Raw genomic sequence first — 56,585 nt, 5'->3', positions numbered from 1 at the left:
CATAGAGGCTGGCCCCGGGCCCTTCCAGCCACTGTTCAGTGTTCCCATGTGACCCGACCCTCTGACAGATCGTTTCTGCCCGCACCTGGACGGCTTCTTCGGGCCCCCGACCGATTGTGACGTTCCGTGAGCGATTCGGGGGTGTCGATTCTGACGATCCCTCGGCCCTCTCACCCATCCGGTGCAGGCAAACAGGGCGTAGTACGACAATCTGACTGAGGCTGGGTGCGGTGTCCCGCGAACCGCTCCCGGAGGTCCACGTGCCGCGTCAGTTCCCCCTGCTCCCAGGGATGGGTCGGTTGTGGGAGTGGCCCCGACTGCGCAGCACCGCCGCACTGTTCACCACGATGTCGGCACTCGCTGCGACCTCCCTGGTCGCCGGCCCCTCGGTCGCCGAACCGTTCGACACGGCACCCTGCGCCCTCCAGCGCACGCAGGCCCACCACTCCGAGGGCCTGGACACCTGGAACGCCGCCTATCCGCGCCCGACCCGCAAACTCGACGCGGTCATGGTGTTCCTCTCCTTCCCCGACTCGGCACCCCGGGCGACACCCGCCGAACTGACGGCCGACCACTTCCCGGCCACCACCCACTTCTTCGAACGTGCCTCCTACGGCAGATTCACCCTGCGCCCGCATCCGCTCCGGCACTGGATCCGGATGCCGAAACCGTCCACGGCGTACGCCATACAGCGCGACTGGCGCGTCACCGACCGGGCCGCCTATCTGCGCGACGCGCTCGCCGCGGCGGACCGGGAGGTGGACTTCTCCCGCTACGACGTCGTCTACTTCGTCGCCGACCCGGACGCCCCCGGCGTCGACTCCGACGCGACGAAGGTCGTCAACCTGGACACCCCGCTGCGGGCCGACGGCACGGACATCCGGCGCATCGTCACGGTGTTCGAGAACCATCCGCCGGACCGCCTGGTCCTCGCGCACGAGACCGGCCACGTCTTCGACCTGCCGGACCTGTACCACCGCCCGGCGGACGGCAAGGGCGACTGGGACACCTACGTCGGCGACTGGGACCTGATGGGCAGCCAGTTCGGGATGGCACCGGACCTGTTCGGCTGGCACAAGTGGAAGCTGGGGTGGCTGGAGCCGCGGCAGGTCGTGTGCGTGCGGGCCAGGGGGTCCGGGGCCACGCGGCTGACGCTGGAGCCGCTGTCGGTGGGGCCGGGTGCCGTCCCTGTGCAGACGGGTGCGGCCGGGGCGCTCTGGCCGCCCGGGGCGTTCGGCGCGGTCGGTGCGTACGGCGCCCTCGGCGCGATGCCGGGCTTCGGGCTGGGCAGCGGCGCCAAGCTCGCGGTCGTCCGCACCGGCCCCGAAAGCGCCCTCGCCTTCGAGGTTCGCGGGCCGGTCGGCAACGACGTCCAGACCTGCCGGCAGGGGGTGCTGGTGTACCGGGTGCGCAGCCAGGCCGACTCCGGGGGCGGACCGGTCGAGGTGATCGACGCCCACCCGCGCAGCGAGGCCTGCTGGGAGGAGTCCGTGTATCCGCCGCTCGCGGACGCGCCGGTCGGTCTCGGTGAGAGCTTCACGGTGCCGGGGGACGGAGTGCGGGTGGACGTGGAGGGGCGTACGGCTTCGGGGGCGTGGACGGTGAAGATCACGGCGGCCGGGTAGCGCCTGCGCCGGGTTCGGGTAACGCTCGCGCCGGGGGTAGGGGTGCGTGCCGGCCGGGCGGTGCGCCGGGGCGAAACGGTACGCCGGGGCGCATGCGAAAAGCCCCTCGCTTCCGCGAGGGGCTTTCACTGTCTGTGCGCGCCAGGGACCCGAACCCTGGACCCGCTGATGCTGCATTCCCCGGGGGTTGTGACATCAGCGGCTTCGCCGCAGGCCCCGGGCCCCCAGCCGCCCCTGCGGGACTGGGAGAGCCCATCTCAAAAGCGAAAGCCCCTCGCAGTTGCGAGGAGCCTTCACTGTGTCTGTGCGCCGCCAGGGACTCGAACCCCGGACCCGCTGATTAAGAGTCAGCTGCTCTAACCAACTGAGCTAGCGGCGCCTGCTGACGTCGTAGACCTTAGCATCCTGGTCGGCGTGGGGAAAAATCGATATCCGAACGGCCGCGCGAGCCGCCCGGACGGCCGCCCAGAGCAGCACCTCGGGGCCCGGCAGCCAGGGGCTACGGGTGTCGGGGGCGACCAGCCAGCGGGAGCCGGAGCGGGCGGCGGTGCCGGACCGGGCCGGGACGGTCACCGCGTCTCCCGTGCCGTGGCACAGGAGCGGTGGGACGTCGCCCGCGCGGCCGAACTCCTCCCACCGCAGCAGCGACGGCAGCCGCTGGGCCGTGCCGGGCGCGGCGAACAGCAGCATCCGGCCCCGGAACATCGCCACCGGTCCCGATCCGGGCCCTTCCTCCCACAGCTGGTCGACCATCCGGCGCCCGAAGATCGCGGGCGCGCTCACGATGTCGAAGACGGAGCCGCAGGCCAGGACCACGGGGGCCTCCGGCCGCTCGTCCCAGAGCGCCCGGGTGCTGCGCGGATACGGTTCTGCGGAGGCGAGCCAGGCGGCGCCGTCCGCGGTGAGGGAGGCGGGCGAGAACGGGGCGTTGCGACTGCTGCTCATGGCAGATACATCTACCGACGGTGAGCGCTCGGTTCCCGAGAGTTCCCGAAAGTCGGGACGCGGTGGGGCGGGAGGGCGTATCTTGCCCGCCTGGCATATGCCCATGGGGCACTCGTGTCGATCCGCGTCAGTCACACCGGGTCGACGTGGCCGGGCCCCTCGACCCCCCGCATGAGATCCCTGCCGAACTCCACCATCTTCTTGGCGTAGTCCTCGGTCCATTCGGCCTGCGCTGCGATGTCGGCGGGCGTCAGCCGGTCGAACCGCCGGGGGTCCGCAAGTTGGGCGGCCGCGAGGGCCTGGAACTCCACCGCACGGTCCGCCGCCGCCTGGAACGCCTGCGTCAACTCGGTCGCCCGCGCCAGCAGCGCCCGCGGGTCGTCGATCGACTCCAGGTCGAAGAAGTGCTCCGGGTCGGCGGCCACCTGCGCGGGCTCGAAGAGCAGGGGCGCGGGGCGTAGCCGCGGTTCGTTCCGACGCGGCGTGGGCTCCGCCATGTCTTCTCCTTCTCTTACGTCACCGATCTAGTACGTCACCGAGTAGTACGTCACCGATCTGATTGCTCCCCGGCGACCAACCCCCGCAACCGGCACCCCCCAGTGCACCGGTCCACCGTCCATTGTCCCGCGCCCACGCAAGTGGGCGTCGGAACAGGTCAAACGGGCTGCCGCGTGCGTGCTGCCTTCGTTCAGGGCCGCCACGCCACCCGATGTTCCGCCAGCCGTGCCAACACGGCGTGATTCGCCTCCCAACCATCCGGGCTGTGTTCGTTGGCCGCCTCCGGCGGCGTGCCGGACTCCGTCCGGCAGATGTGGGGCGTCGCGGTCCGCGCCGTTCGCGTGTGTGCTGTCTGCGTTCAGGGCCGCCACGTCACCCGGTGTTCCGCCAGCCGTGCCAACACGGCGTGATTCGCCTCCCAACCGTCAGGAAACTTCACCACCGTCCCCAGCTGCACCGGCTCCGTCGACGGATAGTCGTCCAGCAGCTCGCTCACCCCGGCCCGGCACACCACGATGCACGCGTGCCGGTGGCGGGAGGCGAGGACGCACAGGCGGCCCGTCTCCAGGTGGAAGGCGGTGGCGTCGGGGCGGCCGGAGAGGGGGTGGAGGACGACCGTGACGTCGTACTCGCGGCCCTGGAGGCGATTCGCTGTGTCGACGGTGACGTCCGTCACGCCCAGCTCGGCCAGTGCCGCCCGGACCGCCGCCGCCTGGTCCCGGTGTGCCGTGCCGACCGCGATCCGGTCGGCGGTCAGGGGCGCGGGATCGGGCGAGCGCTCGGAGGTTGCCGCGCCGCCCCGGTCCAGGAAGCGCCGTACGACCGTCGCCACCGCCCGTACCGCCTCGGGGTCCGTGCGCGGCGTGTGCCGGGCGGGCAGTTCCAGCAGGCCCCAGCCCGCCTCCGCCGCCTCGTCGATCACCCGGTCGGGGCCCGAGCCGTCCGACGGGACCGCGAAGGCGAGCCGCCGGTCGTCGTGGCCGGTGCCGCTGCGGAACGGCGTGTACGGGTAGAAGGCGTCGGAGACGAGGGGCGCGGCGGACGCCGGGAGCCGCCAGGACACCGGCAGGCGGTGTTGCGGCAGCTCGGGGTTGTGGGCCAGGAGGGTGGTGACGGCGGACGCCGACGGGTCGTACGACAGGCCCGCCCACTGCTCGCTGCCCACGATCGCGAACGGGTCCAGCTGACCCGGGTCGCCCACGAACAGCGCCCGCTCGAACAGCCCGGCCACGGCGAGCAGCGAGTCCGAGCGCATCTGGTACGCCTCGTCGACGATCGCATGCCGCCAGGGCTCGTCGACCTTGACGTGCCCCCACTTGGCCGCCGTGGAGATGACGACCGAGAGGCCGGTCAGGTCGCCCGCCTTTGCCGACTTGCGTACGTTCGGCAGGTCGTCCAGCGCCTTGTCGTACGGGTCGGCGTCGCTGCTGTGCAGCCGGCCCACCGGCAGCTCGGGGTTCTTCTCGGCGAGCCTCAGCACCAGGTCGTCGACCTGGGCGTTGGTCTGCGCGACGACCATCAGCGGGCGCCCCGCCTCGGCGAGTTCGAGGGCCGCGCGGACTACGAGCGTGGACTTGCCGGCGCCGGGCGGGGAGTCGACGACGACACCGCGCGCGGTGCCGTGCAGGGTGTCGTGGAGGATCGCGTCGGTGGCCCTTGTCGCCGCGGCACCGGGGTCGAACACGGCGGTCACAGCACGTCCTCCTGGGTCAGGGCATCGGCGGCCTCGGGCACCTGCTCGCCGGGCGGCCCGCCGTGCGTCCACGGCGTCTGCTCCGGGTCGGGCAGCTTTGCGCCGCCCCGCTGCTCGTGCTCGAACAGCGTGAAGCAGATCAGGTCGTCCTTCTCCGGCACGGAGCCCTCCTCCGGCTCCTTGCCGCGGCCCATCTTGTCGAGCACCCGCAGCACGACCAGGGCGCTCCCGTCGTCCGGGGCGTCCTCCGGGGCCTTCTCGTAGCCGACGAACTCAGCCGCCTGCGGCTTCCCGCCCAGCGACCGGAACACCTTGGCGCGCTCGCCCAGATGCGGCCGGTCGTCCGTGCGGACGGTGACCAGCGGGCGCGGGCTCGGCCGCTTGCCCTCGCTGTACGCCATCACTACCTCGGTGACCTCGCCCGCGAACGCCTCCCCGGCCAGCCGCCGCCCCGCCATCACCAGCGGGTCGTCGAGCGCCTCCTGCGCCTCCAGCCGGGCCTGTTCGCGCTCGCGTGCGGCAAGCTTGTTGGCGGCGGTGACCGCGTCGTCGCGGCGCGGCTGCGGGGGTTCGCCGGCCAGGACACGGTCACGGTGGCCCGTGAAGGACCAGCGGTCGCGGGTCCACCGCTCCTCGACGTGCTGACCGGCCTCGGGCAGGCGGGAACGCAGCAGGTCCAGGCCCCGCCACACCGCGTCCCAGGTGGGCCGGGTCCGGCTCTCGACCAGGGCGCGGATCTCACGCTCGGCCGCGGTGAGGTCACCGAGGCGGTCGTCGGCCTCCAGGCCGTCCTCGGCGGCGGCGAGAGCCGTACGGGCGCGGTCGTAGCGCTCGATGGCGGGGGCGAGGAGCTTGTTGTCGAACGCCGGGTCGGTGGCGGGGCCCGCGGGCGGGCACAGCAGCTGGCCGTCCCGGTCGCGCGCGAGTTCCGCCCGCAGTGCTGCTTCGGCGCCCGTCGAAGCGGACTGGGGGTCCCCCCGCTCGAGCGAAGTCGAGAGTGGGGGAGGGTCGATCCAGGCGAGCAGCGCGCCCAGGTGCTGGTCCTCCAGGGTGGACTGGCCGGTCGCCCAGTGCCGGGCCAGTACGTCGGTCATGGCCAGCAGCAGTGAGGAGCCCGGTACGCGGGCGCGCTCGCCGAAGTGAGTCAGCCAGCGGCCGAGCAGCGGCACACGCGGGGGCGCGGGGTAGGGGGTCTCCGGGTCCTGCTCCGCCGTACGCCGGAAACGCATGGAGCGGCCCAGGAGCCGTACGAAGTCGACGCCCGCGCGGCTCGGCACGATCAACTGCGGGGCGTCCGCGCACAGTTCGACCTCGACCTTGACCCGCTTGCCGGTCTCCGGGTCGGTCTCGCCCCGCTCGGCCGCCTCGACGTCGTCGGCGTAGGTGTCGATGTACGGCAGGACGACGTCCGCCAGCTCGGACAGGAACGCGAACCTGAGCTCCCGGTCGCGCGGCTGCGGCACGACCAGCAGGTGCGGGGCGTCCCGGTCGGTGCCGACCAGCGCGCCGAGCGGGGCGCCGGCCTCACCGGCGGTGGTGAGGGGCACGAAGACCAGGGGCCGGTCGGACAGGCGCCGGTGGCGGACGGTGGCGGCGGGCTGGGCGCGGCCGGTGCTGACGGCTTCCATGCGGGCGAGGGTGGCGATCAGTGACACGGGGCCACCGCCTCCGTGCCGAGGGCTTCCGCCTCATGGCCGAGGGCTTCCGCCTCATTGCCGAGGGTCTCGGCTTCCCGGCCGAGGGCCTCGGCACGCAGCCGCGCCGCCCTGCGCAGGGCCGCCACCGCCGGGTCGTCCGGGTCGCCGGACTCGCCGCGGGCCGCCGACAGGACCCCCTCGACCGTCGTCAGGCCGCCCAGCTCGGCCCGCACCGAACGGCCCAGCGACGTCACCGCGCCGGACGCACGGGCACGGGCGCGGCAGTGGAAGGCCAGCTCGCAGGCGGACAGACATTCGGGCGCATACGTCGCCGGGACCGCCTCGACGGCGGCCGTCAGGTCGGCGGCGGGCAGCTCGGGGGAGAAGCAGGTGCCGGCGGGGAGCGTGTCGGCGATGTCCTCGATGCGGGTGAGGCGGGCCAGCTGGCGGGCGGTCACCGCGCGCTGCTTGCGGACGTCGACGGCGGAGGCGGTGGGCAGGTTGGAGAAGTCCTTGGGGCAGACCAGGAGGACGCGATGGCGCACGCGCGGAGCGGGGTCGCTGTCGCCGAGGCGGGCGGCGATCTGCTCCAGCGCCAGCACGTACACCGCCGCCTGCCGTGCCGCCGCGCCCACCTTGGCGGGGTCCGCCGAGCCGTCCAGCATCGGGAACGACTTGATCTCCACGACCGTCCAGCTGCCGTCCGGGTGCACGACGACCGCGTCCGGCTCCAGGAAGGCGGGCGAGCCGGCGACGTCCAGCGCGAGCATCGGGTGGTCGAGCAGGGTCCACTCGCCGCGTGTCTCGGTGGCCTCCCGCAGCGCCAGTGCCGTACGGGCCGTGCGGCCCTCGGGGCCGGTCGCGGTGAGCTCGGGCACGCGCGCGTGGGCGGGCGGTTCGGCCGAGCGGTCCAGCTTCTCGTGCACCAGGCGCAGCAGCTCCGCGCCGCCGTCCGCCTTGACCTTGGCCTCGAAGGCGTTCCCGCGCGTGAAGGCGAACTGGGACTGCCCGAACACCGACGGCGAGCCCAGCGCGCTCGCCAGCGCCGCCTTGTTCACCCCGGCGCCGTCCAGGATCGCGCGCCGCTTGCAGCCGGGGTTGGCGGCGAGGGCGGCCAGGGCGCGTGCATCCAGCGCCTTGGCCGCTATGTCGGGACCGCGCAGCTCAGCGAGCCGGTGCCGGAGCGCCGTCCCCCGCGTCCTGGGGAGAGGCACTCGGCTCGGCTCCGGATCCGAGGCGGGACTCGCGCTGCCGTGGAATTCGCTCACCCGCGGAAGTCTGGCATCCGGCACTGACAATTGAGGAAGATGCGACGCCAGAGCCCACCGGGACGCCCTCGCCGGAGCCCGTCGCGACCGCGTCGCCGGACGCCGTCGCAACCGGCGCCACCTCCGCCCCGAACCGCGACCGGACCCGGTCCGCCGTCCGCAGGACGTACGGCGTCAGCAGCAGTCCGACGCCCATCACGGCGGCGCCCGCGGCCGCGTCGAGGAAGTAGTGGTTGGCGGTGCCCATCACGACGATCGTGGTGATCAGGGGGTAGGCGACGGCCGCCGCCTTCGTGAGACGCGTCCCGCCGTACCGCCACAGCATCACGCCGCACCACAGCGCCCAGCCGACGTGCAGGCTCGGCATGGCCGCGTACTGGTTCGTCATGCCGCCGAGACCCCTGGGCGCGCTCGCCTCACCGCCCCACCAGCCGTACGAGCTGTACTGGGCCATCGTGTCCACGAAGCCGTAGCTCTCGGCGAGCAGCCGGGGCGGGCAGGTGGGCAGCAGGGTGAAGCCGATCAGGCCGATGAAGGTCGACGTCATCAGCCAGGTGCGGGCCGCGCGGTAGTGCACGGTGCGGGACCTGAAGATCCAGACCAGGAGCACGGGCGTGACCAGGTAGTGCAGCGACGCGTACCAGAAGTCGGCCGGGACGCCGATCCAGGGCTCGCGGGTGAAGAGGCGGTTGAGGGGGTGCTCCGCGTTGAGGTGCAGGGCCTTCTCGATGTCCAGGATCGCGAGGCCGTGGTCGACGGCGCTGCTGACATCGCCCCGGGCGAGGAGCCGGCCGGCCGAATAGCAGGCGTAGACCAGCAGGATCAGCGGCAGCTCGGTCCACCAGCGCAGGCGGGTCCGCGGCGTCGCCTCCACGCCAGCTGTCTCGGCGTGTGGCATCCGATCGCCTCCCCCTTCTTGTCGCGGCGCCCGGTGGACGGGTCGAACCACTTTACGGTGTACGCGTGCGCCCCCTTCGGGCGCCCCGGCCCTCAAGACGCAGAGATCGCCCCCCGGGTTGCCCGCGCACAGCGTGCGCGATGATGGACGGGTTCCGCCTCTCATTTCTCCCGGAAGGTCGCTCCATGGCACCGCGCATCCTGCTGGCCCGGCACGGACAGACGGCATGGTCGCTGGCCGGCAAGCACACGGGCCGGACCGACGTGCCGCTGCTGGAGGAGGGCCGCAGGGGCGCGAAGCTGCTGGGTGAGCGCCTGCACCGGCCGCCGTTCGACGGGCCGGCGGGGGCAGGGGTCGAGGTCCGCACCAGCCCCCTGTCACGCGCGCGTGAGACATGCGAACTCGCCGGCTTCGGCGAACGCGCGCATACCTGGGACACGCTCATGGAGTGGGACTACGGCGCCTACGAGGGCATGACACCGGCGGACATCCAGGCCGTACGGCCCGGCTGGCTCATCTGGCGTGACGGCGTGCCCGAGGGCGAGAGCCTCGCCGAGGTGACCGCCCGGGCCGACGAGGTGGTGGCGTGGGCGCGCGAGGCGGACCGGGACGTGCTGGTGTTCGCGCACGGCCACATACTCCGCTCCATAGGCGCGCGCTGGCTGGGGCTGCCGCTCGACTTCGCCGCACGGATCCGGCTCAATCCCACGTCGCTGTCGGTGCTGGGATGGGCGTACGGGGAGCCCGCGATCGAGAGCTGGAACGACCTGGGGCACTTGGTGGCGTAAGGGCGGCCCGGCGCCGGCAGGGTGCCGTCGGCTACGCCATGCGGGGCACGCTCGCGTGCCTCTCCAGGAACGCCGACACCCCGCTCGCCCGCCGGTGCGGCAGCAGGACCCGTGCCGTCCCCGCCAGCATCGTCTTCACCCGCGACGACTGCACCAGGTCCAGCAGGTCCAGCACCCGCATCCCGGCCGCTGCGGCCTCGTCGGGAAGTCCCCCGCGGGCCAGGTCGTCCGCCAGTTCCGCCGTGTACAGCGCGATGTTGCGCGTGAAGTGCGGGTCCTGGAGTTGCGCCGCCCGCCCGGCGTGCCGCGCCGCCCGCCGCCAGTTGCCCAGCGTCGACCAGCACTGCGCCTCCAGGGCCTCCAGCTCGGCCTCTCCGTAGAAGCTCATCCACTCGGGGTCGGCGTCGGAGTGGCCCCGCCCGAAGAAGGCCACCGCGCGCGCGAGGGCCTGTTCGCAGCCGGTGCGGTCGGCGAGTCCCGCCCAGCCGCCCGCCTCGCGCAGCGCGAGCAGGGACATCAGCCGGGGGGAGCCCAGGGGCCGCGCGACGCGTTGCGCGGCCTGCGCCGCCCGGACCGCCTCGCGCGGCCGGCCCGCGTCGCGCGCGAGGAACGACGTGTTGCAGAAGGCGTGCGCCTCCAGCGCCGGGTCGCCCGCCATACGGGCCGTCGCCAACGCCTCCGCGTAGTGCGAGCGTGCGTCGTCGAACCGCCCCGAGTCGTGCGCCAGCCACCCCACCGAGATGGCCAGTTCACCCGCGCCCGAGTGGAGCCGGTCGCCGGTTGCCTGCCGGGTCGTACCGGCGTCGAGCAGCGCGTAGGCGGCGCGCAGCGGGGCGGCGGCCCTCCGGTAGAGGCCGTCGGCGCCGTGCCGGTCGTCGAGCAGCCGGATGCGGCGTACGGCTTCCTCGAGCGCGTCCGCCTCGCGCCCCCCGACACGTCTGACGGGACGCTCCGCGGCCGCGGCGTCGAAGGTGAGCCCCAGGGGGCCCAGCGAGGCGGCGGCCACCGTGGCGCCCCCGCCGGTCATGAATGCGCGACGCAGCACGTCGCTCTCCTCGTGGATCTCGTCGTTCTCGTGGTTCTGCTGTGCGCCGTACAGTTCGTACAGTTCGTACAGCTCGTGCGGGTCCTGCGGGTCCTGCGGTTCTTGTGGGACATACGGCTCGTCGGCCCCACACGTCTCACTTGTGGCGTGCGCCGAGCTCGTGGTGTGCACGAGGGGCGCGTCCTCGTCGGTGCGCGCCCGGCGTCCGCGTACGGACGAGCGGGGCGCGAAGCCGAGGTCGGTGAGCGTGCGACCGGGGAACATGTGCAGGAACACCCGTTCGTACGCATAGTTGGGGCAGCGAATCTCGCCGGCCTCGACTCGTCCGACGTAACGCGCGTCACAGCTGACCCGCTCGCCGATCTCGCGGGCGGCCCGTCGTACCGCCGCGGCGAACTCGGCCGGCGAGCGCTGTCCGCGCAGCTGCCGGAACGCGAGATTCGGCCGCGGTGGCCTGGGGTGCTGGGACGAGGTCAGCTCTGACGACGCCATGGCCGGGTCCTCTCGTGCGAACCGTCGAACCATGCCGGAGCGAGGACGAGTTGAACCGAATATCCGTGTGGTGCCCTTGTCTCCGGCGGGCAAGAACGTACCTGCTGTAGCGGAGCCGCCACGCTGTGTTTGGCTACAAAACCGGATATCTCATACGTGATCTGCCATGAACTGCCATCCTTTGCGGCTGACTTCCGCCGTAGCCGTTGACGTCGCGAGGCGTTGAACTCTTCGGACTGCAAAAGGGGTTCCGTGGTGGAGGTCGTGATGAAGGCCAGCCAGAGCGTCGTTCCTCGTACGCCATCGACGACGGCGGGGCATGCGCCGACAGCAGAGTTCAGCGAGCCGCCGGAGGTGGGCTGCGACGTGGTCACAGTCCCGGCGCGGCAGGGCCTGGAGGCGGTCGACATCCTGCGGCGGGGCGCCGGGGACGGGGTGGGACCCGTGCTGCACGACGACGGTGGCGACACCCTGGGTTTCGTGGTCCCGCCGGGCACGGCGGCTGCCTGGGACGTCCCGGGCAGCACCTGTACGGAGACCGACGGTCGGGGGCTCAGTCTGGACCCGCACCCCGAGCCGCCGGTCGAGGGCTCGGACTGGCTTCTGCCGCCCGGGGAGGCGGACCTGGCGACCGATCCCGCGGTCCTGCGGGCGGCGCTGGGGGAGGCGGCGCGGTTGATCGAGGCGGCCGACAACTGTCGGTGACGCGTGGTCGCCGGTGAGGTACGGACCGACGGCGGGTGGGAGTGCCCGTACCCCCTGATAATGGCTGCGTGGGAAAGTCCAGGAACCCCCGGCGCTCCGGCGCAGCCGTCCCCTCCGTCGTCGAGGCCGTCGACGGCGGCCTCGCCGAGCTCATACCCGACCGGGACCGGGCGCGGGCCTGGACGCTGCTGATCGACGGGGCCCCGCAGTCGCACGTGGATCTCGACGACCCCGCCTACCTCTCCTTCGAGTACCAGCGCCGCCTCGGGCACGTCATCGACCTCGCCGCCCCGCCCGGCAAACCCGTCCAGGCCGTGCACCTCGGCGGTGGCGCCCTCACCCTCGCCCGTTACGTCGCCGCCACCCGCCCCCGCTCCACCCAGCAGGTCGTCGAGCGCGACGCGACCCTCGTCCAACTGATCCGCCGTCAGCTGCCGTTGGACCGAGGCGCCCGCATCCGGGTGCGGTCCGTCGACGCGCGCGAAGGGCTCGCCAAGGTGCCCGACGGATGGGCCGACCTCGTCATCGCCGACGTCTTCAGCGGGGCCCGCACCCCGGCCCACCTCACTTCGACCGAGTTCCTCGACGAGGTCCGCCGGGCGCTGAAACCCGGTGGCTGGTACGCCGCCAACCTCGCCGACGGGCCGCCGCTCACGCATCTGCGCGGCCAGATCGCCACCGCCGCCGCCCGGTTCGCCGAGCTGGCGCTGGTCGCCGACCCGACCGTGCTGCGCGGCAAACGCTTCGGCAACGCCGTCCTTCTCGCCGCCGACCTGCCGCTCCCGGTCGCCGAACTGACCCGCCGCGCCGCGTCCGACCCGCACCCGGGCCGGGTCGAACACGGCAGGTCCCTCACCGACTTCACGGGTGGTGCCGTACCGGTCACGGACGCGGCGGCGGTCGCGTCACCGGCGCCACCGGCATCTGTGTTCCGCTGAGCCCGGCCGCCCGCGGCCTAGTAGTTCCCGATCTCCACCCGTGGCGGCCCGTCGTGCCACGTGCAGAACACCGACACCCGGTCCGCGCCCGAGCCGAACTCCACCCGGATCCACGTCTCCGTCTTCCACACCTGCATCGACCAGCCCGCGCCCGGGGTGGCGGAGACGAGGGTCGCGGAGGTCTCGCCGATGTCGAAGACCACGCGGCCGCCGTCGGTGTCGTAGCTCTTGACCTGGCCGGACGTGGTGGGCGACGGACTGGTGCTCTTCGGTGGTGTCTTCGAGGGGGTGGGCGTGCGGGGCGTCCCGGTCGGCTTCGGCGAGGGGTTCGAGGGATTCGAGGGGTTCTTCGAGGGGGTCGGCCGATTCGTCGACGACGCCAGCGGCTTCGACTCCTGGGTCGTAGCGTCGGCCGCCGTGATGGGCAGGGCGCGCGGCCGGTCGTACACCGTGCCCGCCATCACCGTGTGGACACCCCACCACGACAGCGTGACCGCCGCGCCCGTGGCGAGCGACCAAGCGAGTACGTGTACGAGTCCTCTGCGCATCGCGGGCCATACTGCCTCACGCGTCCCGGACGTGTCGCGCGGTTGTGCGCCGGGGTGGAGTTGCCCACAGGGGTGCCCACAGGAGTGCGGTTGTCCACAGGCGGCAAGTTGTCCACAGGCCCGGACCGGGCTCGCTCGCATGGCGTACGGTGCGGCGCATGGCAAGTGTGCTCGTGGTCGAGGACGACCAGTTCGTACGCTCGGCGCTCATCCGGCACCTGACCGACGCCGCCCACACGGTGCGCAGCGTCGGTACGGCACTGGAGGCGCTGCGCGAGGTCGCCCATTTCCGTTTCGACCTGGTGATCCTGGACCTCGGACTGCCCGATCTGGACGGCTCCGAGGCCCTGAAGATGCTGCGCGGCATCACGGACGTACCGGTGATCATCGCCACGGCACGGGACGACGAGGCGGAGATCGTCCGGCTGCTGAACGCCGGGGCGGACGACTATCTGACCAAGCCGTTCTCGGTCGAGCACCTGTCGGCCCGGATGGCCGCCGTCCTGCGCCGGGCCCGGTCGGGCAGCGGGGAGGCCACCCCGTCGAGCGTGCTCCGCGTCGGCGGCCTGACCGTCGATCCGCTGCGCCGCCAGGCCGAGTTGGACGGCGTGAGCCTGGACCTGACCCGCCGCGAGTTCGACCTGCTGGCCTTCCTGGCCGGACGGCCGGGGGTCGTCGTACCGCGCAAGGAACTGCTCGCCGAGGTGTGGCAGCAGTCGTACGGCGACGATCAGACCATCGACGTCCATCTGTCCTGGCTGCGCCGCAAACTGGGCGAGACGGCCGCGAGCCCGCGCTATCTGCACACCCTGCGGGGAGTCGGCGTGAAGCTGGAGCCACCGCTGTGAGGTGGGCACTGGTCAAGGTCTGTCTGGCGGTCACCACCATGGTCGTGGTCGCCTTCGCCGTGCCGCTCGGACTCGTCATCCGGGAGATGGCCCGCGACCGCGCCTTCTCCAACGCCGAGCGGGAGGCCGCGGCCGTCGCCCCGGCGCTGTCCATCACCACCGACCGGGACCAGCTGGAGCGGGTTGTCGCCTCGGCCGGGTCGGACGCGGGCATGGCCGTGCACATACCGGCCGCCGGTGACACGGCCGCCGTCGACCTCGGCCGGCAGCGCGCCGCCGCCGATGACATCGCGACCGTACGGCGGCTGGGGCGCGCCTCCACCAGCGAGGTGCCCGGCGGGTCCACGCTGCTCCAGCCGGTCGCGCTGAGCTCCGGCGAGATCGCCGTCGTCGAGGTGTACGTCCCCGACTCCGAGGTCACCAACGGCCTCACCACGGCCTGGGCGGTGCTGGCCGGGGTCGGCGTCGCGCTGATCGTCGGGTCGGTCGCGGTCGCCGACCGGCTGGGGGTACGGATGGTGCGGCCCGCGCAGCGCCTGGTCGAGGGTGCGCACGAGCTGGGGGAGGGCAAGCTGGGCGCCCGGGTGCCCGAGGAGGGGCCGACCGAACTGCGGCTGGCGGCGGTCGCGTTCAACTCGATGGCCGACCAGGTCGTACAACTCCTCGCGAACGAGCGCGAGCTGGCGGCCGACCTGTCCCATCGCCTGCGCACCCCGCTGACCGTGCTGCGCCTGAACGCGGCCTCGCTCGGGGACGGCCCGGCCGCCGAGCAGACCCGGGCTGCCGTCGCCCAGCTGGAGCGCGAGGTCGACACCATCATCCGTACGGCCCGGGATGCCAAGCCGCAGACGGTGGCGGCCGGTCCGGGCGCCGGGTGCGACGCGGCCGAGGTGGTGCGCGAGCGCATGGAGTTCTGGTCGGCGCTGGCGGAGGACGAGGACCGCAAGGTGCGGCTGGCCGGCGTGGACCGGCCGGTGCGGATACCCGTGGCCCGGGCGGATCTGGCCGCCGCGCTGGACGCCCTGCTCGGCAACGTCTTCCGGCACACGCCCGAGGGCACGGCCTTCGCGGTCGACGTGCACAACGGCGAGGACGCGGTGATCGTGCTCGTCTCGGACGCCGGGCCCGGCATATCCGACCCCGAGGCGGCGATGGCGCGCGGGCGGGGTTCGGGCAGCGCCGGGTCGACCGGGCTCGGGCTCGACATCGTGCGGCAGCTCGCGGAGTCGACGGGCGGGGACGTGCGGATCGGGTCGTCGGTGCTGGGCGGGACCGAGGTGCGGATCTGGATCCAGCTGGCCGGGAGGGCACCCGTGCGCAGGGGACATCGGGGGACGGTGCGACGGCGCCGGTCGGGCAGATTGGTCTCTACCTTTAACCGTTCCCGATCCCTTCCTTAAGCGCGCCCTAAGATCCTCAACCCACGCCCCGATCAGGCCTTTTGCCCGAATCGGGATCGCTAGCGTGCTGCCGCACCCCACCCCCCGAACAGTGAAGGCAGGCACGCGCATGAGCACCCACCGGCGCAAGGTCAGTGGCAGGAACAAGGCGATCGGCGGCCTGGTGGCGGCGGCCGTGGTCGGCGGTGGCGCCATTCTGTTCACGGGTACCGCCCAGGCGGCCGGAATCGGGGCGGCGTACACGAAGACCAGTGACTGGTCGACGGGTTACACCGCGCAGTACGTCGTCACGAACAACAGTGGCCAGGCGGAGAAGGCCTGGAAGCTGGAGTTCGACCTGCCCTCGGGCTCGAGGCTGAGCTCCCTGTGGAACGCCGAGTCGAGCGTGAGCGGGCAGCACGTCACCGTCACGCCGCCGAAGTGGGACACGGACGGGCTGGCGGCCGGTGAGTCGGTGACGGTCGGCTTCGTGGTCAACGGCACGGGCGCGCCGACGGGTTGTCTGATCGACGACGCGAAGTGCTCCACGGACGACAGTGCGACACCCGAGCCGAGCGGCCGCCCGACGCAGTCCCCGACACCCACGGCGACCCCCGAGCCGACTGCGACCCCCAGCCAGAGCACGCCCCCGACCTCGACCCCCACCACCAAGCCCTCGGAGACCCCCGGCACCGGCACGGGCACCACCGCCGGCTTCGCCCCCTACATCGACACCTCCCTCTACCCGGCCTTCGACCTCCTGGCGAGTGCGGAGGCGACCGGCGTCAAGGACTACAACCTCGCCTTCATCACCGACGGCGGCGGCTGCACCCCGAAGTGGGGCGGCGTCACGGACCTCGGCGGCGACGCGGTGGCCGCGCAGATCGGCGACCTGCGTGCCAAGGGCGGCGACGTCCGCGTCTCCTTCGGCGGCGCGGCCGGCAGCGAGCTGGCGACGACCTGCTCCTCTGCGGACGCGCTGGCGGCGGCGTACGGCAAGGTCGTGGACGCGTACAAGCTGACCAAGGTCGACTTCGACGTCGAGGGCGGCGCACTGCCGGACACCACGGCCAACACACGCCGCGCCCAGGCGATAGCCAAGCTGCAAGCGGCCCACCCCGACCTGGACGTCTCCTTCACCCTCCCCGTCATGCCGGAGGGCCTGACCCAGCCGGGCGTCGACCTCCTCGCCAACGCCGAGCAGAACGGCGTGCAGATCAACACCGTCAACATCATGGCGATGGACTACGGCCCCGCGTACAGCGGCGACATGGGCACCTACGCCGAACAGGCGGCCACCGCCACCCAGGCCCAGATCAAGAGCGTGCTCGGCCTCTCCGAGAGCGCGGCCTGGAAGACGGTCGCCGTCACCCCGATGATCGGCGTCAACGACGTCACGACCGAGATCTTCAAGGTAGACGACGCCACGCAACTGGTGAACTTCGCCAAGTCCAAGGGCCTCGGGTGGCTGTCGATGTGGTCGGCGACCCGCGACAAGCAGTGCGCGGGCGGCGAGAAGCCGGCGGCCGACGCGACGTGCAGCTCGATCCTCCAGGACAAGTTCGCGTTCTCGAAGGCGTTCGCGACGTACGGCAAGTAGCCGAGCATCAGTCCGGCTGCGTACCCACAGCCAGTGCCGGGCGTCGTCGCGCAGGATGAGCTCGGAGTCGGCGAACCAGCGCACGGGCGCGCCATCGGGGTCCGCCCACGAGGGGTAGTCGGGGAGGGGCAGGCGCTCGAAGTGTTCCTCGATTCCCTGGAGGGTCTCGTCGTCCAGTTCGCGGTTGTCTGAGATGTCGTCGTCGGGATCTGCGGACAGCAGGGCCTCGGACAGGACCATTTCCACCGTTGCCCACGACAGACGCACCAGGAACGGCCTCCACGGCGTTCGGCCGCCGCGGGTGCGCTCGCGGAAGACCACCGGAGGATCCGGCTGCGTGAGCTGGGAGACGCGAATGCCCCAGAACGCGCAGTGCTGATTCTCGACGCGGAAGACCAGCATGTCCTCATCGAGCCGCAACTGATCGGGACTCAGCAGCCGGCCCTGGCGGCTGGTGAGATCGTCGCGCTGTCCCAGGAGGCGGTAGCAGGACGTCAGTGCGGCCGGAAGGCGAAGACCGAGCCGGTCCTCGGCCGCGGTGATCTGGGGAGGCCGACTCCGGATCGCGATCGCTACATCGCGGTCAGGTACGGCCCCTCGGTGGTCTTCTGCCACTGCATGGCTGTCAGACGGACGACGAAGTACACCGCGGCGCCCGCCGCGGCGATCTCCAGGGCGTCGGACACCATGTACTGCGTGACCGCGTCGCGCACTTCCACGAGGGTGTCGGCTCGGCCGAACTTCCTGTCGGCGTACCGGCCGAGCAGGGTGCTGGAAGCGAACAGCCCCCACCACAGATTCACCGGCCAGACCGGTGAACGGTAAGGCTCGCCGTCGGCCGGCAGCGGGGACGCGGCTCCCCACATGTCGAGGGCGATGCGATACGGCATCCACAGGTTCGCGATCGGGATGAACCAGGCCCCGATGGCCCATCCCGGGCCGTTGCGGAACCGGTCCGGTGCCAGCAGCCCGGTGCTGCGCCGCATCCGGAAGAACCAGACGACGAACATGACGGCACAGGGAACGTACGCGGAGATCTGGATTCTTCCGGCCGTCTCGTACTGCGCATACGCGGCGTCCAGTTGCCCTTGCGGGGCGGCGACGAAGCCGAAGTCCCCTTCGACCAGGGTGTACAGCCGGACACCCGCATACACGGCGAACACATCACTGAGGGCCGTCGCCGCGAGCAACGCCGACACCGTGATGAGCATCCAGCGCGACTGGCGCGGGATCGGGCGGGGCAGCAGGGCATGCGGTGGTGGATTCTCGAACTCGGACATGACGGAGGCCCCCCACGGGCAAGGAAAAGGAACTGCGACGGCCCGCGGAAGATCGCGTGCGATGGCACCGTACGCCTGACCTGCCATTTCGTCCATGCCGATTCCGGCAGCCAGGCACGGATGTCGACTGGGCCAACACCCTCGGGTCCCGCCCGCGCCGGGGCGCGGCACGTCCCCTCCACGTGCCGCGCCCCGTCCCCTCCACGTGCCGCGCCCCGTCCCCTCCACGTGCCGCGCCCCGTCCCCTGGTCGGCCCCCTCCGCTAGATTTCCGACTCCACCGCCGGCAACACCCCCGTCCGCGCCGCCTCCCCATACCAGTACGCGCTCGACTTCGGCGTCCGAGTCAGCGTCGAGTAGTCGACGTACACCGCCCCGAACCGCTTCTCGTAGCCGTACGCCCACTCGAAGTTGTCCATCAGGGACCACAGGTAGTAACCCCGGACATCGGCGCCGTCGGCGATCGCGCGGCGGACCTCGGAGAGATGGCCGTGCAGGTAGGCGATGCGCTCCGGGTCGTGGACGCGGCCGTCGGGGTCCGGCTTGTCGTCGTACGCCGCGCCGTTCTCGGTGATGTACAGGGGCAGGCCCGGAGCCTCGCGCGTGTACCGCATGATCAGCTCGTGCAGGCCGGTCGGGTCGATCGTCCAGCCCATTTCGGTGCGGTCACCCGGGGTCTGGTGGAACATCACGTCGTCCGCGCTGGGCCACGGCGAGTGCTCGCTCGCCCCGTGGCCGTCCGCCCGCGGGCCGTTGGCCTCGGGCTCGGCCGCCGACACCAGTGTCGGGGTGTAGTAGTTCAGCCCCAGCGCGTCCAACGGCTGGTTGATCGCCGCCAGGTCGCCCTCCAGGACGTACGACCAGTCGGTGACCAGCTCCGTCGCCGCGTACAGGCTCTCCGGGTACGCCCCGTGCAGGATCGGGCCGTGGAAGACCCCGTTGGCCAGGTCGTCGATCTTCCGGGCCGCCGCCAGGTCCGCCGGGTCCTGCGAAACCGGCCGCACCACCGAGGAGTTGAGGCTGAGGGCCACCGAGTTGCGGGTCGGCATCACCGAACGCAGCGCCGACGTACCCAGCCCGTGCGCCAGGTTGAGGTGGTGAGATGCCCGCAGCGTCGCCGCCGGCTCGGTGCGGCCCGGCGCGTGCACACCCGACCCGTAGCCCAGGAACGCGCTGCACCACGGCTCGTTGAGCGTGATCCACTGCTCCACTCGGTCGCCGAGCGCCTCGCCGACGATCTGCGCGTACTCGGCGAACCGGTACGCCGTGTCGCGCTCCGGCCAGCCGCCCGCGTCCTCCAGCTCCTGGGGGAGGTCCCAGTGGTAGAGGGTGACGGCGGGCTTGATGCCGTGCGCCAGCAGCTCGTCCACCAGGCGGCGGTAGAAGTCCAGGCCCCGCTGCACCGCCGGGCCCCGGCCGGTCGGCTGCACCCGCGACCAGGAGATCGAGAAGCGGTACGCCGACAGCCCCAGCTCGGCCATCATCGCCACGTCATCGCGGTAGCGGTGGTAGTGGTCGACAGCGATGTCACCGTGGTCGCCGCCGGCCGTCCGGCCCGGCGTATGGCTGAAGGTGTCCCAGATGGACGGGGTACGGCCGTCCTCCCGCACCGCTCCCTCGATCTGGTACGCGGACGTCGCCGCGCCCCAGAGGAAGGCGGGGGGAAAGGACACGGAGGACATGGGCTCAGGCATGGAAGCGCTCCCATAGGGGGTCGTGGAGACCGACGGGTAGGAGGGGAGGGGGGAAGGAGCCGGGGGCCGGGGCGACGGTGGCGCGGCCCCCGGAAGCCGTACGAGAGAAGTGGCCGGTCCGGGCGTCAGCCCTTGATCGCGCCCTGCATGATGCCGCCCACGATCTGCTTGCCGAAGAGAAGGAAGGCGATCAGCAGCGGCAGTGTGCCGAGCAGGGCGCCCGCCATGATCACCGACTGGTCGGGGACATAGCCGGTGCCGAGCGAGTTGAGCGCGACCTGCACGGTCGGGTTCTCCTGGTTCAGGGCGATGATCGGCCACAGGAAGTCGTTCCAGGCGAACACGAAGGTCAGCAGGCCGAGGACGGCCATCGCGGGCCGGGCGGCGGGGAACACCACGTGCCAGACGACCCGCAGACTGCTCGCGCCGTCCACCCGCGCCGCCTCGATCAGCTCGGTCGGCAGCGCCTGCACCAGGTACTGCCGCATGAAGAACACACCGAAGGCGGTCACCAGCGTCGGCAGGACGACCGTCTGCAACTGGTTGGACCAGCCGAGGTCCGCCATCCACAGATACAGCGGTACGACGGCCAGCTGCGGCGGCACCATCATCGTGCCGATCGTCAGCAGGAGCAGAAGGTTCGAGAACTTGAACCGCAGCTTGGCGAAGGCGAACCCGGCGAGCGTGGAGAACAGCACCGTGGCGACCGTGATCGTGCCCGCGACGATCACCGAGTTGACCATCGCGGTGCCGAGCCCGGCCTCCTCCCACGCGGTCTGAAGGTTCTTGAACAGGTTCCCGCCGAACCACAGCGGCGGCGGGGTCTGCGCCAGCCGGGTGTTGGTGCGCGAGGCCGCGATCGCCGTCCACACCAGCGGGGCCAGCGAGACCAGCGCGAACAGGGTCAGCACGATGTAGGTGACCGGGCCGGCGTGCAGCTGCTTGCCCGCGCCCATCACGCGCGTCCGTGCCCGCCGGGGCGGTTTCTTCTCGGCCTGAGGGGGAGTCAGTTGGGTCGCTGTCATTGGGACTTCCTCAGCCGTCGGGAGATCAGCAGATTGACCGCGGCGACGATCAGCAGGATCAGGAACATCGACCAGGCGATCGCGGACGCCTTGCCGAGGTTGCCGATGATCCAGCCCTGGTCGTACATGTACAGGCCGAGCGTCTGGAACTGGTGACCCGAGCCGCCCTTCGAGCCGCTGACCCCACCGAACAGCAGGGGCTCGCCGAAGAGCTGGGTCGCGCCGATGGTCGAGACGACCACCGTGAACAGGATCGTCGGCCGGAGCTGCGGGATCGTCACATGGATGAACTGCTGCCAGCGGTTGGCGCCGTCCATCGCCGCCGACTCGTACAGATCGGCCGGGATGGCCTGCATGGCGGCGAGGTAGATCAGCGCGTTGTAGCCCGTCCACCGCCAGATGACGATCGTCGACACGGCGAACTTTGAACCCCAGTCGGACTCGGTCCAGTTGACCGGATCGATCCCGACGAAGCCGAGCATCCAGTTGATCATGCCGCCGTCCCAGGAGTACAGCAGCACGAACACCAGCGTCGCCGCCGCCACCGAGGTGGCGTACGGGGTGAGCATCACGACCCGCCACACGGTCGAGCCGCGCAGCTTGTAGTTGAGCAGGTGCGCCAGGCCGATCGCCATCAGCAGCTGCGGCACCGTGGAGATCACGCCGATGGCGAAGGTGACCCACAGCGAGTTCCAGAAGAAGTCCGAGGACAGCAGGTTCTCGTAGTTCTTCAGCCCGGCCCAGGACTGGCCATCCAGGTCGGCCAACTGCACGTTGTGCAGCGAGTACCAGGCCGTGTACAGCAGCGGGACCAGCGAGAACGCGCCGAACACGATGAAGAAGGGGGAGATGAACGCGTACGGCGACGCCTTCATGTCCCAGCGGTACAGCTTGCTGCGCCAGGAACCCGGGCCCGGCGGAGGCGGCGTACCGCGACCGTGCGCGCGGCCGGCCGCGCCCGGCTGCTCACCGGGCGCGGCGTCGGCGCTCGACGCGGAGTGCGCGAGGGCCTGCTTGGAGCTGGTCACTGGCCGAGCACGTCCTTGATCTCCTCGGTGGCCGCGTCCCAGCCCTCCTCAGGGCTCTTGCCCTGCTGCTCGACCTGGAGGATGCCGATGTCGGTCAGCGCGGTGCCGATCGGCTGGTCCTTGACGCCGAAGTACTGGGTCGGGATGGTCTCGGCCGAGGCGGAGAAGATCTCCGTGATCGGCGCGTTCGAGAAGTACTCGGTGGTGGCGGCCGCCGGCTTCAGGGTCGGGTACGCCGACGGGGCCGACGGGAAGCTGGCCTGCTTGGCGAAGACCTTCGCCTGCTGCTCGGGCGCGGTCAGCCACTTCGCCAGCGCGATGGCCTCCTTCTGGTGCTTGCTCGCCGTCGGCACGCCGATGAACGAACCGCCCCAGTTGCCCGCGGTCGGCGCCGCCGCCACGTCCCACTTGCCCTTGCCCGCGTCACCGGACTGCTCCAGGATGTAGCCGATCATCCACGCCGGGCAGGCCACCGTGGCGAAGGTCGCGTTGGCGTAGCCCTGGTCCCACGGCTTCTCGAACTGCTTCAGCTTCGCCGACATGTCGCTCGTCGCCACCTCCATGGCGGTGTCCCACGCCTTCTTCACGCCCGCGGACTTCTCCCAGACGACGGTGCCGTCCTTGTCGTAGTACCGCTCGCTCTCACCGTTGAGGACCGCGTTGTAGACGGAGGAGGCGGAGTCCACGAACTTGGTGCCGCTCGGCGCCTTCTTCATGTACTCCTTGCCGAGGTCGACGTACTTGCCCCAGTCGCCCTTCCACTGCTCGGCGAGCTTGGTGCGGTCGGTCTCCAGGCCGGCCTTCTGGAACAGGTCCTTGCGGTAGCAGACGGCCATCGGGCCGATGTCGGTGCCGAGCCCGATCAGCTTGCCGTCCTTCGTGGTGGCCTGGGCGTTCTTCCAGTCCAGCCACTGGGACTTGTCGACCTCCTTGCCGAGGTCGACGAACTTGTCGGCCTGCGTCTGCACGGCCTCGGTGACGTTGCCGACCTCGATCGCCTGGATGTCGTCGGTGCCGGCGCCGGCCTGCAGTCGGGTGAGGACCTTGGGCCAGTAGACGTCGGTCTTGGTGGTGACATTCTCCTTGATGGTGATGTCGGGGTTGAGCTTCATGTACTCGTCGTAGAGGCCGGCCTGCTTGTAGCCGAAGGTGCCGAAGGTGCCGATGGTGAGGGTGGTCTTGCCACCGCCGCCGTTGCCACCGCCCTCGTTCGAAGAGCCGTCGTCCGAGTCCTCGGCGCAGCCGGCGAGCAGCCCTGTCGTCAGCGCGGCGACGGCCGCGAGGGCCATCAGCCTGCGGGACCCGCGGGTACTCGTGCGCATTGCGTCCTCCTGTTGCCTGACGTGCCGACCCCCCGGCCAACTGCACTGTTGGGCCCGTTCGTGGTACTCGCTGCGGCTCGGGCGGGGAACGTGCGGGATGTGTATGTGTCAGGTACTGTGGGAGCGCTCCCACAGGTGATGAGTTGAAGGTTCGTCGGTCCGGGCGGGGGTGTCAAGGGACTCGGAGCGGAGAGATGCGTTCAGTTATCGGGCTGTTAACTGGACCCGCCGGGTCCGGTCCGGCGGCTGAGAACGAGGCGGTTCAGGCCGGAGCGGGGGCCCGGGGCCGCAGTCCCGGGGACGGCCACTCTCCCCGACGGGACTGTTAAATTCCAGGCCAGCGTGAAGACAACGGCGGAAGGCGGAGCCCCATGGCAACCCACGGAGCGCGGGGCCGAAGCGGCGGTCGGCCCACCCTCGAAGAGGTGGCGGCCCGCGCCGGCGTGGGCCGGGGCACCGTCTCCCGGGTGATCAACGGCTCGCCCCGGGTCAGCGACGCGACCCGCGCGGCGGTGGAAGCGGCGGTGGCGGAGCTCGGCTACGTCCCCAACACGGCGGCCCGAGCCCTGGCGGCGAACCGCACGGACGCGATCGCACTCGTCGTGCCCGAACCGGAGACGCGATTCTTCGCGGAACCGTACTTCTCGGACATGCTGAAGGGTGTCGGCGCCGAGCTCTCCGAGACGGAGATGCAGCTGCTGCTGATCTTCGCGGGCAGCGACCGGGAACGGCGTCGCCTGGCCCAGTACCTGGCGGCCCACCGCGTCGACGGCGTCCTGCTGGTCTCGGTCCACGCCGACGACCCCCTGCCGGACCTGCTGGCCCAGCTGGAGATCCCGGCGGTGATCAGCGGCCCGAGGTCGGCGGCGGAGACCCTGACCTCGGTGGACTCGGACAACTACGGCGGCGCCCGCTCCGCCGTCGAGCACCTGCTGTCCCGCGGCCGCACGCGGATCGCCCACATCACCGGCCGCCTCGACGTCTACGGCGCCCAGCGCCGCGTCGACGGCTACCGCGACGCCCTGCGCGACGCGGGGCACGAGGTGGACGAGCAGCTGATCGAGGCGGGCGACTTCACGGAGGAGGGCGGCGCCCGGGCGATGAAGCTGCTCCTGGAGCGCTGCCCCGACCTGGACGCGGTCTTCGCGGGGTCGGACGTGATGGCGGCGGGCGCCCGCCAGGCCCTGCGCGAGACCGGCCTGCGCATCCCCGAGGACGTGGCCCTCGTCGGCTACGACGACTCGGCCATCGCCCGCCACATGGACCCGCCCCTCACCAGCGTCCGCCAGCCGATCGAGGACATGGGCCGCCGGATGCTGGACCTCCTCCTCGCCGAGATAGCGGATCGCCGGCCGGCGGCGTCGCGGGGACTGGAACGCCCGCAGGAGGTGCTGGCCACGGAACTGGTGGTGCGGGCGTCGTCGTGAGCGGCCACGCCCTGCTGGACCTCGCCGAGGTCGGCGAGGTCGAGCCGTATCTGCGTTCCGTGGGCGAGGTGCTGCGCGCCTTCCGCGACCAGGACTCGGGCTGTGAGTCGTACGGCGTCCGACTCCCGGACGGCGACCGCTGGTTCGTTAAGGAGGCGGCAACCGACCAGGCCCGGCGCTCCCTGGACCGCGCCTGGGCGTTCCACCGGGCGGTACGCCACCCGGTGATCGTCCCGCAGCTGCACCGCTTCGAGGTGCGGGGCAGTGGCGGTACGGCGGTGGTGATGCCGTGGCACGCCGGCGAGGTCCTGTACCACCCCACCCTCCGCAGCCACGGCGGCCGCGCCCACCCGGACAGCCCCATGGCCCGCTTCCGCGCCCTGCCGCTCGACCGGGTCCACCGTGCCGTGGACCGCGTGCTGGACGCGCACCTGGCGGTGGAGGCCGCGGGGCACGTCGCCGTCGACCTCTACGACGGCACGTTCCTGTACGACTTCGAGGGCGACGCACTCCACCTGATCGACCTGGACGAATACCGCCCCGGCCCGTTCACGCTGGACGAGGACCGGCTCCCCGGCTCACGCCGCTACATGGCCCCCGAGGAGTTCCGCCGCGGCGCGCTGATCGACATCCGCACCACGGTCCACGCCCTCGGCCGCGCCACCCGCCTCCTCCTGGACGCCGGCGACGAGGAGCGGGCCTGGCGGGGGACGGCGGCCCAGCTGGCGGTGCTCGACCGGGCCACCCGCACCGACCCCGGCGAACGCTTCGGGAGTGTACGGGAGTTGGTGAGGGCCTGGCGGGCGGCGACGTCGGAGGAGTAGCACCGGCGCTCAGGGATGCAGCACCAGCCCTCAGGGGTGCAGCACCAGCCGCCACCGCCTCTCCCCGTCCTGCTCCTCCTTGGTCGGGGCGAGTCCGGCCGCCGCGGCGACTGCCGCCGAGGCCGGGTGGTCGGGATGGATGTGGGCGACGACCGTACGGACCGACCGTCGCCGGAGCCAGGCCACCAGCCCCCGCGCCGCCTCGGACGCGAACCCGCGCCCCTGCCACGGGGTGCCGACCACCCAGGCGATCTCGGCGCTCCGGTCCTCGGTGACCGTGGCCTGGACCGTGCCCACGAGACAGGACTCCGCGCGCAGCCGCAGTACCCAGTTGCACCAGGCGACACCCGGGTCGGGAGACCCGGCGACGAGCCGCTCGTAGCGGGCGCGCAGTTCGCCCAGGGAGTGGGGCATGCCGCCGATGAAGGTGTGCAGCGCCGGGTCCGCCAGGACGACGGCCATCTCCTCGGCGTGCTCGACGCGCAGTGGGAGGAGATCGAGGCGGGCGGTGGGGATGGACTCGGCGGGTACGCGGGGCTCGGACATCGTGCGCAGCCTATGGCCCAGAGGGGAGAGCGCGACGACCTCGTGAAAAAGCTTCAGCCGGTGACTTCGTCATGAAGTCACCGGCTGAAGGCCTGGGGTGAGTGACGGGACTCGAACCCGCGGCATCCTGGACCACAACCAGGTGCTCTACCAGCTGAGCTACACCCACCATGACCGGCGATCGACTTTGTGGAGTCCCCGACCGGCCGAGAAAAAGTGTACAGGGTCCGAAGGGGTGCTCGCGCACAGCTTTTGCGGCGCCCCCGGGCGACCCCTCGCATACGCCTACTGAGCAGGCAGAACGTGCTTCGCCGCGATCGACTTCGCGGTGTCCGAGTCCGGGCCGGGCTGGGGGACGAAGATGGCCTCGCGGTAGTAGCGGAGTTCGGCGATGGACTCGCGGATGTCGGCGAGGGCGCGGTGGTTGCCGTTCTTCTCGGGGCTGTTGAAGTAGGCACGCGGGTACCAGCGGCGGGCCAGCTCCTTGACCGACGAGACGTCGACGATCCGGTAGTGGAGGTAGTCCTCCAGCGTCGGCATGTCGCGCAGCAGGAAGCCGCGGTCCGTGCCGACGGAGTTGCCGCACAGCGGGGCCTTGCCGGGTTCCTTCACGTGCTCGCGTACGTACGCCAGCACCTGCTCCTCGGCGTCGGTCAGCGTCGTGCCGCCGGCCAGTTCGTCGAGGAGCCCGGACGCGGTGTGCATCTGACGCACCACCTCCGGCATCGTCTCCAGCGCCGCCTCCGGCGGACGGATGACGATGTCCACGCCCTCGCCGAGGACGTTCAGCTCGGAGTCGGTGACGAGGGCGGCTACCTCGATGAGCGCGTCGTCGGACAGCGAGAGGCCGGTCATCTCGCAGTCGATCCACACCATGCGATCGTTCATGCGACCACCCTAAAGCTGACGTCCGCTTTTGGGGGCCCCGCGTTCCTCGTCCTTGAACGCCGGACGGGCTGAGATGCCCGCCCGGCGTCACGAGGTCACGCTCCGCTGCGCTGCCCCGGCAGGCTCGCCCGACCTCCGACGTACAGCTCGCGCCCGTTCTCCGAGGGCACGGACGTGCCCACGGGGGCCGGGGTGCGGCGGGTCTGGAGGGGGACCGGGCCGCCCTCCGGGTACGGGGTGGGCGGTGGACCCTGCTGGACGGCGGGGCCCGTCGTGGGCTCCGCGTCCGTCGGCCTCTCGCCCTGGGGGCGCCGCGCACGGTACGCCGCCCGGTACGCGGCCGGCGACGAGCCGAGCTGGCGGCGGAAATGCCCGCGCAGCGCCACCGGCGAGCGGAAGCCGCAGCGGCCCGCCACCTCGTCCACCGAGTAGTCCGACGTCTCCAGCAGGCGCTGTGCCTGCAGGACCCGCTGGGTGATCAGCCACTGCAACGGGGCGCTGCCCGTCAGCGAGCGGAAGCGGCGGTCGAAGGTGCGGCGGCTCATGTACGCGCGGGCCGCCAGCGTCTCCACGTCGAACTGCTCGTGGAGGTGCTCCAGCGCCCAGGCGACGACCTCGGCCAGCGGGTCGGCGCCGATCTCCTCCGGTAAAGATCGATCGAGGTAGCGCTCCTGACCGCCGGATCGGCGCGGCGGGACCACCAGACGGCGGGCCAGAGCCCCGGCCGCCTCGTTGCCGTGGTCCGTCCGCACGATGTGGAGACAGAGATCGATTCCGGCCGCTGTGCCCGCCGATGTCAGGACGTCGCCGTCGTCGACGAACAGCTCTCGCGGATCGACGTGCACCGACGGGTAGCGCTTGGCCAGCGTCGGTGCGTACATCCAGTGTGTCGTCGCGGGGCGGCCGTCCAGCAGGCCCGCCGCGGCGAGGACGAAGGCGCCGGTGCACAACCCGACGATGCGGGCGCCTTCCTCGTGCGCTCGGCGCAGTGCGTCGAGCGCGTCCTCGGGCGGTGGAGACGTGATCGAACGCCAGGCCGGCACGACGACCGTGCCCGCCCGTGAGATCGCCTCCAGGCCATGTGGCGCGGTGAGTTCCAGGCCCCCTGTGGTCCGCAGCGGGCCTTCCTCGCCGCCGCACACCAGCAAGCGGTAGCGCGGCACGCCGGCGTCCTGGCGGTCGATCCCGAACACCGACAGCGGTATGGAACTCTCGAAGATGGGGCCGCCGCTGAACAGCAGCACCGCGACGATCTCCTTGCGGCGTCGCCCGGAAAGTTTCCGGGCCGCGGCATCCGGCGCGGCAGTGGAGTCGTGGCTCATACTGCTAAGCCCCCCTCGGTGGTCGCGGCTCCTCGGTTGTGTCGCTCCTGCACGTTTCCCCTCGGTCCTGCACGAGTCCCCCGCCGTAGACAGTCAAGATCGAATCTACTGTGTCGCGTCGCGCCGCAGTGGCCGGTTCGGCACTCGGCACATTGTCGACTTGGCAACTTGGCGTGAAGCATTCGATCACGAAGCGTTGCACTCGTGGGCCGTGCAGGGAAGTGCGCCTTGTCGCAGTGGCCAATCCACGTAGGGTGCGCAGGGCCCCTGAGGCCCTTTCCGTGCAGGTGGAACGGGGGTTGGGGGGTGTCCTGAGTGGGGGATGCATGCGCGCCAGAAGTTGGCTGAAAAGCAGCGTTCCCGTGCGCGGAAACCGGTCAGCCGACCGGTGTATTTCAACCAGTGTGACGTCCGCCTCTGTGGGCCCCGGTTCCGGTCCTGTGGTGGCGTCCGCGACGCGAGGGTGCCGGAGGGGTGCGCTCCTCGTCCTTCAGGCGCGCCGCGCCGCGTTCCGACTGGCGCAACAGCAGACGGCAGACGGCCGTCACGGCGGCGAGGCCGAGGGCCGTGCCGGCGGCACCGGCGAGGGAAGTGCCGTACCAGAGGAGGACCACGGGGACCAGGACACAGCTGAAGGCCGCCCAGCGAACCACATCGGTGGCGCTGTCGTCGGAGGGCGTGCGGGGTCCGGGCATGGGTGCGTACTCCTGGGTTGCCTGGGGCAGTGATTCATGGATTCATGGGGGTTCAACGCGTGTTCGAGCGGTCGGTCACTGGTGCGGGGGCCGTTCCCGGCCGCGGACGCAAGTGAATCCTGTGCAAACCGCCTGTACACCGCAGCAACCATTGCGTTACGGGCGTCCCCTCGTGCATGCTCCCTGGAACCCGCACCGACCACGAGTGGGGATCTGGGTTAAGGAGGCGTGCAGCCGTACCCTTGGGGGTATGGGGTTGGGAAGACCATTCCCGGACACAGCTCCGCCGCACACCGCTGCATCCGTCAACGAGCTCCGCTCGCGGGCCCACCCATAAAGGATCAATACGCCGAGACAGCCATGGCCGGTCACGAATTCTTCGAACCCGCGGACCGCAAGCGCCAGGTCGCCGACCCGACGGCGTCCGATCCCCTGGCGGCGGACGAGTCACGCCAGTCCTGCGATCCCGCCTTCAAGCACGGCGTCGTCGTCGGCTTCGACGGCTCCACCTCCAGTGAGCGCGCCCTTGCGTACGCCGTCGGCATGGCCCATCGCTCCGGGTCGGGCCTGATCATCGTCCACGTCGCCAACCGGCTGCCCACCACGGTGTGGGCCGGCTGCGAGCCGCCGGTCTTCGTCGACGTACCGGACCACCGCACCGAGGTGCTCGGCCTCGAACTCGCCTGCGCCGACTATCTCGCCGAGGTGCCCTGGATCCTCGTCGAGCGCGGCGGTGACATCTGCCACGAGCTCGAAGAGGTCGGGCGGGAGTACGAAGCGGACGCGATCGTGGTGGGCTCCACGCACGGCATCGTCGGGCGGATCTTCGGGTCCGTCGCGGGGCGGCTCGCCAAGCGGGCCAAGCGTCCCGTCGTTGTCATTCCGTAACTCGCCGTTGTCCCAGGTGAGATGAGCCGTTCGGGACGCCGCTCTCCCTCTCGTCTCCTTTTTGCGGTGTGTGAATTTACTCGCGCGTAGAGGTGTTTGTGCCCTTGTGAAGGGCATATAACGCTCACCGCACAACTGCACATGCATGAAGGGAGCCCGCCGTGGACAATGACGTCTCTGCGGGAAGCGGAATCACCACCGTGGTCGGTCGACTCGCCCTGGGGATCACCCTGTTGGCCTTCGGGCTGGGGTACACCGACGTGATCGACGGCGTGTCGGCTGCTGACGCCGTATCAATCGCCCAGTACGTGGGCGGCATTGCCCTCTTCGTCGCCGGGCTGATGGCCCTGCGCGACCGCGACTCCGCGAACGGGACCGCGTTCGTGACGCTCGGCGCCCTGTGGTTCACCTGGGCCGTTTCCGCGGAGGGCTCCGCCAATGCAGCCGGGTTGTTCCTGTTGCTGTTCGCCCTCGTGGTGCTGTCCCTCGCGCTCGCCGGTGGGGACCAACTCGGGCAGGGTGCGTACGGGCTGTTCTTTGTCGCCCTGTTGCTCATGGCGATCGCCCACTTCGCCGACAACGACGGGCTCACCAAGGTCGGGGGCTGGTTCGCCGTCGCCGCGGGTGCGGTGGCTTGGTACGCGGCGACTGCGGCTCTGGCCCACTGGCCGACCGCGCTTCCGCGACGCGCTGCGGGCCGGGGCGTGACGGCCACCGGTTAGCTGCGCCGGCTGGGGGGTTGGGCGGCTCCCCGGCGATGAGAACGGGCCCCCCGTGATTGGTGGCATCACGTGGGGGCCCGTCCATGTTGTTTGGCCTCTGCGGGTGCGTGGGGGCTTGTCGCGCAGTTCCCCGCGCCCCTAAAACAGGCCTACTACTCGACCGTTACCGACTTGGCGAGGTTCCTCGGCTTGTCGATGTCCCTGCCCAGGGCCAAGGCCGTGTGGCAGGCGAGGAGTTGGAGGGGGATGCCCATGAGGATGGGGTCCAACTCGTCCTCGTTCTTCGGGACCAGGATCGTCTGGTCGGCCTTTTCCTGGGGTTGGTGGGCTACCGCGAGGATCTTGCCGCTGCGGGCCTTGATCTCCTCCATGGCGGCGCGGTTCTTCTCCAGGAGGTCGTCGTCGGGGACGATCGCGACCGTCGGGAGGGCGGGCTCGATCAGGGCCAGGGGGCCGTGCTTGAGCTCGGAGGCGGGGTAGGCCTCGGCGTGGATGTAGGAGACCTCCTTGAGCTTCAGGGAGGCCTCACGGGCCACGGGGTAGCCGCGGACGCGGCCGATGAAGAGCATCGAGCGGGCGTCGGCGTAACTCTGGGCCAGCTTCTCGATCTCCGCCTCCTGCTCCATGATCTCGGCGATCTGGGCGGGCAGCTTGCGCAGGCCCTCGATGATCCGCTTGCCGTCGCGGACCGAGAGGTCGCGGGTGCGGCCGAGGTGCAGGGCGAGGAGGGCGAAGGCGACCGTGGTGTTGGTGAAGCACTTCGTGGAGACCACGCAGACCTCGGGGCCCGCGTGGACGTAGATGCCGCCGTCGGCCTCTCGGGCGATCGCCGAGCCGACGACGTTGACGATGCCCAGGACCCTTGCGCCCTTGCGCTTCAGCTCCTGGACGGCCGCGAGGACGTCGTACGTCTCACCGGACTGGGAGACGGCGATGTAGAGGGTGTCGGGGTCCACGACCGCGTTGCGGTAGCGGAACTCGGAGGCCGGCTCGGCGTCCGCGGGGATGCGGGCCAGCTCCTCGATCATCTGGGCGCCGATCATGCCCGCGTGGTACGAGGTGCCGCAGCCGAGGATCTTCACGCGGCGGATCTGGCGGGCCTCGCGGGCGTCCAGGTTGAGGCCGCCGAGGTGCACGGTGGAGAAGCGGTCGTCGATGCGGCCGCGCAGGACGCGGTCCACGGCGTCGGCCTGCTCGTGGATCTCCTTGTGCATGTAGGTGTCGTGGCCGCCCTTGTCGTAGGAGGCGGCCTCCCACTCGACGGTGGTGGGCTCCGCCGTGGTGCGGGTGCCCTCCGTCGTGTAGGTGCGGAAGTCGTCGGCCTTGAGGGTGGCCATCTCGCCGTCGTCCAGCGTCACTATCTGGCGCGTGTGGGCGACCAGGGCCGCGATGTCCGAGGCTACGAACATCTCCTTCTCGCCGATGCCGAGGACGACCGGGGAGCCGTTGCGGGCGACGACGATGCGGTCGTTGAAGTCGGCGTGCATCACCGCGATGCCGTACGTGCCCTCGATGAGGCGCAGCGTCTCGCGGACCTTGTCCTCCAGCTTCTCCGCCTGCGAACGGGCGATGAGGTGGACGAGGACCTCGGTGTCGGTCTCGGAGAGGAACTCGACGCCGTCCGCCTCCAGCTTGCGGCGCAGGTCGGAGGCGTTGTCGATGATGCCGTTGTGGACGACGGCGACCTTGCCCTCGGCGTCCAGGTGCGGGTGGGCGTTCACGTCGGACGGGGCGCCGTGGGTGGCCCAGCGGGTGTGGGCGATGCCGGTCGTGCCCTTGAAGCGCGCCGGGACCTTGGCCTCCAGGTCACGGACCCGGCCCTTGGCCTTGACCGTCTTCAGGCCCGCCGCCTTCGGGGACGTGACGACGATGCCCGCCGAGTCGTAGCCGCGGTACTCCAGGCGCTGCAGGCCCTCCAGGAGCAGGGGAGCCACGTCACGCTTCCCGATGTATCCGACGATTCCGCACATATATATATCCCTAGCCGTAGACGATCCGGCGCAGCTGGCGGAGCGTGAGCTCCGCCGGGGCCACTGCCCGGTATTTCAGGTCCGCCTCGATCTGTTCGAAGATCGTCGCGTTCACCAGGCCCTGGGCCTGCAGCTCGCGGTGGCGGCGACGGACGTACTCCTCGGTCGTCTCGTCGAAGTAGGCGAGCACATCCTGGATCACCCGCAGCGCCTCGCCCCGGTTGAGGGGTGTGGTGCGGGTCAGGTGATCAACAAGGTCGTCGTGCACTCGGTAGATCCTGGGTTATCGGAGACTGGTTCGCAAGAATCCTGCCCGATTTCGGGCATGAGTGCGTCAGGGGACTTTGGAAGAGCTCCTCGCATGGGGGTACCGGCACCGTCGCGGGTGGCGCGTTCGTGCCGGGCGCCACCGCCCAGGCCGCCGCCGTGCCGACGCAGCGGACCGCCCCGGCCGCCGAAGAAGCCGTTCATCCGCATCGGCGCGCACCCGTGGGACCTCTCCCGCAAGATCGAGGCCGAGGTGCGCACCCTGTACACCCCGGCCGGACCTGGGCACCTTCACCACCGCCCCCGCCCTCCCCCACTCTCGGCTTCGCTCGAGCGGGGGGACCCCCATGGCGCCCTTCACTCTCACGGCCTTCGGCGACCAGGGCGTCAGTCGTACGGAAACCACGACATGGAGGCCTGGTACTCGCCCTACGGCTACGGCGGCGAGGAGGCCCGTTTCGCTCTCCCCGGCAACGGGCCGGACAAGAGGGGAACGAGACCGTCGCCTGGTCCCGGGTGCGCTGCCTCAACTACTCGTTCCTGTGCGTGGACGTCCAGCTACGCCACGCTGAAGGTCCAGGGCATCGCCGCCGGGCCAAGTAGGTCCGAGGGGCGAGGGGGACCGTACGCGCGTTACATTCGCTTGAGGACGGCCTGCTTGGCCATCGTGAACTCCTCGTCCGTCAGCACGCCCGTGCGGTGCAGCTCGCCGAGTTCGCGCAGGCGGCGCAGGAGGGCGTCGTGGTCGTCCTCGGCGGATGCGGCCGCGGGAGAAGGCAGTTCCGGCCGTGCGTCCGGTACGTCCGTGGCGCCGGCCCCGGCCGGGTGCGGGAGGCGGGCCTGGACCGCCGCCGCGACCAGGGCCATCAGCGGGTCCTTCTTGAAGCCCCACAGTTCCACCGAGTTGGCGTCGTACTTGGGCGGGGCCTTGGTGGGTGCGTTCCGGACGGTGAAGCGGAGGTAGCCGTTCTCCAGGCCCGCCGCCGGATGCCACTCCACGGCCGTGATGTCGGTGACCGGGAGGGAGCGGCTGCCGGCGGCGGCCTTGGCGTCCTCCGTCTTCCAGTTCCACTCCAGGCGGATGTGCTCGCCGTCGAAGGTCGCCGTGCCGTCCCCGGCGGAGACCGACAGGGGGACGGAGGGGCCCGGCAGCAGGTACTCGTCGACCGGGTCGGCCGGGACCTGGTCGAGGAGCAGGGCGTTGCGTACCTCCTCCACGAAGTACTCGGCGACGCCGTAGCGGTCGGACTCCACGATCAGCTGGTACGGGTCGTTCGGCTCGGTGAGGCGGCCCCCGGTGGCGTGCAGCAGCGGGTCGGCGCCGTCGCGCAGACGCAGGCGCAGCCGTCCGGCCTTCTTGCCCTGCTCGAAGGAGGCACCTGCCAACGCCCCCAGCGGGAGGACGAGTTCACCGAGTGTCTTGCGGAACAGGCTGACGTTCTTGTCCCTTCCGGGGGTCAGCCGCAGGGCGTCGCCGTCGAAGACCCACGTGCCGTCCTTCTGGATGATTTCCGCCATGGGGTGGATTGTTCCACCAGTCTCACGAGAGAGTGGTCCAGACCTCTTGGAGCGCATTGGCTCATGAAGGGACACGCTTGTGAGAGTCGGCTGTGTGAGACAGCACCACAGAACGTTTCGCCTTCTCGGTTCCCTGCTGCTGCTCGCGATGGGCGCCTCGGTGGCAGGGGCGGCTCCCGCACAGGGGGCATCGCCCACCCCGCTCGACCGGGTGGTCCCCGCGCCCGCCTCGGTCGCCCCGGGCGGATCCCCCTACCGGATCACCCGCGGCACGCACATCCGCGTCGACGACTCCCGCGAGACACGCCGCGTGGGGGAGTACCTCGCGCACATCCTCCGCCCCTCCACCGGCTACCGCCTGCCCGTCACCGCCCACGGCGGTGGCGGCATCCACCTGCGCCTGGCCAAGGGCCCGTTCGGCGCCGAGGGTTACCGCCTCGACAGCGGCCGCAAGGGCGTCACCATCACCGCCGCGGGGGCCGCCGGCCTGTTCCACGGCGTCCAGACCCTGCGCCAACTGCTCCCGGCGGCCGTCGAGAAAGACTCCGTCCAGCCCGGGCCCTGGCTGATCGCGGGCGGCACGATCACGGACACCCCGCGCTACGGCTGGCGCGGCGCGATGCTCGACGTGTCCCGGCACTTCTTCACCGTCGACCAGGTCAAGCGCTACGTCGACCAACTCGCCCTGTACAAGATCAACAAGCTGCATCTGCACCTCAGTGACGACCAGGGCTGGCGCATCGCCATCGACTCCTGGCCGCGCCTGGCGACCCACGGCGGCTCGACCCAGGTCGGCGGCGGCCCCGGCGGCTACTACACCAAGGCCGACTACAAGGAGATCGTCCGGTACGCCGCCTCCCGCTACCTGGAGGTCGTCCCCGAGATCGACATGCCGGGCCACACGAACGCGGCGCTGGCCTCGTACGCCGAACTGAACTGCGACGGCGTGGCACCCCCGCTCTACACCGGCACCGACGTCGGCTTCAGCTCGCTGTGTGTCGGCAAGGACATCACGTACGACTTCGTGGACGACGTCATCCGGGAGCTCGCCGCCCTCACGCCGGGCAAGTACCTCCACATCGGCGGCGACGAGGCGCACTCCACCAGCCACGAGGACTACGTCACGTTCATGGAGCGGGTGCAGCCCCTTGTCGCCAAGTACGGCAAGACGGTGGTCGGCTGGCATCAGCTGACCGGAGCGACGCCGGCGGCGGGGGCGCTCGCGCAGTACTGGGGACTGGACGGTACGAGTGCGGAGGAGAAGGCGCAGGTCGCGAAGGCCGCGCAGAATGGGACGGGGGTCATTCTGTCCCCGGCCGACCGGATCTACCTCGACATGAAGTACACGGCCGATACTCCGCTGGGGCTGGACTGGGCCGGTCTGGTGGAGGTGAAGCGGTCCTACGACTGGGATCCGGGCACCTATCTGCCCGGGGCGCCTGCTTCGGCGATTCGGGGGGTGGAGGCGCCGCTGTGGACGGAGACGATCAGCAAGTCGGCCGACATCGAGTACATGGCGTTCCCGAGGCTGGCCGGTGTCGCTGAGCTGGGGTGGTCGGCGGCTTCCACGCATGACTGGGAGAGCTACAAGGTGCGGCTTGCTGCGCAGGGCGCGCGGTGGGAGGCGTTGGGGATCAACTACTACCGATCGCCGCAAGTTCCATGGTGATTCGGCTGCGGGCCGGTAGGGATTGATCGCGCCCCGCGGCGGAGCCGCACATTGACACAGCCCCGCGCCCCTGACGGCGCTGCACGCCCCTGCGTAGAGACGTGCACCCCCGGAGGACCGTACTCCGGGGGTGCACGCCTGTCCGTGGAGGGCCGTGGACTACAGCCCTGCGATGGGGTTCTTCAGGTTGCCGACCAGTTGCAGCGCGCCCGCCGGGTCCGCGAGGTCGACCATCTGCTTGTTGTTGCGCAGCTGGAGGCGGTTGAGGCAGGACAGGGCGAACTCGGGGGCGAACATGTCGTACTGCTTGAACTTGTCGGCGAGTTCGGGCACCGAGTGCTGGTAGTCCCGGGTGACCTCGGCGACCGTGCGCCAGAAGTCGTCCTCCTCCAGGATCCCCTCGGCGGCGAGGTTCGCGGCGAGGAAGCGGAAGAAGCAGTCGAAGACGTCCGTGAAGATGGACAGGAGCTTCTTGTCCTCCGGGACCTCCACGCGCAGCCGCTCGACCGTCGGCGGCAGCACCGCGTCCGGGTCCATGACGGCGATCTCCTCGGCGATGTCCTTGTAGATCGCGCGCTCGACGACACCGTCCTTCAGGACGAGGATGACGTTCTCGCCGTGCGGCATGAACACCAGGTCGTAGGCGTAGAAGCTGTGGAGGAGGGGGGTGAAGTACGCGCGCAGGTAGCGGCGCAGCCACTCCGTCGGCGTCAGGCCCGACTGCTCGATCAGCGCGCCCGCGAAGGACGCGCCCTCGTGGTCGACGTGGACGAGGGAGGCCATGGTGGCCAGTGACTCGCCGTCCTTCAGGGACGACACCGGGCTCTCGCGCCACAGGGCGGCCAGCATCTTGCGGTACGGCGAGTAGCGGTCCGTGGCCGCCTCGTACTCCAGGTGCCGGTAGCCGACGGCGGCGCGCTCGCGGATGATCGACAGGCCGGTGGAATTCAGGACCGGGTCGCCGGCGATGAGCTGGGCCAGCCAGTCGTTGATGGCCGGGGTCGCCTCCATGTACGCCGCCGAAAGGCCGCGCATGAAGCCCATGTTGAGGACGGACAGGGCCGTCTTCACGTAGTGCTTCTCGGGGCTGGACCGGTTGAAGAAGGTCCGGATGGACTGCTGGGCCAGGTACTCGTCGTCGCCCTCGCCCAGGCAGACCAGGTGCTTCCTCGCAACCTCGGCGGCGAAGGTGACGGTGAGCTTGTTCCACCACTGCCAGGGGTGGACGGGGATGAAGAGGTAGTCGGCGGGGGCGAGGTCCTGCTCGCGCAGGACGCCGTGGAAGCGCTCGACGGTCTCCTCGCCCAGCTCCTGCCGTACGAAGGTCTCGTACTCGATGCCGACCCCGGCCGTGAACGCGGCCCGCGAGCGGTGGGCCGCCAGCCAGACCAGCCGGACGGGGTTCGCGGTCTCGGGGGCGTACGACAGGTACTCGTGGATGCCGAAGCCGAGCCGCCCGTTGTTGGCGACGAAGCAGGGGTGGCCCTCGGTCATGCCGGTCTCGATGGCCTGGAAGTCGCTTTTCGCCAGCTCGGCGACCGGGACCTGCGGCTTGGTGAGCTTGTAGCAGGTGCCCGAGAGGGTGGAGGAGATCTCCTCCAGGTAGACGGGCAGGACCTCGTCGCTCAGGCCCAGGGACTTCTGCAGCTCGATGAAGAAGTCCAGGGCGGCGAGCGGGCGTTCGGCGCCGTCGCGGTGGCGGGTGATCGAGTCGGCGTCGACCTGCCAGTGGTCGAGGGCGTGGAGCGTGGCCGCGAAGGTGTACCGGGTCAGGCCGTCGTCGCTGCGGACGACGTACGTGCCGTCGCCGGTGGCCTCCGGCGTGATGAGGCGCTCGTGCGCGAACTCGGCGAGTGCCTTGCGGATCAGGAGGCGGTTGGCCCGCGCCCAGCGGTGGGGGGACAGATGCGCTACGGCGTCGGACAGGGTCATACGGCTACTCCTCGGGCGGCCAAGCTGTGCCTATTAAAGAAGCGCTCGCGCGTGCAGAAGCTCAGCAACGCGCGCTTCTCCGGCTTGTCGATCTCACGTTCGGGCACGAAGCCGACGGCCTCGTTCAGCGCGTGTACGGCCTTGTTGCTCACGTCGGGTTCGACGACGACCCGGCGGGTATGCGGGTCGGCGAACAGCTCGTCCATCACGGCGGTGATGACGGCCCTGGTGAAGCCGCTGATCGGCCGGTCGGTGGGGGCGACCAGGAAGTGCATGCCGACGTCGCCGGGCTCGGGGTCGTACAGGCCGACCAGCTCGACGTACCGGGGGTCGTAGCTCTCCATCAGGAAGGCCGGTTCGCCGTCGTGCAGGCCCAGGTAGGCGTGGTGGTGCTCGTGGGCCGCGATGCGCATGTACTCGCGCTCGACGTCCTGCAGTTTGGCGTCCTGCATCATCCAGAAGGCGGCCTTGGGGTCGGTGACCCAGCCGTGCAGCAGCTCCGCGTCCTTCAGGGGGTCGAGAGGGTGGAAGGTGAAGGTGCCGATGCCTGTGGTGCTCATACGGCGAACTCCTGGAACGCGATCGTCTTCTCGACCGGGTAGTACTCGGTGCCGAGCAGCTCGCGGATGATGTACGCGTTCCGGTACGGGCCCATCCCCAGGTCGGGGCTGGTGATGCTGTGCGTGTGGACGCCGGCGTTCTGGAGGAAGACCCCGCGGCCGGTGACGTCGACGGCGTAGTTGCGGGCGACGTCGAAGTTGCCCTGGGAGTCGTAGACCAGGCGGTCCTTGACGGGCGCCAGGAACTCCGGCTCGGCGTACTTGTAGCCGGTCGCCAGGACCAGGCCCTGCGAGTCGATCTCGTAGTCCTTCTGCTGCTCCTCCTGGCGGAAGGAGAGGGTGTACGTGCCGTTCTCGTAACGCGCGCCGTTCAGCGCGGAGTTGGTGAGCAGACGGGTGGGGACCGGGCCGCCGAGGTTCTTCTGGTAGAGCAGGTCGAAGATCTCGTTGATCAGGTCGCCGTCGATGCCCTTGAACAGGCCCTTCTGCTCGGCGGTGAGGCGGTAGCGGGTCGCCTCCGGCAGCTCGCGGAAGTAGTCGATGTACTCCGGCGACGTCATCTCCAGCGTGAGCTTGGTGTACTCCAGCGGGAAGAAGCGCGGGGAGCGGGTGACCCAGTTCAGCCGGTAGCCGTGGACGTCGATCTCGCTGAGCAGGTCGTAGTAGATCTCGGCGGCCGACTGGCCCGAGCCGACGAGCGTGATCGAGTCCTTCTTCTGCAGCTCCTGCTTGTGCTGCAGATAGCGGGAGTTGTGGAGGAAGTCGCCGCCGAGGCCCTGGCAGGCCTCGGGTATGTAGGGCGGGGTGCCGGTACCGAGGACGAGGTGGCGGGCGCGGTAGGTGTCACCGGCGGCGGTCTTCACGACGTAGACCTCGTCCTCGTACGTCACCTCCGTCACCGTCGTGTTGAAGCGGATGCTGCTCAGCTTGTTCGCGGCCCAGCGGCAGTAGTCGTCGTACTCGACCCGCAGCGGGTAGAAGTTCTCGCGGATGTAGAACGAGTACAGCCGGCCCTTCTCCTTCAGGTAGTTGAGGAAGGAGTACGGCGAGGTCGGGTCGGCGAGGGTGACCAGGTCCGACATGAACGGGGTCTGGAGGTGGGCGCCGTCCAGGAACATTCCCGCGTGCCACTCGAAGTCGGGCTTCGACTCCAGGAACACACCGTCGAGCTCGTCGATGGGCTCGGTGAGGCAGGCCAGGCCGAGGTTGAAGGGGCCGAGCCCGATGCCCACGAAGTCATGGGTCCGGGTCGGGTTTTCAGGACGCGCGGTCAAGGGACTCTCCCAGGTACTGCTCGGCGTGGCCGGCGATCAGGTCGAGGACGGCGGCGATGTCTTCGGTCGTCGTCTCGGGGTTGAGCAGGGTGAACTTCAGGTAGTGACGGCCGCCCACCTTGGTGCCCGCGACCACCGCGTCGCCGGAGGCGAACAGGGCCTTGCGGGCGTACAGGTTGGCGCGGTCGATCTCGGCGGGGTCGGTGACGGCCGCGGGGATGTAGCGGAAGACCAGGGTGGACAGGGTCGGCTCGACCACGACGTCGTAGCGGGGGTCGGCGGCCAGCAGCTGCCAGCCCTCCACGGCCAGGTCGCAGACCTCGTCGAAGAGCTGCCCGATGCCGTCGGCGCCCATCACCCGCAGGGTCATCCACAGCTTGAGGGCGTCGAAGCGGCGGGTGGTCTGCAGGGACTTGTCGACCTGGTTGGGGATGCGCTCCTGCACCATGCGGCGCGGGTTGAGGTACTCCGCGTGGTAGGTGGCGTGGCGCAGGGTCGAGGCGTCGCGGACCAGTACGGCGGAGGAACTCACCGGCTGGAAGAAGGACTTGTGGTAGTCGACGGTGACCGAGTCGGCGCGCTCGATGCCGTCGATGCGGTCCCGGTACTTCACGGAGGCGAGCAGGCCGCAGCCGTAGGCGGCATCGACGTGCAGCCAGGTGTCGAACTGCTCGCACAGCTCGGCGATCTCGGGCAGCGGGTCGATGGAGCCGAAGTCGGTGGTGCCGGCGGTGGCGACGACGGCCATGGGGACCAGGCCGTCCTGCTTGCAGCGCTCCAGCTCACGGGCGAGGGCGACGGTCTGCATGCGCTTGTCGTGGCCGACGGGGATGGAGACCACGGCGTCGGGGCCGAGGCCGAGCAGCTTCGCGGACTTCTTCACGCTGAAGTGACTGACCTCGGAGGCGAAGATGCGCAGTTCGGCCAGGTTGTCGGTCTTGGCCTCCTCGCGGGCGAGGAGCAGAGCCTGGAGGTTGGACTGGGTGCCGCCGGAGGTGAACACGCCGTCTGCGTTCGCGCCGAGCCCTATTCGGGCCGTCGTCCAGTCGATGAGCTTGCGCTCGATGAGGGTGCCGCCGGCCGACTGGTCCCAGGTGTCGAGGGAGGAGTTGACGGCGGAGAGGACCGCCTCGCCGAGCACGGCCGGGATGACGACCGGGCAGTTGAGGTGGGCGAGGTAGCGGGGGTGGTGGAAGTAGATCGCGTCCCGGAGGTAGACGTCCTCCAGCTCGTCGAGGACCGCGGCGGTGTCGAGCAGCGGCTTGTCGAGGTCGATCGCGTCGATGGTGGGGGCGAGGGCGTCGACCGTGACGCCGGTGAACGGACGGTCGGTGGCGGCGAGTTTGGCGGCCACCCGCTCGATTCCTTCGGTCACGGAGCGGCGGTACTGCTCCGCGGTCGTGTCATTGAGCAGGTGCGAGCGCATGGGGAGGTCCTCCGGTGGGGAGCGTCAACTTAGGTTAGCCTAACCTAAGTAACACTGGATAAGGGCAGCCTCGGCCGTGACCGTGATCACTTCGGTCCCGGTGGTAACTACTCGGCTGCGCGCAGCTGTTCCTCGGTCATCCCGTGCCGCCAGTAGCCCACGAAGGTGACCTGGCGACGGTCGATACCGCGCTCTCGGACGAAGTGCCGGCGCAGCGCCTTCACGCTCCCGGACTCGCCCGCGATCCAGACGTACGGGCGCTCGGCGGGCGGGAGTTGAGTTGCGCGGATCGCGTCGAGGGCGCTCTCCTGGACCAGCCAGGTGATCTCTGCGTCGGCCTCGGACGCCAGGTCCTGGATGTCCCCGGCGTCGTGCACTTCCAGCCAGACCCGGGCGAGGGTGCCGGCGGGCAGGGACTCGAGGATGGCGGACACGGCGGGTACGGCGGTCTCGTCGCCCCAGAGCACCACGAGGTCGGTGTCCTCGGCCGGTCGGAACCGAATGGCACGGTTGTCGGCGACAGCGGGCCCGAGCAGCAGGACCCGGTCACCGGGGGCGGCTTGGGCGGCCCAGCGGGAGGCGGGACCGGCCGGGGTGTGCAGGACGAAGTCGATGTCGATCTCGTCGGGATTCCGGCGGAGCGCCCGGAGCGTGTACGACCGCATCACGGCCCGCACATCGTCGGGGAGCTCCCGCCAGCCCTGCCACCACCCGTCGCCGAGCTCGATCGGAACCTGCGGCTCGGTCTGGCCGGGATGCGGCAGGAACAACGACAGCGACTGGTCACACCCGTCGGAGAAGAAGTGCGCCAGATCCTCCCCGCCAAAGGTGACCCGGACCATGGACGGCCCGAGCCGCTGCGTCCGTACGACCTGAAGGGAGAAGAAGCGGAACGGAGCGGCAATGGCCGTAGTCATGGGGTAACTCCTGAATCGACGTCAGGTATGCCGACCTCTTAGGGGCGCGGGGCGGTATCGATTTGCGGCTCCGCCGCGTGGGCGCGACCAGCCACAACGGACCCGCAGCCGCCCCGCAACCTCAAGTGGCCCTTTCTCAGGCGACCTTCTTCGCCTTCTCAATGGCCTCGGCAAGGCTCGTAAGAAGCGGCGTGCACTTGTCGTACGACAGAATCGGCTCGGGAGAGCGGGCGATGACCTGCCCCGCCTTCACCGCAGGCAGCTTCTTCCAGGTCGCCTCGGTGATGTCGGCCGGCTGAATCGTCGAGGAGCGGTCGTCCATCATGATGATGTCGGCCGGGTACTTGTCGACGTTCTCCCAGCTCAGCGACTCGAACCAGCCGCCACCCTCCTTCTTCGCGCTCTCCGGCGGCTCGACGAAGTTCACGCCGAGGGCCTTGAAGTACTCCAGGTCGATGGAGAGGTTGGTGCCGGAGACGTAGAAGATGTCCTGGCTGGCGGAACCGGCCATCACCTTGATCTCGGGACGAGCCTTCGCGGCCTTGCGCAGCCGCTCGGCGGCGGCCTCGAAGTCCTTCTTGGACTGGGCGACCTTGTCGGCCTTCATGTCCGCGCCGAGCGACTCGGCCAGCTCCCACATCCGCTCCAGCGGCTTGGTCAGCTGGCGGTCGTAGACGGAGACGGCCGCGCTCGGAGCGAGCTTGGCGATCTTGTCCTTGGAGGCCTCGGGGACGTACCAGAGGGTGCCGGCGCTGTCGAAGGTCGTGGAGATGAGGACCTCGGGGGCGAACGCCGCGTACTGCTCGACGTTGAACTGGTCCCAGACGTTGCCGAAGACGGTCAGCTTGCTGACGTCCATGTCACCGGCCTGGACGTCGGCCTTGCCGTCCTGCGTCTTGGTCGGGCCGAAGACGCCCTTGATCTCGATGCCGTAGTCGTACAGGGCGGCGGCGACACCGACGAAGGCGACGATCTTCGTGGGGACCTTGTCGAGCTTCACGGTGGTGCCGCGGTCGTCCTTGAACGTCCAGGGGCCGGACTTGGCGGCAGTCGTGGCCTCGCTGGAGCCCTCGCTTTTCGCCTCGTCGTCTCCGCAGGCCGCGAGCACGGCCCCGAGGCCGAGGGCGCCGCCCGCGGCGAGGATGCCGCGGCGGGTGAGGTGGGTGGCTCTGGCGTTGGGCATGGCTACGCTGCTTTCGAACAGGGCGGATCGCCCGCCGGACAATTCGAAGGTAGGTTAGCCTAACCTCAGCTGATGTCCAGGGGTGGGGGCCCTTGCGATCGAAGCTGTGCGCGGGTTGTGCGAGTTATGTGACCGGCCCACAAGGCCCAACTACCTTGCAATCAAGGGTCGTTGGGCCTTGCTCGCTCCGGGGTGCCCCCGCGCCGGGATCAGCCCACCAGCCCCAGCTCCCGCGCAATCAGCATCCGCTGCACCTCGCTCGTGCCCTCGCCGATCTCCAGGATCTTGGAGTCCCGCCACATGCGGGCGACCGGGTACTCGTTCATGAAGCCGTAGCCGCCGTGGATCTGCGTCGCGTCGCGGGCGTTGTCCACCGCGATCGTCGACGAGTACAGCTTCGCCAGCGCCGCCTCCTTCTTGAAGGGTTCGCCGGCGACCAGGCGGCTCGCCGCGTCGCGCCAGGCCAGTCGGGCCGTGTGGGCCTTCATCTCCATGTCGGCGATCTTGAACTGGATGGCCTGGTTGGCGCCGATGGGGCGGCCGAAGGCGTGGCGTTCCTTGGCGTACTTCACCGACTCGTCGACGCAGCCCTGCGCGAGGCCCGTCGCCAGTGCCGCGATGGCGATGCGGCCCTCGTCCAGGATGCGCAGGAACTGGGCGTAGCCGCGGCCCTCTTCGCCCAGGAGGTTGGCCGCCGGGACGCGGACGTCCGCGAAGGACAGCTCACGGGTGTCGGAGGCGTTCCAGCCGACCTTGGAGTACGGGGCGGCGACCGTGAAGCCCGGGGTGCCGGACGGGACGATGATCGCGGAGATCTGCGGCCTGCCGTCGGGCTTGCGGCCGGTGACCGCTGTGACCGTGACCAGGCCCGTGATGTCCGTCCCGGAGTTGGTGATGAAGCACTTGGATCCGTTGATCACCCATTCGTCCGTCTCCGGGTCGAGACGGGCCGTCGTACGGGTCGCACCCGCGTCGCTGCCGCCGTCCGGCTCGGTGAGGCCGAAGGCGCCCAGGATCTCGCCGGAGCACAGGCGAGGCAGCCACTGCTGCTTCTGCTCCTGCGTGCCGAAGAGATGGATCGGCATCGCGCCGAGCGAGACGCCCGCTTCGAGGGTGATGGCGACCGAGGAGTCCACCCGGGCCAGCTCCTCCAGCGCGATGCCCAGCGCCAGATAGTCGCCGCCCATGCCGCCGTACTCCTCCGGGAACGGCAGACCGAACAGGCCCATGCGGCCCATCTCCCGCACGATCTCGTACGGGAACTCATGACGCTCGTAGAAGTCGCCGATCTTGGGCGCCACGACGTCGTGGGCGAACTCCGCAACCGTGCGGCGGAGTTCCTCCAGTTCGGGGGAGAGACGGTGGTCCATGGCTGTTCACTGCTCCTTGTGGGAGAGGGCTCGTACGGTGCGGGACGGGCTGGGTCGGCCCAGTTGTTCGGCCATCCACGCGCTCGTGGCGACGAGGCGGTCGAGGTCGACTCCGGTGTCGATGCCGAGGCCCCGCAGCATCCACACGAGGTCTTCGGTGGCGAGGTTGCCGGTGGCGGACTTGGCGTAGGGGCAGCCGCCGAGGCCGCCCGCGGAGGCGTCCACCGTGGTGACGCCGTGTTGCAGGGCGGCATAGGTGTTGGCCAGTGCCTGGCCGTAGGTGTCGTGGAAGTGGACGCCGATGACGTCCGTCGGCACGCCCTTCTCGTTGAGCATGGAGAGGAGCTCCAGCACATGGCCGGGCGTCGCGACACCGATCGTGTCGCCCAGGCTCAGCTCGTCGCAGCCCATGTCCCTCAGCGACTTGCAGACCCGCACCACCTGGTGGATCGGGACCGCGCCCTCCCAGGGGTCGCCGAAGCACATGGAGACATAGCCGCGCACGTGCAGGTTCTTGTCCTTGGCGCGCGCCACGACCGGCTCGAACACCGCCAGCGACTCGTCCAGCGTCCGGTTGAGGTTGGCCTTCGCGAAGGACTCCGTGGCACTGGCGAAGACGGCGATGCGCCGGGCGCCAAGGGCCAGGGCGCGGTCCAGGCCGCGGTCGTTGGGGACCAGGACGGGCAGGTGCACACCCTTCAGGTCGCCGACGAGCGGGAACAGCTGCTCGGCGTCCGCGAGCTGGGGAACCCACTTGGGGTGCACGAAGCTGGTGGCCTCGACGGTCGTCAGCCCCGCGTCGGCGAGGCGGCGGACGAACTCCGCCTTGACCTCGGTCGGCACGGTCGACTTCTCGTTCTGCAGGCCGTCGCGCGCCCCGACCTCGTGGATGCGGACGCGGGCGGGCAGACCCGGTGCCGGTACGGCCATGGGGAGACCCTCGACTGTCATTCCTCCGCCTCCTCATGAGGTGCGACGACCGCCAGGACCTGGTCCATGGCGACCGTCGTGCCGGGCGTGACGTCCAGTTCGGCGACCGTGCCGGCGTGCGGGGCGGAGATGACGTGCTCCATCTTCATCGCCTCGACGACCAGCAGGCTCTGTCCGGCGGCCACTTCGTCCCCGACGGCTACCTTCACCACCGTCACCGTCCCCGGCATGGGTGCGGTGAGGGAGTCGGCGCCCGCATGGGCGGCCCCGGTGAGCGAGGCGGCCACCGGGTCGTGGTCGCGCACGTGCCAGGCGTCGCCGTCGCGGCCCAGCCAGGTGCCGTCCGGCAGGGTGGCGCGCTGGAAGGTGTGGCGGACGCCGTCGAGGGTGACGGCCACGCGGTCGTCCGTGACGGTGTGGGTGCCGCGCGGGACGTACTCCACGGGGTCGGTGATCCGGAGATGGAAGCCGACGGGCCTGGGCTCGCCGCCGAGCCGCCACCCGCTCGGCACGGAGAACGGGTCGGTCCACCCGTCACCGCGAGGCCGCAGCGCGTCCAGGCGTACGGCCGCCGCGGCCTCGTACACCTCGTCCGGTACGTCGGTGCGGACCAGGTCGTCCACCACACGCTCGACCAGGCCCGTGTCCAACTCGCCCGCGACGACCGCCGGATGCGCGAGCAGCCGCCGCAGGAACCCGGCGTTGGTCTGCACGCCCAGCGTGACCGTCTCCGCGAGGGCCGCCCGGAGCTTGCGGAGCGCGGTGGCGCGATCGGGGCCGTATGCGATCACCTTGGACAGCATCGGGTCGTAGAGGCTGCCGACCTCCGTGCCCTCGCTGAGGCCGGAGTCGGTGCGGATGCCGTCGGTCTGGGGTTCGTGCAGCTTGAGGACGGTGCCGCCCGAGGGCAGGAACCCGCGCGCGCCCTCTTTGATGGATACAGTCTCCGCGCAGATGCGCGCCTCGATCGCGTGACCGGTGAGCCGTACGTCGTCCTGCCCGAAGGCGAGCCGCTCACCCGCAGCCACCCGCAGCTGCCACTCCACCAGGTCCAGGCCCCCCGCGGCGCCGGCCGCACCAATGGACACAGCCAGCTCGGTGACGGGGTGCTCGACCTGGAGCCGGGTGTTCATCTCCATGAAGTAGTACGCGGAAGGGTCGCCGCCCGGCACGATGAACTCCACCGTGCCCGCGCCCCGGTACCCACACGAGCGCGCCGCCTGCACGGCCGCCTCGCCCATCGCCGCCCGGGTCTCCTCATCGAGCAGCACACTCGGTGCCTCCTCGATGATCTTCTGGTGCCGGCGCTGCAGGGAGCACTCGCGCTCCCCGAGGTGAACGACGTTGCCGTGCCCGTCCGCCAGCACCTGGATCTCGATGTGCCGGGGCCGGTCGATCCACCGCTCGACGAGAAGGGTGTCGTCGTCGAAGGAGGCGCGGGCCTCGCGGCGGGCGGCGGCGATCTCGTCGTCCAGCACCGACAGGTCCCGGACCAGGCGCATGCCCTTGCCGCCACCGCCGGCCGACGGCTTCAGCAGCACGGGCATGCCGATCTCGCGGGCGGCGTCGGCGAGTTGGCCGTCCGTGAGACCGCTGCCACTGGAGCCGGGGACGACCGGCACCCCGGCCGCCTGCACCGTCTCCTTGGCCCGGATCTTGTCGCCCATCAGGGTGATGGCGTCGGCGGTTGGCCCGATGAAGACGAGCCCGGCGTCGGCGCACGCGCGTGCGAAGGCCGCGTTCTCCGCGAGGAAGCCGTATCCGGGGTGCACCGCCTGGGCGCCGGTGCGGGCGGCGGCCTCCAGGATGCGCTCGGCCGACAGATAGCTCTCGGCCGCCGGCGCCGGACCGATCCGTACCGCCGTGTCGGCCTCGCGGACGTGCCGCGCGTCGGCGTCCGCGTCGGAGAAGACGGCCACCGAGCGCACGCCCAGCGAGCGGAGCGTACGGATCACGCGGACGGCGATCTCGCCCCGGTTGGCCACGAGGACCGTGTCGAACATGGTCATCGTCATCGTCACAGTCGCCCTCACATCCGGAAGACGCCGAACTGGGGGTCACCCAGGGGCGCGTTGGCACAGGCGGTCAGGGCGAGGCCCAGTACCTGACGGGTCTCCAGCGGGTCGATCACGCCGTCGTCCCAGAGGCGGGCCGTCGCGTAGTAGGCGTTCCCCTGGCGCTCGTACTGCTCACGGATCGGTGCCTTGAAGGACTCCTCGGCCTCCGTCGGCCAGTCCTCGCCCCGTGCCTCCAACTGGTCCCGCTTGACGGTCGCGAGGACGGAGGCGGCCTGCTCGCCGCCCATGACAGAGATCTTGGCGCCCGGCCACATCCACAGGAAGCGCGGCGAGTACGCGCGCCCGCACATGGAGTAGTTCCCGGCGCCGTACGACCCGCCGACCACGACCGTCAGCTTCGGCACGCGCGTGCACGCCACTGCCGTCACCATCTTGGCGCCGTGCTTGGCGATGCCACCGGCCTCGTAGTCCTTGCCGACCATGAACCCGGAGATGTTCTGCAGGAAGACCAGCGGGATCCCGCGCTGGTCGCACAGCTCGATGAAGTGGGCGCCCTTCTGGGCGGATTCGGAGAACAGGATTCCGTTGTTGGCGACGATGCCGACCGGGTGGCCGTGGATGCGGGCGAAGCCGGTGACGAGGGTCTGGCCGAACTCGGCCTTGAACTCCGAGAAGCGGGAGCCGTCGACCACGCGCGCGATGATCTCGCGTACGTCGTAGGGGGTGCGGGAGTCGACGGGGACGGCGCCGTAGAGACCGTAGGGGTCGACCTTGGGCTCGACGGCGGGCTGGACCTCCCACGGCAGGCGCCCGCGCGCGGGGAGCGTGGCGACGATGTTCCGCACGATCCGCAGCGCGTGCGCGTCGTCCTCGGCGAGATGGTCGGTCACGCCGGACACGCGCGCGTGGACGTCGCCGCCGCCGAGCTCCTCCGCCGTGACGACCTCACCGGTGGCGGCCTTCACCAGCGGGGGGCCGCCGAGGAAGATCGTGCCCTGGTCGCGGACGATGACGGCCTCGTCGCTCATGGCGGGGACGTAGGCGCCGCCGGCCGTGCACGAGCCGAGCACGGCGGCGATCTGCGGGATCCCGGCGCCCGACATGCGGGCCTGGTTGTAGAAGATCCGCCCGAAGTGCTCCCGGTCCGGGAACACCTCGTCCTGCATGGGCAGGAAGGCACCGCCGGAGTCGACCAGATACAGACACGGCAGCCGGTTCTCGAGGGCGACCTCCTGCGCGCGCAGGTGCTTCTTCACGGTCATCGGGTAGTACGTCCCGCCCTTGACCGTGGCGTCATTGGCGACGATCACGCACTCGCGCCCGCCGACCCGCCCGATCCCGGCGATGACACCGGCGGCCGGGGCCTGGCCGTCGTACATGCCGTCGGCGGCGAGGGGAGCGAGCTCCAGGAAGGGGGAGCCGGGGTCGAGGAGAGTGTCGACGCGGTCGCGCGGCAGCAGCTTGCCGCGCGCGGTGTGCCGTGCGCGTGCCTTCTCACCGCCTCCCAGCCGGGCGGCGGCGAGCTTGCCACGCAGCTCCTCCACCAGCGCCCGATGGGCCTCCTCATTGGCCCGCCAGGCCTGAGACGCGGGATCTGCCGCGCTCGCAAGCTCCGGTGCCTCGTGCATCCTGCGGTCCCCTCACCAGTGGTCCACCAGTTAATGAGCGTTAACGCATTTCCTTCAGGTTAACGACCGCTAACCTCCCTGTCTAGAATTGCTTGCATGGCCACCAGAACCGACGCCCCCACCCGCCGCGAACAGATCCTCAAGGAGGCCGCGCGGCTCTTCGCCGAGCGTGGATTCCACGGCGTCGGTGTCGACGAGATAGGCGCCGCCGTGGGCATCAGCGGCCCCGGTCTCTACCGGCACTTCGCCGGCAAGGACGCGATGCTCGCCGAGCTGCTGGTCGGCATCAGCGGCCAGCTGCTGACGGGCGCGAAGCGGCGGCTCGCGGAGGCCGACGGGGTGCCGCCGGAGGCGGTCCTGGACTCCCTCATCGAGGGCCACATCGACTTCGCCCTCGACGACCGTCCCCTCATCACCCTGCACGACCGCGAGCTGGACCGCCTCCGCGACAGCGACCGCAAGCTGGTACGGCAGCTGCAGCGGCAGTACGTCGAGCTGTGGGTGGAGGTGGTGCGGACGGTGTACCCGGAGCTGAGTGAGCCGACGGCCCGGTCCGCCGTCCACTCGGTGTTCGGGCTGCTGAACTCGACGCCGCATCTGGGGCGGCCGGGGTCGCTGCCGGGGCGGGGGGTGACGGCGGAGCTGCTGCATCGGATGGCTCGGGGGGCGTTCGGGGCGGCAGGGGGCTGAGTTGCGCCGACAAGCCCGTCGACGGTCCTCCGGCTCGGTAATCTGAGGCGGTGGGCATGGACTACGCGAAGATGCGCGCGATCGCCGAGGAGCTCGAGGTCTACGCCGAGCAGCTCGAAGGGGCCTGGAGCGTCGAGATCGGGCCGTCCGGTCCGGTGCTGGCCATGACGCGCCTGCCGAAGCGCCATGCGGGCACGGTGTGCCGTATCCGTAGGCAGCTGGACGAGCAGCTTCTCAGCACGCACCCCGGCTACATCTGCGCTGGTGGCCCTGAGATCGAGCACCCGGCGATCGGCCGCATGCGCCTCCCTGACGCGGTCGTCATCCCTGAGGCGGTCCTCGACGAGGAAGGCCTCGCCGTCGATGCGACGCAGGTCCTGGCGGTCGTCGAGATCGTCTCGCCGTCCAACCCCAACAACGACTACATCGAGAAGCTCGCCGACTACCCGGCCATGGGTATCGCCCACTACATGATCGTCGACCCCCGCACCGGCACGATCGAAGTGCATTCCGACCCGTGCAAGGGGCGCTATACCCGCAAGGACCCCTACATCTACGGCGACTCGGTGCAGTTCGGCCCCTGGACGGTCGCGACGTCCGAGTTCCGCCGCTACGGCAGAGCTGGAGAGTGACGAGCGTTACGAGGCGGTCCCCCTGGACGGCTGTTCGTACTCGCCGGTACGGTTGAGTGAGCAAGCGCTTAGACATGTACCGGTGGAGGTGGCGGCGTGCGCCGTACTGTGTTCAACGAGGACCATGAGGCGTTCCGGGAGACCATCCGCGCCTTCATCGAGGCCGAGGTGGTCCCGGTCTACGACGAGTGGTTCGCGGCCGGCCAGGCGCCGCGCGACTTCTACTACAAGCTCGCCGAGCTCGGCGTCTTCGGCATCCGCGTCGACGAGGAGTACGGCGGCGCGGGCATCGAGTCGTACAAGTTCGAGGCCGTCATGTACGAGGAGACCGCTCGCGCGGGCGTCCAGTTCGGCGGCTCCGGCGTGCACGTGCTGCTCGGTCTGCCGTACATCAAGATGCTCGCCACCGACGAGCAGAAAAAGCGGTTCCTGCCGAAGTTCGTCTCCGGTGAGGAGATGTGGGCGCTGGCGATGACCGAGCCGGGCACCGGCTCCGACCTCGCGGGCATGAAGACCACCGCCAAGCTCTCCGAGGACGGCACGCACTACGTCCTCAACGGCGCCAAGACCTTCATCACCGGCGGCGTGCACGCCGACCGCGTGATCGTCTGCGCCCGCACCGACGCGCCCAGCGCCGAGGACCGCCGTCACGGCATCTCCCTGTTCGCCGTGGACACCAAGTCCGAGGGCTACTCCGTCGGCCGCAAACTGGACAAGCTCGGCCTGAAGACCTCCGACACCGCCGAGCTGGCCTTCGTCGACGTGAAGGTCCCCGTCGAGGACCTCCTCGGCGAGGAGAACAAGGGCTTCTACTACCTCGGCCACAACCTGGCCTCCGAGCGCTGGGGCATCGCCTTCGGTGCCTACGCGCAGGCCAAGGCCGCCGTGCGGTTCGCCAAGGAGTACGTCCAGGACCGCACCGTCTTCGGCAAGCCGGTCGCCGCCTTCCAGAACACCAAGTTCGAGCTGGCCGCCTGCCAGGCCGAGGTCGACGCGGCCGAGGCCGTTGCCGACCGCGCGCTGGAGGCCCTCGACGCGGGCGAGCTGACCCCGGCCGAGGCAGCGTCCGCCAAGCTCTTCTGCACCGAGGTCGCGCACCGCGTGATCGACCGCTGCCTCCAGCTGCACGGCGGCTACGGCTTCATGAACGAGTACCCGATCGCCCGCCTGTACGCGGACAACCGCGTCAACCGCATCTACGGCGGTACCAGCGAGATCATGAAGTCGATCATCGCGAAGGACATGGGCCTGTAAGGGCCCGGAAATTACCGCACAGTAGAAAAGGTGCCATGAACGAGGCACTACAGGGTCTCCTCGATCTGCTCGACCTGGAGCAGATCGAGGAGAACATCTTCCGCGGCCAGTCCCGCTCCGCCGTCGTCCCGCGCGTCTTCGGCGGTCAGGTCGCGGCCCAGGCACTGGTCGCCGCCGGGCGTACGGTCCCCGGGGACCGCCACGCCCACTCCCTCCATGCGTACTTCCTGCGCATGGGGGACCCGGGCGCGCCCATCGTCTACAACGTCGACCGCATGCGCGACGGACGCTCCTTCACCACGCGCCGCGTCGTCGCCGTCCAGCACGGCAAGCCGATCTTCGCCCTGTCGGCGTCCTTCCAGACGTACGAGGAGGGCCTGGACCACCAGACCCCGATGCCGCCCTCGCCCGACCCGGAGACGCTCCCCACCTCGGCGGAGCGCCTGCGCGGATACGGCCATCTCGACCCGGCGGTCGTCGAGAGGTTCCTGGAGGCACGCCAGGCGGTCGACCTGCGCTACGTCGACGAGCCGCCGTACGGGCAGTTCGGCGAGCCCCGCGAACCGCACTCCCAGGTGTGGTTCCGCACCAACGGCAAGCTGGCCGACGACCCGCTCCTGCATGTCGTACTCGCCACATACGTCTCGGACATGACCCTCCTCGACTCGGTGCTGCTGGCGCACGGGCGCGGCGGCTGGGCCGTCGGGGACGTGGTCGGCGCCTCGCTGGACCACGCGATGTGGTTCCACCGGCCGTTCCGCGCGGACGAGTGGCTGCTGTACGACCAGGAGTCGCCCTCGGCGCACGGCGGGCGGGGCCTCGGTCAGGCCCGCATCTACACGCAGGACGGGCAGCTGGCGGTGTCGGTGATCCAGGAGGGCGTGGTCCGGGTTCCTCGGTGACGGCTCGCCCGTCACCCCGGCTCATCCGTCACCCCGGCTCGCCGCGCACCTCGGCTCCCGTCCCTCCCCGCACTCGGTGCTTCCACCGCCCGCGCCGGGCCCGGGTCAGTCGTACTCCCAGGAACCCGAGGGCCACCACGCCGGTGATCGCCAGGATCACCTTGGAGTAGAGGCCCACCAGGTCGGTGACCTCGTGCCAGCGGGCGCCGAGGGCGTAGCCGGCGGCGATGAAGGCGGTGTTCCAGATGAGGCTGCCCGCCGCGGTGAGGGCGAGGAACACGGGCAGCCGCATGCGTTCCACGCCGGCCGGTATCGAGATCAGGCTGCGGAAGACGGGCACGAAGCGGCCGAAGAACACGGCCTTGGCGCCGTGCCGGACGAACCACGCCTCGGTGCGCTCCACGTCGGCGATCTTCACCAGTGGCAGCCGCGCCGCCACCGCGATCAGCCGGTCGCGGCCGAAGAGCGCGCCGAGCAGGTACAGGGCGAGTGCGCCGGCCAGCGAACCCGCCGTCGTCCAGGCGACGGCGGCGGCGACGTCCATCCTGCCCTGGCTCGCCGTGAACCCCGCCAGCGGCAGGATCACCTCGCTCGGCAGCGGCGGGAAGAGGTTCTCCAGGGCGATGGCCAGCCCGGCGCCCGGCCCGCCCAGCTTCTCCATCAGGTCGGCAGCCCAGCCGGCGACTCCGCCGACGGGTGCTTCGGACGCAGCGGCAATGATCACGCGCGCCACTTTACTAAGTCTTGACCTAAAGGCGGCATGAGGAAGGGCATGAGGAAGGGCATGTGGAAGGCCGTGGTCACCCAGGGCCCGCGTTCCGTAGGCGCGCGAAGGACGTGTCCAGTCCTCTCTTCAGCAGCCGCGCCGCCGGGCGTTCCACGTAGCGGTGGATCAGCCAGCTCAGCAGCAGGAAGGCGGCGATCACGACGGCGATCAGCAGCCGGGGGTCCATGGTGTCCCGCAGGCGGTTGATCAGCGTCGTACCGGCCAGGTAGTGCGTCAGGTAGAGCGGATACGTCAGGGCTCCCGCGGTGACCAGCCACTTCCAGCGGATGCGGTCCGTGTAGCCCAGCGCGACGGCGACCATGAACAGCAGGAACGCCGTGAAGATCAGCGCGCTGCCCCGCCAGCCGGAGACATGCTCGACCGCGTCGACGCGCCGCCCCAGCTCCATCTGCCCCATCAGCCACGCCAAGCCCAGCATGCCCCACAGCAGCAGGTCCTGACCGAACCGGTACATGAGGTAGAGCACAAGACCGGCGATGAAGAACCAGGCCGCGACCGGGTTGACGACCAGGATGAGCAGACGGAGCTCGGATATCGGCGCGAGCATCGCGGCGGCGCCCCACACGCAGCAGAACACCACGACCCGGCGGTAGCTGAGCCCCATGGCGACGACCACGAGGAACAGCAGGTAGAACCGCAGTTCCGTCCACAGGGTCCAGTAGACGCCGTCGACGTGCGGCGAGGCCGAACCGGACTGCAGCATCGTGAGGTTGAGCAGGATCTCCCGCAGTTTCAAGCGCTCCCACATGCCCGGCAGGGCCACGATGACGGCCGTGGTGAAGGCGATGGCGAACCAGTACGCCGGATAGAGCCGGATGACCCGCGAGACGAAGAACTGCCGCGGGGTGCGGCCCCAGCACGACATGCAGATCACGAAGCCGCTGATGACGAAGAAGATGTCGACGCCGATCCAGCCGTAGGTGGCGAAGCGGAACACCGTGGGCATGATCTCGGACACCGGGCGGTCCCAGACCGGGTTGCCCGGCTGGTCGAGCCGGTCGGTGCCCGCGTAGTGGTGCACGGCCACCATCAGGGCGGCGAGCAGGCGGATGCCGTCGATGACGTACAGCCGACGCCCCTCCCGCCCATGGGCGGCCGCCGGTGTGCGGGCCCCGGGCGCCCGGGACGGCGGCCGTTCGGGCGCCGTCTCGGCGAGCGGGGGAAGTGGCTGCGCGGGCAGGCGCGCTGCGCCCGACGCCCGCAGTGGGGCTGTGTATCCAACGTCAAAACCGCGCATCAGCACCAACCGTTCCCCTGAAGACACTCCGTCACGTCCGTTCCTGGTTGAACAGACAGGGACGTATCTCAGGGGGATGTGTGCAGGGATGCGACCTCCACGAAGAAATCCCGCACTGTTCGCCGAGATTTCAGCGTGGCCGACTACAACCCCTCACTCGACCAGGCCCGCCTCACCCAGCAGGAACGCCGTCATCGGGTCGTAGTACCGCGGGCTCACCACATGGTCGTCCAACGGCACCACCACCTGCACGGTCCCCTCCGCCTCCGCGAGGAAGAGCGCCGGGTCGTTGCAGTCCGCGTATCCGACGGAGTCCACCCCGTGCTGGCCGGCGTAGCCCGCCCAGCCGTGGTCGGCGACGACCAGGTCCGGCAGCGGGCGGCCCTCGCGCTCAAGTCCCGTCAGGATGGCCTTCATCGGCTCGCCGGAGTGCGTGTGCCAGAGGGTGGCGCCATGTTCCAGGACCGCCACGTCGGCGAACTGCATGACGTAGCCCTCGTCCGTCTGCAGGCCGTCCGGGATCACGACGATCTCGCAGCCCGCCGTGCGCAGGGCCGCGGCGGTGGCGCGGTGGACGTCCAGCAGGCCGCCCGGGTGGCCGGTCGCGAACAGCACCCGCTGCTGCCCGTCCGCCGCCTTGCGCAGGCGTCCCGCCATGCGCTCCAGCGCGGCCACCGTCAGCTCGGGGTCGATCGTGTCCTGGCCGTAGCGGTACTCCGGGTCGTCGTGCACGCCGACGCGCTCCGCCATCACCGCGAGCACGTCCTGCTCGTCCGTCCAGCGGTCGCCGAGCTCCAGGCCGAGCCAGTAGTGGCGGTTGCCGTTCGCCAGCTGGCGGTAGTGCGAGAGGTTGTTCTCGCGGGGAGTGGCGACGTCGCCCGTGATACGGGTTCTGACGAGGTGGTCGACGAGCTCGGCGCGGCTTGGTGTCCCGGGTATCGGCATGGTCCCCATTGTGAGGCAGACAACTGTGGGAACGCGTGCGTCCGGTGCGCGTGCGACGCGGGTCACTGCGCGGATCACCGTTCGGTTCGGATCACCGTTCGCTGTGGCGCAGGGCGAACCACAACTCCATCCGTACGTCCGGGTCGTCCAGGTCCGTGTCGAGAAGCGCCGCGCAACGGGCGATCCGTTGCCGGACGGTGTTGCGGTGGACGGACAGGGCGATGGCCGTGCGGTCCCAACTGCCGTGCAGGGAGAGCCAGGTGCGCAGCGTCTCGGTGAGGGGCGTGGTGAGGGGCGCGAGGAGGGTGCGGGCGTGGGTCTGCGCCTCGTCGGGGGAGAGCAGGTCCGTGAGGGCCGGGCGGTGGGTGCCGTGCCGGAACAGGGGCGTGCGGGTGGCCCTCGCCCGGGACAGGGCCCGGCCCGCCTGGGTGTCGGCCGCCGGCCAGTCGTGCGGGGTCGCGGGGGCGCTGACGCCCAGGGTCCAGCCGGGCTGCGGGGACGGTTCGCGGTCCGCCGGGACGAGGACGCGTACGACGTCCCCCGCCAGGTCGACCAGCGGGGAGCCGAGGGCCGCGCCCAGCGCCGAGGCCCCGACGGGGTCGCAGGGCTGGGTGTCGGGGCGTCCGTGCACCACGAGCCACTGGTCGCCGCCCAGCAGCGGGGCCACCGCCTGCGGCTCGGCGCCCAGCAGCAGCCGTACGAGCGCCGACGACCGGGCCGCCCCCGAGCCGCTCTGGTGCTCGCTGGTGAGGAGGGAGAGGAGTACGGCGGCGACGGAGGCGATGGTGTGGTCGCCGGGGTCCCGGCGCGGGGCGGCCACGCCGAGGATGAAGCCTTGTCCGGCGCCGAGGGCGTAGGTGGCGAGGTGGGTGCCGGCGATGGTGTCGGTTGCGGAGGTCGGGGTGGGGG

50 protein-coding genes and 2 tRNA genes are annotated in these 56,585 nt (G+C 70.5%); 16 read left to right on the top strand and 36 right to left on the bottom strand.

Annotated elements, in window-relative coordinates; translation table 11 throughout:
* Positions 1–230 precede the first annotated feature (230 nt).
* Positions 231–1,625, top strand: coding sequence for a M6 family metalloprotease domain-containing protein (locus ADL12_RS16780; RefSeq protein WP_062703192.1), 1,395 nt, complete (start codon positions 231–233; stop codon positions 1,623–1,625).
* Between the two features lie 305 nt (positions 1,626–1,930).
* Here the strand turns inward: ADL12_RS16780 and ADL12_RS16775 are convergent.
* From ADL12_RS16775 to ADL12_RS16745, 7 genes are all read right to left on the bottom strand, one after another.
* Positions 1,931–2,004, bottom strand: a tRNA-Lys gene (locus ADL12_RS16775).
* Positions 1,995–2,570 (bottom strand): bifunctional DNA primase/polymerase, encoded by a 576-nt coding sequence (locus ADL12_RS16770; RefSeq protein WP_062703190.1) that lies wholly within the window; start codon positions 2,568–2,570, stop codon positions 1,995–1,997. The genes ADL12_RS16775 and ADL12_RS16770 overlap by 10 nt, the downstream gene beginning before the upstream one ends.
* Positions 2,571–2,701: 131 nt before the next feature.
* The gene (locus ADL12_RS16765; RefSeq protein ID WP_062703188.1) at positions 2,702–3,067 is read right to left on the bottom strand and encodes a hypothetical protein; all 366 of its coding nucleotides are present in this window, start codon (positions 3,065–3,067) and stop codon (positions 2,702–2,704) included.
* Between the two features lie 359 nt (positions 3,068–3,426).
* Positions 3,427–4,761 (bottom strand): AAA domain-containing protein, encoded by a 1,335-nt coding sequence (locus tag ADL12_RS16760; RefSeq protein WP_062703186.1) that lies wholly within the window; start codon positions 4,759–4,761, stop codon positions 3,427–3,429.
* Positions 4,758–6,416 (bottom strand): hypothetical protein, encoded by a 1,659-nt coding sequence (locus ADL12_RS16755; protein WP_062703178.1) that lies wholly within the window; start codon positions 6,414–6,416, stop codon positions 4,758–4,760. Before ADL12_RS16755 ends, ADL12_RS16760 begins: the two co-directional genes overlap by 4 nt.
* The gene (locus ADL12_RS16750) at positions 6,407–7,612 is read right to left on the bottom strand and encodes a hypothetical protein (RefSeq protein WP_062703176.1); all 1,206 of its coding nucleotides are present in this window, start codon (positions 7,610–7,612) and stop codon (positions 6,407–6,409) included. The genes ADL12_RS16755 and ADL12_RS16750 overlap by 10 nt, the downstream gene beginning before the upstream one ends.
* Positions 7,563–8,564 carry a phosphatase PAP2 family protein gene (locus tag ADL12_RS16745; protein ID WP_062703174.1) on the bottom strand — a complete coding sequence of 334 codons (1,002 nt, stop codon included), beginning with the start codon at positions 8,562–8,564 and terminating at the stop codon, positions 7,563–7,565. Before ADL12_RS16745 ends, ADL12_RS16750 begins: the two co-directional genes overlap by 50 nt.
* A 185-nt stretch (positions 8,565–8,749) precedes the next feature.
* Between ADL12_RS16745 and ADL12_RS16740 the strand changes: the two genes are divergently transcribed.
* A complete protein-coding gene (locus ADL12_RS16740; protein WP_062703172.1) occupies positions 8,750–9,352 on the top strand; it encodes a histidine phosphatase family protein in 603 nt (200 codons plus the stop codon).
* A 31-nt stretch (positions 9,353–9,383) separates the two neighbouring features.
* Here the strand turns inward: ADL12_RS16740 and ADL12_RS16735 are convergent, their stop codons facing one another.
* Complete coding sequence (locus ADL12_RS16735) at positions 9,384–10,889, bottom strand: NsdA family TPR-like regulatory protein (RefSeq protein WP_062703170.1); 1,506 nt, start codon at positions 10,887–10,889, stop codon at positions 9,384–9,386.
* Positions 10,890–11,156: 267 nt separating this feature from the next.
* Between ADL12_RS16735 and ADL12_RS16730 the strand changes: the two genes are divergently transcribed.
* Entirely contained in the window at positions 11,157–11,594 is a 438-nt protein-coding gene (locus tag ADL12_RS16730) for a hypothetical protein (RefSeq protein ID WP_244187915.1), read from the top strand.
* A gap of 68 nt (positions 11,595–11,662) precedes the next feature.
* Complete coding sequence (locus tag ADL12_RS16725) at positions 11,663–12,532, top strand: spermidine synthase (RefSeq protein ID WP_062703166.1); 870 nt, start codon at positions 11,663–11,665, stop codon at positions 12,530–12,532.
* Between the two features lie 17 nt (positions 12,533–12,549).
* On the opposite strand, the gene ADL12_RS16720 is transcribed toward ADL12_RS16725, so the two are convergent.
* Positions 12,550–13,080: a hypothetical protein gene (locus tag ADL12_RS16720; RefSeq protein ID WP_062703164.1), complete on the bottom strand. Its 531-nt coding sequence runs from the start codon at positions 13,078–13,080 to the stop codon at positions 12,550–12,552.
* Positions 13,081–13,238: 158 nt separating this feature from the next.
* On the opposite strand from ADL12_RS16720, the gene ADL12_RS16715 reads away from it, so the two are divergent.
* The 3 genes from ADL12_RS16715 to ADL12_RS16705 all read left to right on the top strand — a co-directional run bounded on the left by ADL12_RS16715 (position 13,239) and on the right by ADL12_RS16705 (position 16,907).
* A complete protein-coding gene (locus ADL12_RS16715) occupies positions 13,239–13,928 on the top strand; it encodes a response regulator transcription factor (protein WP_062703162.1) in 690 nt (229 codons plus the stop codon).
* Entirely contained in the window at positions 13,925–15,328 is a 1,404-nt protein-coding gene (locus ADL12_RS16710; protein WP_062703160.1) for a HAMP domain-containing sensor histidine kinase, read from the top strand. The genes ADL12_RS16715 and ADL12_RS16710 overlap by 4 nt, the downstream gene beginning before the upstream one ends.
* Positions 15,329–15,437: 109 nt before the next feature.
* Positions 15,438–16,907: a glycoside hydrolase family 18 protein gene (locus tag ADL12_RS16705; protein WP_062703158.1), complete on the top strand. Its 1,470-nt coding sequence runs from the start codon at positions 15,438–15,440 to the stop codon at positions 16,905–16,907.
* Between the two features lie 572 nt (positions 16,908–17,479).
* Here ADL12_RS16705 and ADL12_RS16700 read toward each other — a convergent pair.
* From ADL12_RS16700 to ADL12_RS16680, 5 genes are all read right to left on the bottom strand, one after another.
* The gene (locus ADL12_RS16700; protein ID WP_244187914.1) at positions 17,480–18,187 is read right to left on the bottom strand and encodes a DUF4328 domain-containing protein; all 708 of its coding nucleotides are present in this window, start codon (positions 18,185–18,187) and stop codon (positions 17,480–17,482) included.
* Positions 18,188–18,449: 262 nt separating this feature from the next.
* The gene (locus ADL12_RS16695; RefSeq protein ID WP_062703155.1) at positions 18,450–19,880 is read right to left on the bottom strand and encodes a GH1 family beta-glucosidase; all 1,431 of its coding nucleotides are present in this window, start codon (positions 19,878–19,880) and stop codon (positions 18,450–18,452) included.
* Between the two features lie 125 nt (positions 19,881–20,005).
* Positions 20,006–20,905 (bottom strand): carbohydrate ABC transporter permease, encoded by a 900-nt coding sequence (locus ADL12_RS16690; protein ID WP_208614554.1) that lies wholly within the window; start codon positions 20,903–20,905, stop codon positions 20,006–20,008.
* Positions 20,902–21,933 (bottom strand): carbohydrate ABC transporter permease, encoded by a 1,032-nt coding sequence (locus ADL12_RS16685; protein ID WP_062703150.1) that lies wholly within the window; start codon positions 21,931–21,933, stop codon positions 20,902–20,904. The genes ADL12_RS16690 and ADL12_RS16685 overlap by 4 nt, the downstream gene beginning before the upstream one ends.
* Positions 21,930–23,255: an ABC transporter substrate-binding protein gene (locus ADL12_RS16680; RefSeq protein WP_062703148.1), complete on the bottom strand. Its 1,326-nt coding sequence runs from the start codon at positions 23,253–23,255 to the stop codon at positions 21,930–21,932. Before ADL12_RS16680 ends, ADL12_RS16685 begins: the two co-directional genes overlap by 4 nt.
* Before the next feature lie 371 nt (positions 23,256–23,626).
* On the opposite strand from ADL12_RS16680, the gene ADL12_RS16675 reads away from it, so the two are divergent.
* Together ADL12_RS16675 and ADL12_RS16670 are read left to right on the top strand one after the other, a co-directional pair.
* A complete protein-coding gene (locus tag ADL12_RS16675) occupies positions 23,627–24,682 on the top strand; it encodes a LacI family DNA-binding transcriptional regulator (RefSeq protein WP_062703146.1) in 1,056 nt (351 codons plus the stop codon).
* Positions 24,679–25,506 carry a protein kinase family protein gene (locus ADL12_RS16670; protein WP_062703144.1) on the top strand — a complete coding sequence of 276 codons (828 nt, stop codon included), beginning with the start codon at positions 24,679–24,681 and terminating at the stop codon, positions 25,504–25,506. The genes ADL12_RS16675 and ADL12_RS16670 overlap by 4 nt, the downstream gene beginning before the upstream one ends.
* Before the next feature lie 30 nt (positions 25,507–25,536).
* On the opposite strand, the gene ADL12_RS16665 is transcribed toward ADL12_RS16670, so the two are convergent.
* From ADL12_RS16665 to ADL12_RS16645, 5 genes are all read right to left on the bottom strand, one after another.
* Complete coding sequence (locus tag ADL12_RS16665; protein WP_062703142.1) at positions 25,537–26,052, bottom strand: GNAT family N-acetyltransferase; 516 nt, start codon at positions 26,050–26,052, stop codon at positions 25,537–25,539.
* A gap of 93 nt (positions 26,053–26,145) precedes the next feature.
* Positions 26,146–26,221: transfer RNA gene (locus ADL12_RS16660), tRNA-His, on the bottom strand.
* Positions 26,222–26,337: 116 nt separating this feature from the next.
* Positions 26,338–26,940: an oligoribonuclease gene (orn, locus tag ADL12_RS16655; RefSeq protein ID WP_062703140.1), complete on the bottom strand. Its 603-nt coding sequence runs from the start codon at positions 26,938–26,940 to the stop codon at positions 26,338–26,340.
* Positions 26,941–27,035: 95 nt separating this feature from the next.
* Positions 27,036–28,262 carry a GlxA family transcriptional regulator gene (locus ADL12_RS16650; protein ID WP_062703138.1) on the bottom strand — a complete coding sequence of 409 codons (1,227 nt, stop codon included), beginning with the start codon at positions 28,260–28,262 and terminating at the stop codon, positions 27,036–27,038.
* 395 nt (positions 28,263–28,657) lie between these two features.
* Positions 28,658–28,957: a hypothetical protein gene (locus ADL12_RS16645; RefSeq protein ID WP_062703136.1), complete on the bottom strand. Its 300-nt coding sequence runs from the start codon at positions 28,955–28,957 to the stop codon at positions 28,658–28,660.
* A 360-nt stretch (positions 28,958–29,317) separates the two neighbouring features.
* Here ADL12_RS16645 and ADL12_RS16640 point away from each other — a divergent pair, with 360 nt between their 5' ends.
* Together ADL12_RS16640 and ADL12_RS16635 are read left to right on the top strand one after the other, a co-directional pair.
* A complete protein-coding gene (locus ADL12_RS16640; RefSeq protein ID WP_062703134.1) occupies positions 29,318–29,845 on the top strand; it encodes a universal stress protein in 528 nt (175 codons plus the stop codon).
* A gap of 161 nt (positions 29,846–30,006) precedes the next feature.
* Positions 30,007–30,567: a GPR1/FUN34/YaaH family transporter gene (locus ADL12_RS16635; protein ID WP_062703132.1), complete on the top strand. Its 561-nt coding sequence runs from the start codon at positions 30,007–30,009 to the stop codon at positions 30,565–30,567.
* Positions 30,568–30,719: 152 nt separating this feature from the next.
* On the opposite strand, the gene glmS is transcribed toward ADL12_RS16635, so the two are convergent.
* From glmS to ADL12_RS16620, 3 genes are all read right to left on the bottom strand, one after another.
* Positions 30,720–32,537, bottom strand: coding sequence for a glutamine--fructose-6-phosphate transaminase (isomerizing) (gene glmS / locus ADL12_RS16630; protein WP_062703130.1), 1,818 nt, complete (start codon positions 32,535–32,537; stop codon positions 30,720–30,722).
* A 10-nt stretch (positions 32,538–32,547) separates the two neighbouring features.
* On the bottom strand, positions 32,548–32,805 hold the full coding sequence (locus tag ADL12_RS16625; protein WP_062703128.1) for a hypothetical protein: 258 nt from the start codon (positions 32,803–32,805) through the stop codon (positions 32,548–32,550).
* Between the two features lie 632 nt (positions 32,806–33,437).
* On the bottom strand, positions 33,438–34,322 hold the full coding sequence (locus tag ADL12_RS16620) for a DUF4429 domain-containing protein (protein WP_062703126.1): 885 nt from the start codon (positions 34,320–34,322) through the stop codon (positions 33,438–33,440).
* 94 nt (positions 34,323–34,416) lie between these two features.
* Here ADL12_RS16620 and ADL12_RS16615 point away from each other — a divergent pair, with 94 nt between their 5' ends.
* Positions 34,417–35,991: a beta-N-acetylhexosaminidase gene (locus ADL12_RS16615; RefSeq protein ID WP_062703124.1), complete on the top strand. Its 1,575-nt coding sequence runs from the start codon at positions 34,417–34,419 to the stop codon at positions 35,989–35,991.
* A 159-nt stretch (positions 35,992–36,150) separates the two neighbouring features.
* Here ADL12_RS16615 and ADL12_RS16610 read toward each other — a convergent pair whose 3' ends face one another.
* The 10 genes from ADL12_RS16610 to ADL12_RS16565 all read right to left on the bottom strand — a co-directional run bounded on the left by ADL12_RS16610 (position 36,151) and on the right by ADL12_RS16565 (position 49,229).
* Positions 36,151–37,923, bottom strand: coding sequence for an IucA/IucC family protein (locus ADL12_RS16610; protein ID WP_062703122.1), 1,773 nt, complete (start codon positions 37,921–37,923; stop codon positions 36,151–36,153).
* Positions 37,920–38,483, bottom strand: a complete 564-nt coding sequence (locus ADL12_RS16605) for a GNAT family N-acetyltransferase (RefSeq protein WP_062703120.1) — start codon at positions 38,481–38,483, stop codon at positions 37,920–37,922. Before ADL12_RS16605 ends, ADL12_RS16610 begins: the two co-directional genes overlap by 4 nt.
* Positions 38,480–39,757 carry a lysine N(6)-hydroxylase/L-ornithine N(5)-oxygenase family protein gene (locus ADL12_RS16600; protein WP_062703118.1) on the bottom strand — a complete coding sequence of 426 codons (1,278 nt, stop codon included), beginning with the start codon at positions 39,755–39,757 and terminating at the stop codon, positions 38,480–38,482. Before ADL12_RS16600 ends, ADL12_RS16605 begins: the two co-directional genes overlap by 4 nt.
* On the bottom strand, positions 39,741–41,183 hold the full coding sequence (gene desA / locus ADL12_RS16595) for a lysine decarboxylase DesA (protein WP_062703115.1): 1,443 nt from the start codon (positions 41,181–41,183) through the stop codon (positions 39,741–39,743). Before desA ends, ADL12_RS16600 begins: the two co-directional genes overlap by 17 nt.
* A 107-nt stretch (positions 41,184–41,290) precedes the next feature.
* Positions 41,291–42,100, bottom strand: coding sequence for a siderophore-interacting protein (locus tag ADL12_RS16590; protein ID WP_062703113.1), 810 nt, complete (start codon positions 42,098–42,100; stop codon positions 41,291–41,293).
* A gap of 136 nt (positions 42,101–42,236) precedes the next feature.
* Positions 42,237–43,283 (bottom strand): ABC transporter substrate-binding protein, encoded by a 1,047-nt coding sequence (locus tag ADL12_RS16585; protein WP_062703111.1) that lies wholly within the window; start codon positions 43,281–43,283, stop codon positions 42,237–42,239.
* 209 nt (positions 43,284–43,492) lie between these two features.
* Positions 43,493–44,653: an acyl-CoA dehydrogenase family protein gene (locus ADL12_RS16580; protein ID WP_062703109.1), complete on the bottom strand. Its 1,161-nt coding sequence runs from the start codon at positions 44,651–44,653 to the stop codon at positions 43,493–43,495.
* A 6-nt stretch (positions 44,654–44,659) separates the two neighbouring features.
* Positions 44,660–45,604: a hydroxymethylglutaryl-CoA lyase gene (locus ADL12_RS16575; protein WP_062703107.1), complete on the bottom strand. Its 945-nt coding sequence runs from the start codon at positions 45,602–45,604 to the stop codon at positions 44,660–44,662.
* On the bottom strand, positions 45,601–47,586 hold the full coding sequence (locus ADL12_RS16570) for an acetyl/propionyl/methylcrotonyl-CoA carboxylase subunit alpha (protein WP_062703458.1): 1,986 nt from the start codon (positions 47,584–47,586) through the stop codon (positions 45,601–45,603). The genes ADL12_RS16575 and ADL12_RS16570 overlap by 4 nt, the downstream gene beginning before the upstream one ends.
* Before the next feature lie 26 nt (positions 47,587–47,612).
* Positions 47,613–49,229, bottom strand: a complete 1,617-nt coding sequence (locus tag ADL12_RS16565; protein ID WP_062703105.1) for a carboxyl transferase domain-containing protein — start codon at positions 49,227–49,229, stop codon at positions 47,613–47,615.
* Between the two features lie 96 nt (positions 49,230–49,325).
* Between ADL12_RS16565 and ADL12_RS16560 the strand changes: the two genes are divergently transcribed.
* The 4 genes from ADL12_RS16560 (at position 49,326) to tesB (ending at position 52,707) form a co-directional block, all read left to right on the top strand.
* On the top strand, positions 49,326–49,919 hold the full coding sequence (locus tag ADL12_RS16560; protein ID WP_062703103.1) for an SACE_7040 family transcriptional regulator: 594 nt from the start codon (positions 49,326–49,328) through the stop codon (positions 49,917–49,919).
* 56 nt (positions 49,920–49,975) lie between these two features.
* Positions 49,976–50,551 carry a Uma2 family endonuclease gene (locus ADL12_RS16555; RefSeq protein ID WP_079052079.1) on the top strand — a complete coding sequence of 192 codons (576 nt, stop codon included), beginning with the start codon at positions 49,976–49,978 and terminating at the stop codon, positions 50,549–50,551.
* A gap of 96 nt (positions 50,552–50,647) precedes the next feature.
* Positions 50,648–51,805: an acyl-CoA dehydrogenase family protein gene (locus tag ADL12_RS16550; RefSeq protein WP_062703099.1), complete on the top strand. Its 1,158-nt coding sequence runs from the start codon at positions 50,648–50,650 to the stop codon at positions 51,803–51,805.
* Positions 51,806–51,840: 35 nt separating this feature from the next.
* Positions 51,841–52,707 (top strand): acyl-CoA thioesterase II, encoded by an 867-nt coding sequence (gene tesB, locus ADL12_RS16545; RefSeq protein WP_062703097.1) that lies wholly within the window; start codon positions 51,841–51,843, stop codon positions 52,705–52,707.
* Between the two features lie 28 nt (positions 52,708–52,735).
* On the opposite strand, the gene ADL12_RS16540 is transcribed toward tesB, so the two are convergent.
* The 4 genes from ADL12_RS16540 to ADL12_RS16525 form a co-directional block, all read right to left on the bottom strand.
* Positions 52,736–53,368 (bottom strand): DedA family protein, encoded by a 633-nt coding sequence (locus tag ADL12_RS16540; protein ID WP_062703456.1) that lies wholly within the window; start codon positions 53,366–53,368, stop codon positions 52,736–52,738.
* Positions 53,369–53,507: 139 nt separating this feature from the next.
* Positions 53,508–54,731: an acyltransferase family protein gene (locus ADL12_RS16535; protein ID WP_079052094.1), complete on the bottom strand. Its 1,224-nt coding sequence runs from the start codon at positions 54,729–54,731 to the stop codon at positions 53,508–53,510.
* A gap of 153 nt (positions 54,732–54,884) precedes the next feature.
* Complete coding sequence (locus tag ADL12_RS16530; protein WP_062703452.1) at positions 54,885–55,676, bottom strand: phosphatase; 792 nt, start codon at positions 55,674–55,676, stop codon at positions 54,885–54,887.
* Between the two features lie 91 nt (positions 55,677–55,767).
* Positions 55,768–56,585 (bottom strand): helix-turn-helix domain-containing protein (locus ADL12_RS16525; RefSeq protein WP_167364408.1); only part of this gene is annotated, 818 nt, incomplete at its 5' end.

The organism is Streptomyces regalis (genome assembly GCF_001509475.1).
In the GTDB taxonomy this organism is placed as follows: domain Bacteria; phylum Actinomycetota; class Actinomycetes; order Streptomycetales; family Streptomycetaceae; genus Streptomyces; species Streptomyces regalis.
The sequence above is the reverse complement of the archived record's forward strand: the minus strand, read 5'-3'. Positions and strand labels throughout refer to the sequence as shown.

Excerpts from the sequence above, each read along its gene's own strand:
- ADL12_RS16740 (WP_062703172.1), top strand. The coding sequence starts at position 8,750 with ATGGCACCGCGCATCCTGCTGGCCCGGCACGGACAGACGGCATGGTCG.
- ADL12_RS16590 (WP_062703113.1), bottom strand. The coding sequence starts at position 42,100 with ATGACTACGGCCATTGCCGCTCCGTTCCGCTTCTTCTCCCTTCAGGTC.
- ADL12_RS16530 (WP_062703452.1), bottom strand. The coding sequence starts at position 55,676 with ATGCCGATACCCGGGACACCAAGCCGCGCCGAGCTCGTCGACCACCTC.
- ADL12_RS16580 (WP_062703109.1), bottom strand. The coding sequence starts at position 44,653 with ATGGACCACCGTCTCTCCCCCGAACTGGAGGAACTCCGCCGCACGGTT.
- ADL12_RS16690 (WP_208614554.1), bottom strand. The coding sequence starts at position 20,905 with ATGACAGCGACCCAACTGACTCCCCCTCAGGCCGAGAAGAAACCGCCC.
- ADL12_RS16680 (WP_062703148.1), bottom strand. The coding sequence starts at position 23,255 with ATGCGCACGAGTACCCGCGGGTCCCGCAGGCTGATGGCCCTCGCGGCC.
- tesB (WP_062703097.1), top strand. The coding sequence starts at position 51,841 with ATGAACGAGGCACTACAGGGTCTCCTCGATCTGCTCGACCTGGAGCAG.
- ADL12_RS16720 (WP_062703164.1), bottom strand. The coding sequence starts at position 13,080 with ATGCGCAGAGGACTCGTACACGTACTCGCTTGGTCGCTCGCCACGGGC.
- ADL12_RS16560 (WP_062703103.1), top strand. The coding sequence starts at position 49,326 with ATGGCCACCAGAACCGACGCCCCCACCCGCCGCGAACAGATCCTCAAG.
- ADL12_RS16570 (WP_062703458.1), bottom strand. The coding sequence starts at position 47,586 with ATGTTCGACACGGTCCTCGTGGCCAACCGGGGCGAGATCGCCGTCCGC.
- ADL12_RS16640 (WP_062703134.1), top strand. The coding sequence starts at position 29,318 with ATGGCCGGTCACGAATTCTTCGAACCCGCGGACCGCAAGCGCCAGGTC.
- ADL12_RS16770 (WP_062703190.1), bottom strand. The coding sequence starts at position 2,570 with ATGAGCAGCAGTCGCAACGCCCCGTTCTCGCCCGCCTCCCTCACCGCG.
- ADL12_RS16650 (WP_062703138.1), bottom strand. The coding sequence starts at position 28,262 with ATGAGCCACGACTCCACTGCCGCGCCGGATGCCGCGGCCCGGAAACTT.
- ADL12_RS16745 (WP_062703174.1), bottom strand. The coding sequence starts at position 8,564 with ATGCCACACGCCGAGACAGCTGGCGTGGAGGCGACGCCGCGGACCCGC.
- ADL12_RS16700 (WP_244187914.1), bottom strand. The coding sequence starts at position 18,187 with ATGTCCGAGTTCGAGAATCCACCACCGCATGCCCTGCTGCCCCGCCCG.
- ADL12_RS16535 (WP_079052094.1), bottom strand. The coding sequence starts at position 54,731 with ATGCGCGGTTTTGACGTTGGATACACAGCCCCACTGCGGGCGTCGGGC.
- ADL12_RS16665 (WP_062703142.1), bottom strand. The coding sequence starts at position 26,052 with ATGTCCGAGCCCCGCGTACCCGCCGAGTCCATCCCCACCGCCCGCCTC.
- ADL12_RS16645 (WP_062703136.1), bottom strand. The coding sequence starts at position 28,957 with ATGCCCGGACCCCGCACGCCCTCCGACGACAGCGCCACCGATGTGGTT.
- ADL12_RS16695 (WP_062703155.1), bottom strand. The coding sequence starts at position 19,880 with ATGCCTGAGCCCATGTCCTCCGTGTCCTTTCCCCCCGCCTTCCTCTGG.
- ADL12_RS16620 (WP_062703126.1), bottom strand. The coding sequence starts at position 34,322 with ATGGCGGAAATCATCCAGAAGGACGGCACGTGGGTCTTCGACGGCGAC.
- ADL12_RS16575 (WP_062703107.1), bottom strand. The coding sequence starts at position 45,604 with ATGACAGTCGAGGGTCTCCCCATGGCCGTACCGGCACCGGGTCTGCCC.
- ADL12_RS16735 (WP_062703170.1), bottom strand. The coding sequence starts at position 10,889 with ATGGCGTCGTCAGAGCTGACCTCGTCCCAGCACCCCAGGCCACCGCGG.
- desA (WP_062703115.1), bottom strand. The coding sequence starts at position 41,183 with ATGCGCTCGCACCTGCTCAATGACACGACCGCGGAGCAGTACCGCCGC.
- ADL12_RS16585 (WP_062703111.1), bottom strand. The coding sequence starts at position 43,283 with ATGCCCAACGCCAGAGCCACCCACCTCACCCGCCGCGGCATCCTCGCC.
- ADL12_RS16730 (WP_244187915.1), top strand. The coding sequence starts at position 11,157 with ATGAAGGCCAGCCAGAGCGTCGTTCCTCGTACGCCATCGACGACGGCG.
- ADL12_RS16605 (WP_062703120.1), bottom strand. The coding sequence starts at position 38,483 with ATGAGCACCACAGGCATCGGCACCTTCACCTTCCACCCTCTCGACCCC.
- ADL12_RS16705 (WP_062703158.1), top strand. The coding sequence starts at position 15,438 with ATGAGCACCCACCGGCGCAAGGTCAGTGGCAGGAACAAGGCGATCGGC.
- ADL12_RS16610 (WP_062703122.1), bottom strand. The coding sequence starts at position 37,923 with ATGACCCTGTCCGACGCCGTAGCGCATCTGTCCCCCCACCGCTGGGCG.
- ADL12_RS16565 (WP_062703105.1), bottom strand. The coding sequence starts at position 49,229 with ATGCACGAGGCACCGGAGCTTGCGAGCGCGGCAGATCCCGCGTCTCAG.
- ADL12_RS16540 (WP_062703456.1), bottom strand. The coding sequence starts at position 53,368 with ATGGAGAAGCTGGGCGGGCCGGGCGCCGGGCTGGCCATCGCCCTGGAG.
- ADL12_RS16675 (WP_062703146.1), top strand. The coding sequence starts at position 23,627 with ATGGCAACCCACGGAGCGCGGGGCCGAAGCGGCGGTCGGCCCACCCTC.
- glmS (WP_062703130.1), bottom strand. The coding sequence starts at position 32,537 with ATGTGCGGAATCGTCGGATACATCGGGAAGCGTGACGTGGCTCCCCTG.
- orn (WP_062703140.1), bottom strand. The coding sequence starts at position 26,940 with ATGAACGATCGCATGGTGTGGATCGACTGCGAGATGACCGGCCTCTCG.
- ADL12_RS16715 (WP_062703162.1), top strand. The coding sequence starts at position 13,239 with ATGGCAAGTGTGCTCGTGGTCGAGGACGACCAGTTCGTACGCTCGGCG.
- ADL12_RS16555 (WP_079052079.1), top strand. The coding sequence starts at position 49,976 with ATGGACTACGCGAAGATGCGCGCGATCGCCGAGGAGCTCGAGGTCTAC.
- ADL12_RS16765 (WP_062703188.1), bottom strand. The coding sequence starts at position 3,067 with ATGGCGGAGCCCACGCCGCGTCGGAACGAACCGCGGCTACGCCCCGCG.